Annotated in this window: 50 protein-coding genes (2 of these 50 running past the window's edge); 31 read left to right on the forward strand and 19 right to left on the reverse strand. The window is 61.0% G+C overall.

All coding sequences use genetic code 11. The annotated features are described in order from the left end of the window. Window positions 1-593 carry the 3' portion of a tartrate dehydrogenase gene (locus tag ACO07N_RS00805; RefSeq protein WP_421979194.1) on the forward strand. The gene continues 481 nt to the left of window position 1, outside the view, so the window shows 593 of its 1074 coding nt (coding positions 482-1074); the start codon falls outside the window, past its left edge; the stop codon is at window positions 591-593. Between the two features lie 62 nt (window positions 594-655). Here the strand turns inward: ACO07N_RS00805 and ACO07N_RS00810 are convergent, their stop codons facing one another. The 3 genes from ACO07N_RS00810 to ACO07N_RS00820 all read right to left on the reverse strand — a co-directional run bounded on the left by ACO07N_RS00810 (window position 656) and on the right by ACO07N_RS00820 (window position 3873). Beyond that, window positions 656-1060: a thiamine pyrophosphate-dependent enzyme gene (locus tag ACO07N_RS00810; protein ID WP_421979195.1), complete on the reverse strand. Its 405-nt coding sequence runs from the start codon at window positions 1058-1060 to the stop codon at window positions 656-658. Between the two features lie 369 nt (window positions 1061-1429). Then, window positions 1430-2797, reverse strand: coding sequence for a dienelactone hydrolase family protein (locus ACO07N_RS00815; protein ID WP_421979196.1), 1368 nt, complete (start codon window positions 2795-2797; stop codon window positions 1430-1432). A 17-nt stretch (window positions 2798-2814) separates the two neighbouring features. Further along, complete coding sequence (locus ACO07N_RS00820) at window positions 2815-3873, reverse strand: SRPBCC family protein (protein ID WP_421979197.1); 1059 nt, start codon at window positions 3871-3873, stop codon at window positions 2815-2817. Between the two features lie 172 nt (window positions 3874-4045). Here ACO07N_RS00820 and ACO07N_RS00825 point away from each other — a divergent pair, with 172 nt between their 5' ends. Continuing rightward, complete coding sequence (locus ACO07N_RS00825) at window positions 4046-4528, forward strand: LysR family transcriptional regulator (protein WP_421979198.1); 483 nt, start codon at window positions 4046-4048, stop codon at window positions 4526-4528. A gap of 67 nt (window positions 4529-4595) precedes the next feature. After that, window positions 4596-4943 (forward strand): LysR substrate-binding domain-containing protein, encoded by a 348-nt coding sequence (locus tag ACO07N_RS00830; protein ID WP_421979199.1) that lies wholly within the window; start codon window positions 4596-4598, stop codon window positions 4941-4943. Here the strand turns inward: ACO07N_RS00830 and ACO07N_RS00835 are convergent. Next, entirely contained in the window at window positions 4940-7006 is a 2067-nt protein-coding gene (locus tag ACO07N_RS00835; protein WP_421979200.1) for a protein-disulfide reductase DsbD family protein, read from the reverse strand. The genes ACO07N_RS00830 and ACO07N_RS00835 overlap by 4 nt on opposite strands. Window positions 7007-7382: 376 nt before the next feature. Between ACO07N_RS00835 and ACO07N_RS00840 the strand changes: the two genes are divergently transcribed. Then, window positions 7383-7886 carry an SRPBCC family protein gene (locus ACO07N_RS00840; RefSeq protein ID WP_421979201.1) on the forward strand — a complete coding sequence of 168 codons (504 nt, stop codon included), beginning with the start codon at window positions 7383-7385 and terminating at the stop codon, window positions 7884-7886. Window positions 7887-8097: 211 nt separating this feature from the next. On the opposite strand, the gene ACO07N_RS00845 is transcribed toward ACO07N_RS00840, so the two are convergent. Next, the gene (locus ACO07N_RS00845) at window positions 8098-8565 is read right to left on the reverse strand and encodes a cupin domain-containing protein (RefSeq protein WP_421979202.1); all 468 of its coding nucleotides are present in this window, start codon (window positions 8563-8565) and stop codon (window positions 8098-8100) included. Window positions 8566-8661: 96 nt separating this feature from the next. Here ACO07N_RS00845 and ACO07N_RS00850 point away from each other — a divergent pair, with 96 nt between their 5' ends. The 3 genes from ACO07N_RS00850 to ACO07N_RS00860 all read left to right on the forward strand — a co-directional run bounded on the left by ACO07N_RS00850 (window position 8662) and on the right by ACO07N_RS00860 (window position 12000). After that, window positions 8662-9600, forward strand: coding sequence for a LysR family transcriptional regulator (locus ACO07N_RS00850; RefSeq protein ID WP_421979203.1), 939 nt, complete (start codon window positions 8662-8664; stop codon window positions 9598-9600). Window positions 9601-9873: 273 nt separating this feature from the next. Continuing rightward, window positions 9874-11016 (forward strand): hypothetical protein, encoded by a 1143-nt coding sequence (locus ACO07N_RS00855; RefSeq protein WP_421979204.1) that lies wholly within the window; start codon window positions 9874-9876, stop codon window positions 11014-11016. Window positions 11017-11424: 408 nt separating this feature from the next. Continuing rightward, complete coding sequence (locus ACO07N_RS00860; RefSeq protein ID WP_421979205.1) at window positions 11425-12000, forward strand: YceI family protein; 576 nt, start codon at window positions 11425-11427, stop codon at window positions 11998-12000. A gap of 113 nt (window positions 12001-12113) precedes the next feature. Here the strand turns inward: ACO07N_RS00860 and ACO07N_RS00865 are convergent, their stop codons facing one another. Then, window positions 12114-12926 carry an alpha/beta hydrolase family esterase gene (locus ACO07N_RS00865; protein ID WP_421979206.1) on the reverse strand — a complete coding sequence of 271 codons (813 nt, stop codon included), beginning with the start codon at window positions 12924-12926 and terminating at the stop codon, window positions 12114-12116. 215 nt (window positions 12927-13141) lie between these two features. Further along, window positions 13142-14530: an FGGY-family carbohydrate kinase gene (locus ACO07N_RS00870; protein WP_421979207.1), complete on the reverse strand. Its 1389-nt coding sequence runs from the start codon at window positions 14528-14530 to the stop codon at window positions 13142-13144. Window positions 14531-14778: 248 nt separating this feature from the next. Between ACO07N_RS00870 and ACO07N_RS00875 the strand changes: the two genes are divergently transcribed. The 3 genes from ACO07N_RS00875 to ACO07N_RS00885 are packed head-to-tail and all read left to right on the forward strand — an operon-like array spanning window position 14779 to window position 17329. Continuing rightward, on the forward strand, window positions 14779-15507 hold the full coding sequence (locus ACO07N_RS00875; RefSeq protein WP_421979208.1) for a GntR family transcriptional regulator: 729 nt from the start codon (window positions 14779-14781) through the stop codon (window positions 15505-15507). Then, the gene (locus tag ACO07N_RS00880) at window positions 15504-16475 is read left to right on the forward strand and encodes a sugar phosphate isomerase/epimerase family protein (protein WP_421979209.1); all 972 of its coding nucleotides are present in this window, start codon (window positions 15504-15506) and stop codon (window positions 16473-16475) included. The genes ACO07N_RS00875 and ACO07N_RS00880 overlap by 4 nt, the downstream gene beginning before the upstream one ends. Beyond that, on the forward strand, window positions 16472-17329 hold the full coding sequence (locus ACO07N_RS00885) for a PfkB family carbohydrate kinase (RefSeq protein ID WP_421979210.1): 858 nt from the start codon (window positions 16472-16474) through the stop codon (window positions 17327-17329). Before ACO07N_RS00880 ends, ACO07N_RS00885 begins: the two co-directional genes overlap by 4 nt. Window positions 17330-17333: 4 nt before the next feature. Here the strand turns inward: ACO07N_RS00885 and ACO07N_RS00890 are convergent, their stop codons facing one another. Next, window positions 17334-18350: an aldo/keto reductase gene (locus tag ACO07N_RS00890; protein WP_421984361.1), complete on the reverse strand. Its 1017-nt coding sequence runs from the start codon at window positions 18348-18350 to the stop codon at window positions 17334-17336. Between the two features lie 95 nt (window positions 18351-18445). Between ACO07N_RS00890 and ACO07N_RS00895 the strand changes: the two genes are divergently transcribed. The 3 genes from ACO07N_RS00895 to ACO07N_RS00905 are packed head-to-tail and all read left to right on the forward strand — an operon-like array spanning window position 18446 to window position 21800. Then, the gene (locus ACO07N_RS00895) at window positions 18446-19249 is read left to right on the forward strand and encodes a BtpA/SgcQ family protein (RefSeq protein WP_421979211.1); all 804 of its coding nucleotides are present in this window, start codon (window positions 18446-18448) and stop codon (window positions 19247-19249) included. Then, window positions 19246-20316 carry a M42 family metallopeptidase gene (locus tag ACO07N_RS00900; protein WP_421979212.1) on the forward strand — a complete coding sequence of 357 codons (1071 nt, stop codon included), beginning with the start codon at window positions 19246-19248 and terminating at the stop codon, window positions 20314-20316. The genes ACO07N_RS00895 and ACO07N_RS00900 overlap by 4 nt, the downstream gene beginning before the upstream one ends. After that, window positions 20313-21800 (forward strand): FGGY-family carbohydrate kinase, encoded by a 1488-nt coding sequence (locus ACO07N_RS00905; RefSeq protein WP_421979213.1) that lies wholly within the window; start codon window positions 20313-20315, stop codon window positions 21798-21800. Before ACO07N_RS00900 ends, ACO07N_RS00905 begins: the two co-directional genes overlap by 4 nt. 31 nt (window positions 21801-21831) lie before the next feature. On the opposite strand, the gene ACO07N_RS00910 is transcribed toward ACO07N_RS00905, so the two are convergent. The 3 genes from ACO07N_RS00910 to ACO07N_RS00920 all read right to left on the reverse strand — a co-directional run bounded on the left by ACO07N_RS00910 (window position 21832) and on the right by ACO07N_RS00920 (window position 25537). Continuing rightward, window positions 21832-22749, reverse strand: coding sequence for a carbohydrate ABC transporter permease (locus ACO07N_RS00910; RefSeq protein ID WP_421979214.1), 918 nt, complete (start codon window positions 22747-22749; stop codon window positions 21832-21834). Between the two features lies 1 nt (window position 22750). Continuing rightward, complete coding sequence (locus ACO07N_RS00915; RefSeq protein WP_421979215.1) at window positions 22751-23857, reverse strand: carbohydrate ABC transporter permease; 1107 nt, start codon at window positions 23855-23857, stop codon at window positions 22751-22753. A 66-nt stretch (window positions 23858-23923) separates the two neighbouring features. Continuing rightward, window positions 23924-25537, reverse strand: coding sequence for an extracellular solute-binding protein (locus ACO07N_RS00920; protein ID WP_421979216.1), 1614 nt, complete (start codon window positions 25535-25537; stop codon window positions 23924-23926). 263 nt (window positions 25538-25800) lie between these two features. On the opposite strand from ACO07N_RS00920, the gene ACO07N_RS00925 reads away from it, so the two are divergent. The 3 genes from ACO07N_RS00925 (at window position 25801) to rbsK (ending at window position 28333) form a co-directional block, all read left to right on the forward strand. After that, complete coding sequence (locus ACO07N_RS00925; RefSeq protein ID WP_421979217.1) at window positions 25801-26871, forward strand: ABC transporter ATP-binding protein; 1071 nt, start codon at window positions 25801-25803, stop codon at window positions 26869-26871. 83 nt (window positions 26872-26954) lie between these two features. Beyond that, window positions 26955-27407, forward strand: coding sequence for an RbsD/FucU family protein (locus ACO07N_RS00930; protein ID WP_421979218.1), 453 nt, complete (start codon window positions 26955-26957; stop codon window positions 27405-27407). Then, window positions 27404-28333 carry a ribokinase gene (gene rbsK / locus ACO07N_RS00935; RefSeq protein WP_421979219.1) on the forward strand — a complete coding sequence of 310 codons (930 nt, stop codon included), beginning with the start codon at window positions 27404-27406 and terminating at the stop codon, window positions 28331-28333. The genes ACO07N_RS00930 and rbsK overlap by 4 nt, the downstream gene beginning before the upstream one ends. A gap of 100 nt (window positions 28334-28433) precedes the next feature. Here rbsK and ACO07N_RS00940 read toward each other — a convergent pair whose 3' ends face one another. The 3 genes from ACO07N_RS00940 to ACO07N_RS00950 form a co-directional block, all read right to left on the reverse strand. Next, window positions 28434-29804, reverse strand: a complete 1371-nt coding sequence (locus ACO07N_RS00940) for an HlyD family type I secretion periplasmic adaptor subunit (protein WP_421979220.1) — start codon at window positions 29802-29804, stop codon at window positions 28434-28436. Further along, window positions 29801-31540, reverse strand: coding sequence for a type I secretion system permease/ATPase (locus ACO07N_RS00945; RefSeq protein ID WP_421979221.1), 1740 nt, complete (start codon window positions 31538-31540; stop codon window positions 29801-29803). Before ACO07N_RS00945 ends, ACO07N_RS00940 begins: the two co-directional genes overlap by 4 nt. 89 nt (window positions 31541-31629) lie before the next feature. After that, on the reverse strand, window positions 31630-34809 hold the full coding sequence (locus ACO07N_RS00950) for a beta strand repeat-containing protein (RefSeq protein ID WP_421979222.1): 3180 nt from the start codon (window positions 34807-34809) through the stop codon (window positions 31630-31632). A gap of 410 nt (window positions 34810-35219) precedes the next feature. On the opposite strand from ACO07N_RS00950, the gene ACO07N_RS00955 reads away from it, so the two are divergent. Then, window positions 35220-36173, forward strand: a complete 954-nt coding sequence (locus ACO07N_RS00955; protein ID WP_421979223.1) for a LysR family transcriptional regulator — start codon at window positions 35220-35222, stop codon at window positions 36171-36173. Between the two features lie 47 nt (window positions 36174-36220). Here the strand turns inward: ACO07N_RS00955 and ACO07N_RS00960 are convergent, their stop codons facing one another. Together ACO07N_RS00960 and ACO07N_RS00965 are read right to left on the reverse strand one after the other, a co-directional pair. Then, window positions 36221-37549: an MFS transporter gene (locus tag ACO07N_RS00960; protein WP_421979224.1), complete on the reverse strand. Its 1329-nt coding sequence runs from the start codon at window positions 37547-37549 to the stop codon at window positions 36221-36223. Window positions 37550-37621: 72 nt separating this feature from the next. Further along, window positions 37622-38545: a LysR family transcriptional regulator gene (locus tag ACO07N_RS00965; RefSeq protein ID WP_421979225.1), complete on the reverse strand. Its 924-nt coding sequence runs from the start codon at window positions 38543-38545 to the stop codon at window positions 37622-37624. A gap of 97 nt (window positions 38546-38642) precedes the next feature. On the opposite strand from ACO07N_RS00965, the gene ACO07N_RS00970 reads away from it, so the two are divergent. The 13 genes from ACO07N_RS00970 to ACO07N_RS01030 all read left to right on the forward strand — a co-directional run bounded on the left by ACO07N_RS00970 (window position 38643) and on the right by ACO07N_RS01030 (window position 53629). Continuing rightward, window positions 38643-39437: an aldo/keto reductase gene (locus ACO07N_RS00970; protein ID WP_421979226.1), complete on the forward strand. Its 795-nt coding sequence runs from the start codon at window positions 38643-38645 to the stop codon at window positions 39435-39437. Next, on the forward strand, window positions 39434-39688 hold the full coding sequence (locus ACO07N_RS00975; RefSeq protein WP_421979227.1) for a hypothetical protein: 255 nt from the start codon (window positions 39434-39436) through the stop codon (window positions 39686-39688). Before ACO07N_RS00970 ends, ACO07N_RS00975 begins: the two co-directional genes overlap by 4 nt. Window positions 39689-39917: 229 nt before the next feature. Then, the gene (locus ACO07N_RS00980; protein WP_421979228.1) at window positions 39918-40628 is read left to right on the forward strand and encodes a FadR/GntR family transcriptional regulator; all 711 of its coding nucleotides are present in this window, start codon (window positions 39918-39920) and stop codon (window positions 40626-40628) included. Continuing rightward, on the forward strand, window positions 40621-41646 hold the full coding sequence (locus tag ACO07N_RS00985; RefSeq protein ID WP_421979229.1) for an ABC transporter ATP-binding protein: 1026 nt from the start codon (window positions 40621-40623) through the stop codon (window positions 41644-41646). Before ACO07N_RS00980 ends, ACO07N_RS00985 begins: the two co-directional genes overlap by 8 nt. Then, entirely contained in the window at window positions 41643-42770 is a 1128-nt protein-coding gene (locus ACO07N_RS00990; protein ID WP_421979230.1) for an ABC transporter ATP-binding protein, read from the forward strand. The genes ACO07N_RS00985 and ACO07N_RS00990 overlap by 4 nt, the downstream gene beginning before the upstream one ends. 1 nt (window position 42771) lies before the next feature. Next, a complete protein-coding gene (locus tag ACO07N_RS00995; RefSeq protein ID WP_421979231.1) occupies window positions 42772-44277 on the forward strand; it encodes an ABC transporter substrate-binding protein in 1506 nt (501 codons plus the stop codon). A gap of 61 nt (window positions 44278-44338) precedes the next feature. Continuing rightward, window positions 44339-45286 carry an ABC transporter permease gene (locus tag ACO07N_RS01000; RefSeq protein ID WP_421979232.1) on the forward strand — a complete coding sequence of 316 codons (948 nt, stop codon included), beginning with the start codon at window positions 44339-44341 and terminating at the stop codon, window positions 45284-45286. Beyond that, window positions 45283-46164, forward strand: a complete 882-nt coding sequence (locus ACO07N_RS01005; RefSeq protein WP_421979233.1) for an ABC transporter permease — start codon at window positions 45283-45285, stop codon at window positions 46162-46164. Before ACO07N_RS01000 ends, ACO07N_RS01005 begins: the two co-directional genes overlap by 4 nt. A 36-nt stretch (window positions 46165-46200) precedes the next feature. Then, window positions 46201-47988, forward strand: coding sequence for a gamma-glutamyltransferase family protein (locus tag ACO07N_RS01010; protein ID WP_421979234.1), 1788 nt, complete (start codon window positions 46201-46203; stop codon window positions 47986-47988). A gap of 15 nt (window positions 47989-48003) precedes the next feature. After that, window positions 48004-48756: a DUF1028 domain-containing protein gene (locus ACO07N_RS01015; RefSeq protein WP_421979235.1), complete on the forward strand. Its 753-nt coding sequence runs from the start codon at window positions 48004-48006 to the stop codon at window positions 48754-48756. Between the two features lie 365 nt (window positions 48757-49121). After that, a complete protein-coding gene (locus ACO07N_RS01020; RefSeq protein ID WP_421979236.1) occupies window positions 49122-50885 on the forward strand; it encodes a serine hydrolase domain-containing protein in 1764 nt (587 codons plus the stop codon). A gap of 174 nt (window positions 50886-51059) precedes the next feature. Next, the gene (locus ACO07N_RS01025; RefSeq protein ID WP_421979237.1) at window positions 51060-52238 is read left to right on the forward strand and encodes a helix-turn-helix transcriptional regulator; all 1179 of its coding nucleotides are present in this window, start codon (window positions 51060-51062) and stop codon (window positions 52236-52238) included. Between the two features lie 299 nt (window positions 52239-52537). Beyond that, window positions 52538-53629 carry a fatty acid desaturase family protein gene (locus ACO07N_RS01030; protein WP_421979238.1) on the forward strand — a complete coding sequence of 364 codons (1092 nt, stop codon included), beginning with the start codon at window positions 52538-52540 and terminating at the stop codon, window positions 53627-53629. A 104-nt stretch (window positions 53630-53733) separates the two neighbouring features. Here the strand turns inward: ACO07N_RS01030 and ACO07N_RS01035 are convergent, their stop codons facing one another. Next, on the reverse strand, window positions 53734-54573 hold the full coding sequence (locus ACO07N_RS01035; RefSeq protein ID WP_421979239.1) for a PhzF family phenazine biosynthesis protein: 840 nt from the start codon (window positions 54571-54573) through the stop codon (window positions 53734-53736). Window positions 54574-54697: 124 nt separating this feature from the next. On the opposite strand from ACO07N_RS01035, the gene ACO07N_RS01040 reads away from it, so the two are divergent. Further along, window positions 54698-55144, forward strand: coding sequence for an Lrp/AsnC family transcriptional regulator (locus ACO07N_RS01040; protein ID WP_421979240.1), 447 nt, complete (start codon window positions 54698-54700; stop codon window positions 55142-55144). Between the two features lie 114 nt (window positions 55145-55258). Here the strand turns inward: ACO07N_RS01040 and ACO07N_RS01045 are convergent, their stop codons facing one another. Beyond that, window positions 55259-56098: an alkaline phosphatase family protein gene (locus tag ACO07N_RS01045; RefSeq protein ID WP_421979241.1), complete on the reverse strand. Its 840-nt coding sequence runs from the start codon at window positions 56096-56098 to the stop codon at window positions 55259-55261. Window positions 56099-56132: 34 nt separating this feature from the next. After that, window positions 56133-56705, reverse strand: the 3' portion of a protein-coding gene (gene tmpB / locus ACO07N_RS01050) for a (R)-1-hydroxy-2-trimethylaminoethylphosphonate oxygenase (RefSeq protein ID WP_421979242.1). Its footprint extends 24 nt past the window's final position; the window shows 573 of its 597 coding nt (coding positions 25-597); the start codon falls outside the window, past its right edge; the stop codon is at window positions 56133-56135.

Genomic DNA, 56705 nt, shown 5'->3' on the forward strand with positions numbered 1-56705 from the left:
CCCGCGTCGGCATCGCGCGGATCATGCGCTACGCCTTCAAGCTGGCTCAGTCGCGGCCGCGCAAGCTGCTGACGGTCGTGACAAAGTCAAACGCGCAGCGGCACGGTATGGTGCTCTGGGATGAAATCGCGGCAGAGGTCGCGCAGGAGTTTCCGGACGTGACGTGGGACAAGATGCTGGTCGATGCCATGACGGTTCGCATGGTCAAGAACCCGCAAAGCCTCGACACGATCGTTGCAACCAACCTGCATGCGGATATCCTTTCCGATCTAGCGGGCGCGCTTGCCGGCAGCCTCGGCGTTGCGCCGACGGCCAACATAGATCCGGAACGGCGGTTTCCGTCCATGTTCGAACCCATTCACGGCTCGGCTTTCGATATCACCGGAAGGGGCATTGCCAATCCCGTGGCAACATTCTGGACGGCTTCCCAGATGCTGGATCATCTGGGCGAACAGGAATCCAGCCGGCGCTTGATGACTGCCGTTGAACGCGTTTGCGATGCAGGCATCCTCACGCCTGACGTCGGTGGCAAGGCAACGACGCGCGAAGTGACCGATGCCGTGATCCAGGCAATCCACGGGTCGAATACGTGAGACTTGATCTTTCTTTGTCGAGGTAGACAAAAGGCGCCTCACCACTCGAATTCAGACAGCGTTCAATCCGCCACCCGTTGATCCTTCAGGGCCGCGACGTAGCCATCGCGCGCCGCCTTCACTTCCGGGCGTGCAGAGACTTCCGGCACGGCGACATCCCACCAGGGACCACCGCCTGCCTCGCCCGGACCGTGCATCGGGTCGGTGTCGATCACGATGACCGAGGGGACTTCACGGTCGCGCGCCGCCAGGATCTCGGCTTCGAGGCCGACGATGTCCTTCGCCTTGACCGCGTGCGCGCCCATGGCCGCAGCGAGGGCGACGAAGTCGATGTCCGACTTCGCCTCGACATTGCTGCTCCGGTAGAGATTGTTGAACTCAGCCCCCCCCGTGCCCCTCTGCAGCCGGTTGATGCAGCCGAAGCCGCGATTGTCGGTCAGGACCACCGTGAAGGGAACGCGCCGCATGGCTGAACCAGTCGAACTCGGCTCGTGAGAGCCAGTCGGTAATCGACTGGTAGATGATTTCAGGCCCATCCGACCGCACAGAGAGCACTCCGTCGACGGTGCTCTCGGTCGGCTTCGACCATCGCAAATGCCGTGAGAGCAATGACATAACTTCGCAAAGACGTGTGATCAAAACCGTCCGTGATGCCATGGGTATTCCCAGAAATGGACGCGTGCCGTTACTTGGATGGAAGTGTTCCCACAAACGCGGCGCATTCTTCGAGCCAAGAGGCGAGCGCTGCGTCCTCTGCCAGCCCCTCCGGAGAAATCAAGACATACCCGGTCATCTTTTGTGTACGGTCGTGGAAACGTGACTCTCTTGCCGCAAGATCATTCGAGTGTAGCACCTAAGAAAGCGGCGATCGCGGCAGCATCCCAGCCGGTAAAGGCCTGTTCGCGACCATCTGCAAGCCGGACATAGAAGCCCGGCGTTCCTCGTATCCCAAGAGCACGCATCGCGGCAGTGTTGATCCGCATTTCGTTCTGGTAGGCATCGATGGCTTCCTGAGTGTCAGTCAGACTTGGCAAGATTCCGAGTTTCTCAAGTTCGCGCAAGGCCCGCACGCCGTTCACCTGACCCCGCCCCTTCATCAACGCGTGGTAGGCGCGGTTGTAATCGGCAGGGGAAACGAGCGAGAATGTGTGTGCCGTCGCTTCGCGCGAACCTGGCCCGATCAAGGGCACGTCCACCGCGACAACACGGGTGTTGTCGGGCATTTGCGCAAGAAAACGGCCCATCTGCCGGTGCGCGATCCGGCAGATGGAGCAGTTGAAGTCGAAGAACTTATAGATCACGAGATCACCTTCTGGGTTCCCGAAATATCCGCCTCGCGCATCGGCGGCGGCCAGTGCTTCGGCGATGATCGCCTGCGGGTCTTCGCCGGTATCGGGGGCTGCGGTCACCGCCAGCGGCAGCGGACGGGTCTGTGCAACCGGTCGTCCGGCGATGCGGTCGTCGATCCAGGCCGCGATGGCCCGGCGCCCGGCGCCGCTGACAACGTGGGGGACGGCGAAGGTCTGCAACTCAACCGACAGGTTCGCGTCCGACAACGCCGCGATCGTGGCGTCAAGCTCCTCAGCGCTGAATCGCGAGTCGCGGGTGCCATAGCCGATAAGCACATGGGCACCGTTTTTGATAGTCCAGTCTTCAGCCTGCACTTCAGGCGGAAGGCCACCAGCGAACGCGATGTACCCCGCTGCAAGATCGGGGTGCGTCAGCGCAAGTCCGAGCGCCATCGACGCTCCCTGGCTGAAGCCGACGACGTAGACCTGACGCGGATCCGCACCGAGTTCCGCGGTCAGGGCCGCAATCGCGACCGCAACAATATCAGCGTTGGTCGTGAAGTCGCCAGGCTGGCTCAAGACGTAGCCTTCGCTGCCATCGACCGGAAACCAGGCGTGCCCTCCGCCCTCCACAGGTACCGGCCCCCGGAGCGCGACAAAGCTGTTGCTGGAGGCAGGTTCGATGTTCACGAGTGTCTCGATCTGGCCTTCATTCATTCCGTAGCCGTGCAATCCGACGATCAGGGAGGCGCCGTCGGTCGCCGCGCGACGAATGACCCGCGCAGTCAGTTCCTTGCCGCCCGCTTCGACCGAAAGCGTCGTCGGCTCTGCTTGTGCCAGGGCCCCGGTCGGGGCCCCAGCGATCAGGGACAGGCCAAGGCAGAGTGCCGTGAGTGGTGATCTGAGGAATGCCATGGCCTGCACCTTACCGATCAAGACCTTGACGCGATTTCGCGCGGGTGCGGCTCACCGTTTTCCAGGAAGTACCTGAGATCCTCAATCCCAAGCCCTGCGAAGAAAAAGAAGTTCGACCGAGCAAAGGCGATGGCGCTAGGCGGCACGCCTGGCGCGGTCGAGAAGGTGATCGTAACGTTGACCTCCGAGGTGACCTCGTCGACCGGCGTCACACTCCAGACTGCCTCGTTCGAGGTTACGAAGGGCGGCATTCCTTCTTCGATCGTGTAGGCATAGGTGAAGCTGTCTTCGTCGTATCGCGTGATCACTTCGCGCGTGGCGCCGCCGAGACCCGGGATGAAGCACGACCGGACGTCACCGATCGCGCCGGCATCGGCATCTTCGAACTCGATCGACTGGATTACACTGGCCCATTCGTGAGCATTCGCGTAGTTCTCGGCTACTTCCGCCCAGACCGCCGTGGCGGAGACGTCGAAAGTCCGGGTATGCGAGAGCGTCACCTCGGCGAAGCCGCTGTGCTCTCCGCTGATGTACCCGCCGAACCGCTCTGCCAACCGCTGAGCCGCCGCCAAGTAGAGCGCCGACGCGTCGGCCGAAGCCTCTCCGTCGAAGTACTGCTGCCAGGATAGAACCGACCCGCCGCGCTCGTCGGCTGGGCGCACCTGGATCACGGCCAGGTGGTTCGACAGACCCATCGGGTTCTCGGCGGGCAGGCTGTAGGCAAAGGACATCTGACTGGCGTCGCTCACCTTGATTGTTTCCGACACCACCGTGCCGTCGGCCAGCGTCAAGTCACGCATTATGCCGTCACCGGAAACCTCGACACCAGCGACGCTGTCGATGATTTCGTCAACATTCATGCTGTCCGAGACGAAGGCAAAGACGTCCGTGGGCGACGCGGCCAATTCGACTTCGATCTCGAACTGCATCGGCGCCAATGTCAGTTCGTCGACCAACACGGCGCCGACGACGCGCGGCGGCATCTCCTGTGCGGCGGTCACCGTCGCAGCGCCGGCCAGGCTTGTCACAACCGCGATGACGGCGGCTGTCGTTTTGAAAGTGGAAATCAGGCGCATGGGAAACCTCCTGTTGATACCTGCGCCATCGTGCTAGCTTACTTGAAAACGCACCGCACGTTCCATTATAGCGCCACACTGGACCAAAATTGGAACAGTCATTATTGCTAGGACCATGTAACTGACGACTCATCCATTTTTGCACTTCAGACGACGAGGAGACCCCGAACGCATGTCAGTTGACTGGAATGACCTGAGGGTTTTCCTCGCCGTGGCCAGGGCCGGTTCGATCCGCGGGGCCTCCGAAAGCCTCAAGGTCGCGCATTCGACGGTGTCGCACCGCATGGACGCGCTGGAATTAGCACTGAAGACCCGGCTCTTCGACCGCACGCCCGACGGACTGCTGATTACGCCGTCCGGGGAAGAGCTCGTGGTCTCCGCGCAGAAGATTGAGGAAACCATGCACGCCGCTGAGCGGTCGGTTGCTGGACGGGACTCGGCACTGTCGGGGGACGTGCGCTTCACCCTGCCCCTGCCCATGGCGGTCTGCGTGCTGACCGACGACCTCACGCGCTTCGTCAAGCAGAATCCACTCGTAAACCTGACCCTGGAACTGACCGAGGATCTGCTCGACCTCTCCAAGCGCGAGGCCGACATCGCCATGCGGTTCACGTCGCAAGGCAACTCCCCCCCCCAACTATCTCGTCGGGCGTAACCTCGCGACGCAGGCGTCCTGCGCGTATGCGTCAGCCGACTATATCGATGCGCACGTCTTCAGCGGCGTGAACCGCAACGCCAAATGGCTGGGCTGGGACGATGTGGTCGAGTATCCGAAATGGGTCCATTCCGCCGGGCTGGAACCCATGCCGGTCATGGGCAGCTTCGACGACGTGTTCGTGCAGATGGCGTTCGCAAAACGGGGACTCGGAATGGCCTATCTGCCTTGCATGATGGGTGACCTCGAACCGGATCTTCGACGAGTTCCCAGCGCCCGCGCCGTGCCACATACCTCGCTGTGGGTCCTTACCCACCCGGACCTGCGCGACAGCGTCCGGCTTCGCCGGTTCCGGGAGTACCTCTACGACGTAGTGTCCGACAAGCTGGATCTGATCGAGGGCCGGGGGGCCTAACCCCGCGCCTCTTGCAGCGCGTTAAGGACGGCGCCGGGCGTTAGCAGTTCCGGCAACACAATGCCGTCAGGCGCGCCCGGCCCATAGACGGCATTGAACGGGATGCCATAACGCCCTTGGCTCGTCAGGAAAGACAGGATCGCGTCGTCGCGCTGGGTCCAGTCTGCCCGGAGCGGCGTGATGCCCTCGGCCTCCAGCGCAGCCCGCACATTCCCGTCGCTGAGGGCAAGGCGCTTGTTCACCTGGCAGGTGATGCACCAGTCCGCCGTCACGTCCACGAACACGACATCTCCGGCGGCCACCAGGCGATCGTGTTCCGCAACGCTGAAATTCGCGAAATTTGTCGTCACAGCCTGGGGCGCAAATGCACCTCCGGCAGAAAAAATGGCAGGACTTGCCATGAGAGCAAGCGAAAGCGCTGCGGTCGCTGTGCCGACGAAGGCCGACCGGTTTGCGTCTCCGCGACCGGTCCAGAGAACCGCCCCGATGCCCAACAACCCTGTGGCAACGACCAGGGCGAGGACTTTCCCTGAGACGCCGGCGATGACGAACAGCAGCCACACCACTGTCGCCGCAAGTGCCAGACCCAGAAGTTTCTTGAGCTGTAGCATCCATTTGCCAGGCTTTGGCATCGACGTCGCCATTTTCGGGAAAATCGAAACGAGCAGGAACGGCGCCGCGAGCCCAAGGCCGAGAGCCGTGAAGATGGCCAGGATCTCGGGCGCCCCCGAGGACAGCGCGAAACCGACCGCCGTACCAACGAAGGGCGCTGAACAGGGCGTGGCTAGGAGCGTCGCGAAAACGCCGGTCAGGAAATGCCCGCGCAGGCTGTCTGAATTTCCGGTCTGTGCGGCGACGGACATCCATTGCGGCAAGGGTATCTCGAACATGCCGAAGAGGTTGTAGGCGAAGATCATAACGACGCTAGCCATTAAGACCAGGAAATACGGGTTCTGGAACTGGATGCCCCATCCCACCGCGACCCCAAGCGCGCCGAGCGCAATGGCGCCGAAGGCCAGCAACCAGAAGGAGGCGACAATTCCGAACGCTGACGCCAAGAAAGAAAGACGCACGCGCGTTGGGCTTTGCCCGCCCTGCGAGACGACCGACAGAAGCTTGATCGACAGAACCGGCAGGACGCATGGCATGAGGTTCAGGATCAGGCCACCAACAAAGGCGGTGCCCAGCAGCCCCAGGAAGGCCGTCGTCGGAACCGGGGCGCGGGACGCTGCGGGGTTGCCGTTTATCCCCGTCTCAAGGCCGCGTGCACCGTCAACGACCGTAATCGTGATGTCTTCCGCCGAGAGGCGCGCGGCCCCGCCTTCCAAGGTTTCGGCCGGCACGGACGCCGTCAGGACAAGTCCGTCCTCGCGCAACGCGATTTCAGGCCTGCCGAAGGTAACGTCTTCCGGCCCCTCGATGATCACGTCCGGAGAAGTGAACGGAAAGATCGACGCCACCTCGACACTCACGCGGGACCCGCCTGGTTCGATTGCAGCCGTGCGAAGGTCCAGCCCTGCCCTGGACCCATCGCCAGGAACCTGTGAGCTGTAAAGATCGATAAGCTGAGCTTCGGTGCTGGCCACCGACACGCCCGGTTCCAGCGTCAGAGAAACCTGGGCGACCTGCGGGATGCAGACCTCCTTGCAGAGCAGGTAATCGACAGTGGCGTTCAGATGCGTCGGCCGCGAGGGGTCGGGAACAGTCACATCGAAGGGAAAGAGCACCCGCTCGCCATAACCGAGGGTATCGAGATCGAAGAGCGAAAAACGGTACGGTGCGGGCCATTGCATCTCTCCGACTTCCGCATTTCGCGACCCGGACCAGTCAACGGTGACGGGATAGCCGGCGTCGCCAGGGCTCCTCCAATAGGTCTTCCATCCGTCATCAAGCGCGATGTCGACGCCTATCCGGATCGCCCCGTCCGCCGGCAGTGCCGTCTGAGCTGCCACGATCCGCGTCTTGGACAGATCGAGCTCTGTCCAACCTTCCTCGGCTAAAGACGCCTGCGGCGCCGTATGAAGCAAAGCGGCCATGAAGGCAGTGAGCATGAGACGACGCATCGGCTTTCCTCCTGCGGTGGTCAGGGAGTGGGGTCGTACCGCACGTTCTTAGCGGATGGATTTCCGTCCAACACCTTCGAAATTTGCACCTCACTGGTGCAAAATTAGAAGTGGCAAAAGCGAGGGGCGGCAATCACTTTCGACGATGCCAAGCGAACAAAATCGCGCCAGAGGACACGCCCGAAATGACCAAGCACGCTTTAATTCAACTGGAGCTCAAGACGCCCGAAACTGCAGATGGCGCGGTGGCGGACATCATCACGTGATGTCGAACTTTCCAACCGCTCACTCGATCCCGCCGAGGACAGAGATTCTGTCCTCCGGACACGAACCAAGAAGCTTCAATCGAAAACCCTAAAACGCGAAAGGAACCACCATGCGTGCAGAACTGACAAAACGGATCAACGCTTCGGCAGAGGACGCTTGGGCGGCCTTCAACGACTGGGGTGGCATCTGGCGCTTCCAGCCCTGGGTCGTGCGCTCGCCTCTGCTGAGCCAGAACAACGAGGGCGTCGGCGCGAAACGGCGTTGCGAGTTCGTCGACAAGACCTCGATCGTCGAAACAATCACCAAGATCGAGGACGGCCGTGCGGTTCACTTGTCGCTCAGCGAGGCGCCGAAACCGATGAAGGGCGGCACGTCCGTGATACGCCTTTCTCCGCGCGGCAACGCGACCGATGTCACGGTGGAGATGGACATCCAATTGGGCATGGGGCCTCTGGGCGCGATCATGGGGACCCTGATGATGAAACCCATGATGAAGAAGCGCGTGTCGCTCATGCTCGACAGCCTCGAACATCACCTGAAAACCGGTGGCAAGATCGACAGCAAGGGCGTGAAACACGCCTCGCCCGTGGCAGCCGGCGCCGTCCCTGCCTGATCTTAAAAGTGAGCGTTGGTTTAAAGGGGCGCTTGTGGCTGGAGTGCATGCCCGTAGCCCGCCCTTGCCAGACCTTGTCTCACTAGGTCCGAAGTGGACGTTCGTTGTAGATAAGATCAATGTCCGCTGCGGGCCGTTATTACTAAACTGGTTGTTGATGCGCGCACACCAGGTGCCACGCACCTCTTTTTGTTTGCAAAAATTATTGCGGTTAAGCGGGCTCAGGTTGGGGAGTGACAAGTGTCATGCCGACTTCCTGTGCCATCGCGAATACTGACGGAATATCGGGCTCACTTGGCGTTGGCAGGTCAGTCTGGCCCTCGGGCAAAGGTTGTCCAATACCGGTGAAAAATCTGTCGTGCATCATCCCTGGCGCGTTGATGATCAAGACCCGTGCGGGCGTGTCGCCAACTGCCTGAAACGCATGAACTGCACCGTCCGGGATCGCCACATGATCGCCCGGCCCCGCCAAAAACTCTTCTCCATCAACCATGAAGCCTATTTGACCCTCGGTCACATAGAACGATTCCGTCTCTCCTGCATGGTGATTGGGCGGTGCGCCTGCACCAACAGGGACCAGGCATTCAACGAAACAGAACTTGCCCATCGTCTCAGATGGAAACGCATGAAACTTCATGAGAATGTTCAGGACATTGTAGGTACGAGGACGATCCGACATGCTGAGGCTCCTTCTCTTTATGAGCGGTGAACACAGCAAACGGTATTCGAGACCAATAAATCTGTTAAACCGATTATTTTGATAGTATTAATTGGCATGGCCAATTTATCTACCTTCGACCTCAATCTTTTGCGCGTGCTGGATGCGCTTCTCATCGAGCATTCGACTGTCAAGGCTGGAGAGCGTTTAGGTCTTTCCCAGTCGGCTGTGTCTGGAGCACTTGGAAGGCTCCGCGTGGCACTGGAAGATGATCTGTTCTTCAGAAGCGGACAAAGGCTTGAGGCAACCGAATTTGCACTGTCTCTGCGGGATCCACTTCAGGAAATTCTGGGACGCATTGAGTTGCTTATCGGCCAGCGGGCGGTGTTTGATCCTGCATTTTCCGAGACGACGTTTCGTATCTCTGGAAGCGATTTCTTTGCAGAAATGCTAATGCCGCAACTGGCTGAACATTTGGCACTTCTTGCACCTTCGATGCGTGTTCACCTTGTAGACCTTGTTCCAGACGACCGTGTTGGGGCGTTGGCACGTTACGAAGTTGATTTTGCGCTCCTGCCAGAAACGCAATTGCCGGATTGGGCTGAAGGAGTACCGGTGTTCAGCGCTTCCTTTTCCGTCATTGCCCGCAAAAAGCACCCGAGGCTTATTGAAAGAGGAATCAAGAAAGGTGACGTGATGCCTTTAGGTCTCTTCTGCGAACTGGGTCACGTCCTGTTTTCAACAGAGGGCCACCCGACAGGCGTTGGCGATGAGGCGCTGGCGCGCGTCGGACGCAGCCGCGACATTAGAATGACGCTTCCGGTATTCTCCGGAGTATATCGTGCTGTGGCGGGTTCGGACTTAATTGCGTTGCTGCCAACCGCGCTCGCAAATCGTGTGGCTGGTTCTGTGGACTTTGAGATCTTTCGACCGCCAGTGCCAGTCGATCCAGCCCGTCTCTTTTTGATCTGGCATCGTCGATACTCGGTCAGCCCCCCGCACCAATGGCTTCGCGAGCAGATATGCGACCTCCTGAAGTCCTATGACGATGCTTAGTATAAAGACCAACAGTCTCGGCTGCGGACAGGGTTCGGCATCTTATGAGCAGACATTCACCACTCGTGCATCAAAAGTCGGCTCAGGGATGTTAGTCGCCGCATCCTGTGCGCCTTCGAGTTTCGGTTGTTGAGGGAGCAGGATTTGAGCCGACGACCTTCGGGATATGCTTCAGCTGCTTTTTCACACAGCCACAATTCTTGAATTATTCTTGGCCTGCAATTGATTTTGTATTGAAGATTTTGTACACGAATACATGTGAGACATAGAAACATGATTGATTTCATTTTTTTGAAATCAATGCGTTATGAGGAATGGAGGTTCGAGTGCCTCCTCCGCTACCAAATTTTACTCTCGCCACATTCCCTTCAGACTGCTATTGGCTGTACGAATGACAAAGTACACCAAATGATCTCCATCTCGTTTCATACCCCCCATCTGCCACTATCGTTGAACCTTGATCTGGCCAGCTTGCGTGGTGGCGGCTCCTACCCCAGTCAGTTTTATGGTGAGACACAGGAAGGTCGGGAAATCTATGTCCGCTACCGGGGTGGACATCTGAGCGTTGAGCAATCAGACAATGACGGCCGCAAAACCCGGCTTCTGGAAACAGATATCGGCCCGCCTCACGACGGGTCCATGTCGCTGGCGCAATTCTGCCGTTACTTTGGCGTGACCGTAAATGGAAAAGTGCCGGAGGAAACGGACCCGGAAGCGCGTCGCTACACCGACTTTTCCGGTGCGACGACATATTGGACCGCAGATTTTGGTCGTGTGACCGAACAGACCTCCCGCAGAATGTTGGAAACCTGCCGCAAGGCTTGGCCGGAGGCCCTCCTGCTGGAACCCGTCTGGAACAGCCGGCACGAGCTTTTGGACCTGCGTGAAGCGAAGCCGGACAACATCAGATCTTATCGCGTATGGCTCGTCGACGGTGCCGCTCGCCTTAGTGACATCGACACGCACCCCGATGAGCATCTCCTGCCAAAAGAGGGGCAACTCCAGGTCAGTGTCGACTATGGTCTCTGGAATTCGACGGGAATACCATACGGGAACAGTCACCTGATCTCGGCTTCAAAGGAGCTGGGCAGATCCATTTATGTAGCGGGCAAGTACCGTCAAACGGATATTGTCGAAATTGAAGACTGCGCCTTCAAGCTTAGAGCGACCTTCCCCACCTGCGATGAAACGCCCCGCGAAAAGCTGTCCAATCTGGCCACGGTGCTCTTGCCGCACCTTCCGCAAACAGAGCTGGAGCGTGTCAACCTTGGCACCGGCGAGGTTGTGTCGACTTTCACGCGGCCGATCGACCCGGCAATCATTCACTGGTGTTCGCAGGACGACGACCGCTGGATAGCCGTTCTGAAAGATGAAACGCGGGGTCCATGGGTTGGCGTGCGCGCTCAGCGAGCCTGACTTCCTTCCGCCTCCGACACTGTTTGTTCAGTCAGCCTCCACAGAGACTGAAACGGTGGACTTGAAGTTCACATCCTGAGGGATCGAACCGGTCCTCAACGGTGATTGCCACCGATTTGAATCGATGAGCTTCAGTGCCATGTCGATCCCCGAACCGGACAGACGGTTGTCACGGGATGATCCGATCCTTCAGGATATTTATACCAGCGCGCTTCAACGCCTGATGAAACCGACAAAATTCGCGATCAGATCTGTGTACCTGCAGCTCGGCGAGGCTCCGACTAATGTCCACGCCCCTCCCCTCGTCACGTCTGCGTGAGGCTTCAACGCTTCTCATGGCACTTTCCGTTGCGATCAATTTATATGATCGCGTCAAGTTCAACCATCAGACGACGCCTGGAGACCACGATGCGTAGCCTTGTCACCGTTGCCCTCATGAGTTTGCTCACCGTTCCTGCCTTGGCCGAGACCCGCACCTACAAGACCGATGCAGGCCACACGGAGGTACGCTTCGGGTGGGACCACGCGGGTGTCAGCCGCCAGCACGGCGAGTTCGACCGCGCCGAGGGAATTCTGGTGATCGATCCTGCGGATCCGGCTTCGGCCACGCTGGAGGTCACCATCGATGCCGCATCGGTATCCACCGGCGTCGGGCCGCTCGATGATCACGTGAAGAGCGCCGACTTCCTGGTCGTGGAGGACCATCCGGCCATACGCTTCGTCTCCACGTCGGTGACGCCGACCGGCGATACCACGGCTGATGTTGCCGGCGAGGTGACGCTGCGCGGGGTGAGCGTGCCCGTGACGCTGCAGGTCGAACTGATCCATCAGGGCCCGCACCCTGTCGCCAAGTTCATCGATTACTACAAGGGCGACTGGCTGGGCTTCCACGCGACCACCGAGATCGACACGGCCCCCTTCGGTTTCGCGCTGCCTGTCGGTCCGCTCTCCATCGATATCTCGACGGAAATGCGGGCCCAGTGACACTCCGGTCGCTGCAGCTTGCCTAACGGGGGAAGTTGGGCCTCGGGGCTTACTCCCGCCATCAGAAAAGTCGGCAGCATTCTCCGGCTTCCGATGGTCGGGCAAAGAAAATCTCAAAGCTGTTTGAGCGAAAGCCCCTCAAACCAGTCAAGAATGGTATCCGCCCAGCCTGCCGGTGCGGTGTGACCACCCTTGTGCAACAGAAGGTCGACCTGCCCCTCTTCGCAGTCCGTCCAGTGCCGCAGCCAGTACTCCCCCTCAAAACTGTTGGTTTCCGGCTGCCGGTTACCGCAACGGTTCGTTTCCCTCAACACCTTGAGGGAGGCCCAGACATCGCCCTGCACAACGGTGCCGTCCCTGAAGGACCGGCCCTCCAGGGGAACCGTCCGGTCCGTCCAGCCATGCGCATGAAACAAGCGCACCGGGCCCGCGCAACGCTCCGGCAGGCTGTCCCAGAACGCGCCTGCGACGGGCGCATAGGCATCCGCAAACTCAGGCAACCGGCAGGCCATGTCCCAGACCATGGATCCGCCGCGCGAAAAACCGGCGAGCACAAACGGTGCGTCCGCCAGCCGGTATCTGTCGCGGACATCGGCAATCACGGTCTGCAGGAAGACCGCGTCGTCGCGATCATGACGCGTGTTGTCCGCCCGCACGGACCAGTCCTTCGTCCAGCGCGCCTCGGGATGTTCTCCGTTAGGGGCAACGAACACATAGCCGCGGGCGACCGAGACACGCGCAAGATCGGAATTGAGCATTGCCTTCCCGCTGCTGCCGCCGCCATGAAGATGCATGACAATGCCGGCAGGCTCAATTTCTGGCAGGATCAGGTGATAGCTTCCGCTTTCAACACGGCACGGGGTCTCCGCATCGCCGCACGCCTGTTGCGCGGAAGCCGCGCCCTGAAAAAGGAAAAATGCCAACATCAAGCCGGCAATGTGAGGCAATCCCCTGCTCTGCATGTCTGTTCCCACCACATGACGCGATCCGAGTGCCTGGCGTGGATCCGCACGCGTTCATAAGCGTTCACGCCGGTCAGCCTGGCATCAGATTTGTCAGGCAATCGCCGGCTGGATGCAAATCACTAAGTCGGAGGAATCGCTCGGAGACTGTTCAGGCACGCATCGAATATCGTCTCACCTCAGGCGCGGCTCGTGCCAACCTTGTGAAACCAGCTCCGCGCATAGGCCGTATATGCGGGATCCGCAGTAACAACTCCGGTCCTGTCCACCGGCTCAACCGGGTTCTTCAACGTGTCGGAGACCAGCAAGGCGGCTCCGAGACCCGTGCCGGTGGTCGAGACGTCCGAACCTGCGGCAATACGGGCGGTCGCGGCTTCAAGCATCTTCATGAACAGATCATTCCTTGCAAACGGGCCCTCCACGATCGTCGGCCCTTCAGCACCGATGAGCTCCAGGCACCGGCTCGTCACCAGCGCAAGGTAGAAAGATGCGGCCGCATACCGTTCGCCGTCGGTGAGTGCGCTTTCGTCCACGCTCCAGCCTGCCCGGGCGCCCTGAAAGGGTCCCGACAGCGGATCGACCGCAGGATAAAGCTGGATTGGGTGCGCCAGAACGCGGGACACATCCTCTTCGGAGGCGTGACGGGCTCCTTCCTTCATCACCAGGTCAAACTCCCGTCCGCCCATGAACCGTGCCGACGGGACGGGGTCTCCGAACGCGTTCACGTTCAGCAGGGTGTCGCGTTCCGGAGACAGGTCCTTCCCGCGTCCGCCGACCGCAAAGGAAATCACCCATGTTCCTGTCGATACGACTGAAAAAGCACCTTTCAGGGCGAGGAGGTATGGATAGAGCGACGCATTGGAATCGTGAATGCCGCTGGCAACCGGTATGCCCGCCCGAAGACCCGTGAGAGCGGCGATGTCCGGTCTCAGCAGGTGCGTGCATCTGGCCGCGATCTGAGCCGGCGCCATCTTGTCGGCAAGTCCCAGGCGCCGAACCAGGGATGAGAAGCGGCGGTCCTGCGGGTTCCAGAGGTCCGTGTGGGCGCCAAGTGACGTCATTTCCGTGTTCTTCGCACCCGTCAGCTTGTAGGACCAGTACTGGGGATACGTGACGACGCTGGCGATGCGGTCCAGCAGGTCAGCATCGCGATCGAGTTGCCAGTAGATCTGGGCACCGACATTCAGTCCGAGCGGAAGGCGCGGCGATCCCGTTTCCTGAAAGTCCGGGCGAATGGCATCGTAGCCTGCCGAAAGGTCATCGGGCCCGGCAAACTCGTAGTCCAGCATCGGCACAGCCAGGTTTCCGTCCCTGTCCAGAAGAACGATGCTGGCGCCATGCGTCGCGATCGAGATCGCATCGATACCGTAGTTTCCGTTGTGCCTTGCAAGCGCATCGACGATGAAGCTCCAGAGGCCCTGAAGGTCATAGTGCGGATAGGGCGGTTCGGCGAGGACGGTATTCGGCTGCGTCGCTATGTCAATTTCGGCGCCATGGATGGCGTCCACCACGCCGACCTTGGCGTTCGTCTTGCCGATGTCTATGACCGCAATGTGTCTCACGCACATAGTTCCCCATGGAAGCGGCGTCACCTGGCGTTCGCTTGCGGACCGGTTGAACGACGCGCTTATTTCAAATCTGTCACACGCCCCGTGTCATCTCAACGCACGCTCCGCGCCGGTTTGCGACCACAGACGGGATCGAAGCTGCGGCGGCGATCATCGCCGGGGCACGCCTGGATTCAAAACGCTGCGGCAAACAATCGACAAACACCCTTGCCCGGGTTTCGAGCGACAGGTAGCATGTTAGTATACCAATGATCGAGACGACGGCCACAGATATGGAGACCTCCGGCACCGTTCTGTTGACACCTTTGTCAGAGTACGAGGGCAGTCTGTCGTCTCGCGTTTACATGAGCCTGAAAGACGCGATCCTCACCCTGGCTTACGAACCCGGTGAGGTCCTGCGCAAGGCCGAGATATGTGACCAGCTCGGCATCTCCCGGAGCCCCGTTTCCGAAGCCGTGGCGAGACTGGCCGCGGAAGGATTGCTCAGGGTCATGCCGCAGTCGGGCACCTATGTGGCTCAACTGTCCATGGACGAGGTGCGCGAGGGCGCATTTATCAGGGAGGCTTTCGAACTGGCTGCCGTCGAATATGTCGCCCAGATCATCACCGAAGATCAGGTCACGCTTCTGCGACGAAACCTTAAGGTACAGCAGGGACTTGTGGAGGATCAGGACATTCAGGGATTTTACAAGTCCGACACCGCGATGCACAATCTGATCATGGGCTTCACCCATTTCAGACGCCTGGCATCCATCGCCGAGACCAGCTGGCTGCATGTCAACCGGGCCCGCCAGCTTGTCTTGCCCAACCCGAGGCGGGTTTCAGACACGCTCGAAGAGCACACCGCGATCGTCGAAGCGCTTGCAGCACGCGACCCGCACGCTGCCAGAGCCGCAACGGAGTTTCACCTGAGCCAGCTCATCCGCCACCTTGAGGCGGTAGAACGCGACCGGCCGGAGCTTTTTTCTCGACCATGACACGCCCCAATCGTCCTCGCTACGCCGCCCGCCTGAATGCCTTCAAACAGCTCTCGCCGGGATCCGATATATGCGATTGGATCGCTGCCGCAGGACAGGTCGAAGGACTTGGTGCAGCCGACCTGAACTATCCGGATCACGTTTCGAAACACGGCGAGGACGCCGTCAAGGGTGCCTTGAATGATGCGGAACTGGAATTGAACGGCATTGCGATGCGCTACTATTCCGAGCCGGCATTCAAGCTCGGAGCCTTTACCCATCCAGACCCGTCGGTCCGGCAGGCCGCCATCGACATCACCAAAAGGGGAATGGACGCCTGCGCCCGGATGGGCGGCAGGGTCGTCACGCTCTGGATGGGACAGGACGGCTTCGACTACGCCTTCCAGATGGACTATGCCGCGGCCTGGGAGCATACGATAGATGCGATCCGGGACGTGTGCGCGCACAACACCGGGCTTGATATCGCCATAGAATACAAGCCCAACGAACCGCGGGCGTTTTCCCTCATGCCGGACATCGGCACGACATTGCTCGCCTGCAGGGAAGTCAACGCCGCCAATCTCGGCGTGACGCTCGATTTCGCGCATGTCCTTTATGCAGACGAAATGCCCGCCTGTTCGGCCGCGTTGATTGCGCGCCATTCCCGGATGATCGGTCTGCACCTGAACGACGGCTACGGCAAACGCGACGACGGCCTGATGGTCGGGTCCGTTCACGCCATCCAGACAGTCGAACTCCTGATCGCGATGCTGCGGGCGAACCAGACGGATGTGATCTACTTCGACACGTTTCCCGACATGGGCGGCCTGAACCCGATCGAGGAGGCACGCACGAATGTCATCATGACCGACCGGCTCCTGGACGTGGCGGAGAGCTTGTCGGACGACGCCGAACTCGGCGACGCGATCAGCCGGCAGGACGCTGCGATCTCGCAGAGGATTGTTGCCCGGAAGTTGTACGGGGCATGACGATCCTGGTTACAGGGGCACTGCATTGGGATGTCGTGGTGAACGCGCCCAGGCTGCCGCATATCGACGAGACCTTGAAGGGGTCCTCCGTCGCCTATCAGTTCGGCGGCAAGGGCGGCAACCAGGCCATCGCGGCGGCCCTTGCCGGGGCAGATGTCGCCTTCGCGGGGCGGATCGGATCGGATCAGGCCGGCGCGGAGATGAGACGCAGATTGATGAACGCCGGGATTGACATATCGGAACTGCAGGTCGGGCCGGGCGCTTCGGGAATGAGTGCCGCGATCGTCGACGGAGACGGCAACTACGGCGCCGTGATCGTTTCCGCGGAGAACCACAAGTTCGACACCGGGCTGCTGACCATCCCGGGCGGATGCCGAATGGTGCTCATGCAGAATGAGCTGACCCATGCCGCTTTGCTTGAGATCAAAGCAAAGGCGCATCAGGCCGATGTTCCGGTCGTGCTCAATGCCGCCCCGGCCCTCGGCCTCACCGGCGCGGACCTGGAAGGCGTGAACGTGCTGATCGTCAACCGCGTCGAGGCTTCGGATCTGCTGGGCCGCGATCCGGCGGAACTCGATCCGCCCGAGAGTGTCCGTGCACTTCAGGGCCTTGCCCCCGGATCGGATATCGTGGTGACACTTGGCGGCGACGGCGTGATCTTCGCGCAAAGAGGCGAAACACCGGAACATCAACCGGCCTGGAAAACGACTGTCCGCTCCACCCACGGCGCGGGCGACGTTTTTGTCGGCACCTTCGCCGCCGCACACGTCGACGGTGCGCCTTTCGGTACGGCGATCGGAAGAGCTCAGGAAGCGGCGGCCGATCACGTCTCAAGGAACCGGGCAACTCCCTGATCGATCACGGGGCGTCTTCGCGCACCAGACCCTCGCTTTTCAGGTCGGCCCAAAGTGCCTCGGGGATGTCGGCGCTTTCCGCCTTGAGATTGCTCTCCATTTCGCTGACACCCTGTCCTCCCGGGATGACCGAAATCACCGATGGGTGCCGGAGTGGAAACTGAAATGCGGCATCCACCAGGCGAACGCCGTGGCGGTCACAGATATTCTGGATCGCGCGAACCCTTTCGAGCACGTCTTCGGGAGCCGGGTCGTAGTTGTAAAAAGCGCCCGGTTTCGCTCCCGTCGCGAGGATGCCGGAGTTATAGGGGCCGCCGATGACGATACCGATGTTGCGCGCCTCGCAAAGCGGCAGAAAGCTGGTCAAGGCCTCCTGCTCGAGCAGCGTGTATCTCCCTGCCAGAAGGAAGATGTCGAAATCGCCGCGTTCGGCCATCCACTGGCAGGGTTGCCATTCGTTCACGCCCGCACCGAATGCCTTGATCGTTCCCTGCTCCCGAAGCGAAAGCAGCGCCTTGTATCCGCCATTCATGAACTCGTTCAGCTTGGCATCGAGCGCGTCCTGCGTGCCGTGATTGAAAATATCCAGATCGTGAGCAAACAGGATGTCGATGCGGTCAATTCCGAGCCGTTCCAGGCTGAATTCGATCGAGCGCATCACCCCGTCATAGGTGTAGTCATAGATCTCCCGTCTGGCGGGCACGTCGAACCATTTTCCGAACCCGTCCCGATCCTCGGGGCGCGTCGCCGCCAGGATCCTGCCGATCTTCGTCGACAGGACATAACTGTCCCGATCCTTACCGCGCAGAAACGGATTGAGGCGGGTCTCCGAGAGACCAAGTCCATAGAGCGGAGCGGTGTCGAAGTAGCGCACACCGGCGTCCCAGGAAGCCGCCAGTATCTCCTGAGCGTCCCGGTCCGGGATCGCCCTGTACAGGTTGCCGAGGGGCGCGGTTCCGAATCCGAGTTCCGTTACCGTGACACCCCCGTTGTCGATCCTGTCCCAATGTCTGGTCTGCAACGCCATAGCATGCCTCCTTTTAACTGACATGCTAGTATCAAATGAGCTAGACTGCACCCTCAAATTCGGCTGCAGGACTGCGTGGAGGAAACTTGATGGCGAATTTCGAGACTGTTTTTGGAACCCCCAAACCCGTTATCGCCATGGTTCATTTCGGCGCGTTACCCGGAACACCGCTTTATGACGCGGAACGCGGTCTCTCCGGCCTGCTAAGCGATGCCGAAGCCGATCTTCACGCCCTTCAGGCAGCTGGCGTGGATGCCGTCATGTTCGGCAATGAGAATGACCGCCCCTACGAGTTTTCCGTGGACACTGCGAGCACGGCCACGATGGCCTATGTGATCGGCCGACTCAGGGACCAGATTACCGTTCCTTTCGGGGTCAACGTTCTTTGGGACCCGAAGAGCACGATCGCGCTCGCTGCCGCGTGTGGCGCAACCTTCTGCCGTGAGATCTTCACCGGCACCTATGCCAGCGACATGGGGCACTGGGCACCTGACGCCGGTGAGGCCCTGCGCTATCGAAAGCGCCTGGAAAAGGACGATCTCCTGATGCTCTACAATGTCTGCGCCGAATTTGCCGACAGCCTCGATCGTCGCTCCCTCGCCGATCGCGCCCGGTCCGCGGTTTTTTCCTCGATCCCGGACGCCATTCTCGTTTCGGGCCAGATCACCGGGGAAGCTGCGCGCATGGAGGATCTGGAAGCCGTGAAGACCGCTCTTCCGGACACCCCCGTTCTGGCCAACACGGGCGTGAAACTTCACACGGTCGCCGACGTTCTTCGCATTGCTGACGGATGTGTCGTCGGCTCCAGCCTGAAAGTGGACGGCAACACCTGGAATCCGGTTGACCCGGATCGCGCCAAGCAGTTCATGGATCGTGCGAGGGCCGCCCGATGATCAGCGAAGACCTCCAGGCACTTGTCATGATCCCGGGTCTGTCCGGCCATGAAGACCGCGTCGCCCGCGAGATTTCCGCCAGAATGCCGGTCCCTTGCAGGACGGACCGCCTGGGCAACCTGATCGCAACGTTCCCGGGAACCGGGCCGTCGGTGATGCTGTTCACCCACATGGACCAGTTGGGATTCGTGGTCAGGAAGGTCGAGGAGACCGGCCTGATCAGGGTTCAAAGGCTCGGCGGTGTGCCCGAGCGTGCCCTGCTGTCGCAGGCCGTCGTTCTGTCCGTGCCGAACGGCAGGGACATCCCCGGCGTGATTGCGAACAAGAGCCACCATGCCACCCAACCCGACGAAAAATACACGGTTCCCAAGGCAGCCGACCTTTACATCGACGCCGGCTATGCGAGCAGGGCTGACGCAGAGGCGGACGGCATCCAGATCGGGACACCGGTCACCTACGCACCAAACTACATGCACCTTGCCGGCGGCCGCGTTGCCGGCACGGCGATAGACGACAGGGCCGGATGCGCGGTGCTTCTGGAGGTCGCCAGGTCGCTCGCCGGGCGGCAGGACGGACCGATGGTGCATGCCGTGTTCTCCACGCAGGAGGAATTCAATCTACGCGGTGCCGTCGTTGCCGCCCAGAGCCTGAAGCCGGATATCGCGATACAGATTGATCTCATGCTGGCGTGCGACACGCCGGACATGTCGGCTGTGGGCGAGATGCGTCTCGGCGGCGGACCCGGTATCAGCCTCTACAGTTTTCACGGACGCGGAACGCTGAACGGCGTGCTGCCGCATCCCGCGCTCGTCACCGTTTTCGAAGGTGCCGCCAAGGAGCTTCAAATGCCGCTGCAGCGATCGGCACAGGTCGGCGTTCTGACCGATCTCAGCTACGTGCAGCTTGTGGGAGAAGGCGTGGCGTCGATCGATGTCGGTTTTCCCATGCGGTACAGCCACTCCTCGCTGGAAGTGTGCCAGATCAGCGATCTTGAGGATCTGGCCAGACTTTTGTGCACCGCGCTGGAACACATCACACCGGAAACCAGGCTGGAGCGCGGCGCATGACCTACACCCTCGGCGTGGATATCGGCACCTATGAAACCAAGGGCGTTCTGGTTGATGCGACCGGCAACGTTGCCGCCACCGCGCGCCACGCCCACGAAATGACCGTGCCGCAGCCCGGCTGGGCGGAACACCGGCCGGAAGAGGACTGGTGGGGCGACTTTGTCACGGTTACCAGGGACCTCATCCGGCAAGCGGGCGTCAACGGCGATCAGATCAAATGCGTCGCCTGCTCGGCGATCGGCCCCTGCATGCTGCCGGTCGGCGAGGACGGCTCGCCGCTGATGAACGGTGTGCTTTACGGCGTCGACACCAGGGCCATGCGCGAGGTGTCCGATCTCACCGGCCGGATCGGCAATGACGTTCTGCTGCAACGGTGCGGCAACGCGCTCACATCCCAGTCGGTCGGCCCGAAGATCCTGTGGCTGAAAAACAATCGTCCGGAGATCTATAAACAAGCGCACAAGATACTGACATCGACCAGCTTCATCGTTCATCGGCTGACCGGTGAATACGTGATCGACCACTACACGGCCGCGAATTTTTCCCCTCTCTATGACGTGACCACGCAAGACTGGTGCTTCGATCTGGCCCCGGAAATCCTTCAGCCAGACAAGCTGCCGCGATTGCTGTGGTCGTCGGAGATCGCCGGCCGCGTGACCTCGAAAGCCGCAGCGGAAACCGGCCTTGCCGAAGGAACGCCCGTCACAGCGGGAACGATCGACGCGGCTGCCGAGGCCCTCAGTGTCGGTGTCCGGTCGAACGGCGACATGATGATGATGTACGGATCGACCATCTTCATCATCACGTTGACCGAGGACCGTGTTCAGGATGGGCGGCTCTGGTATGCGCCCTGGCTGTTTCCCGGTCAGCACGCGTCGATGGCAGGGCTTGCGACCTCCGGAACGCTGACGCACTGGTTTCGCGATCAATTCGCGCGCGAACTGCCGAAGGAGACTGCGTTCCTGACACTCGCGCAGGAAGCGGAGGCGATTGCCCCGGGCGCGGACGGGCTGCTTTTCTTGCCGTATTTTTCCGGGGAGCGGACGCCCTTGCATGATCCGCATGCAAAGGGGGCCTTTTTCGGTCTGAACCTGACCCATACGCGCGGGCACATGTACAGGGCCCTTCTTGAAGGGATCACCTTTGGAACGGCCCATGTCGTCGAGACATACCGGGAGGCCGGTGTCGAACCTGCGCGCATCCTCGCCGTCGGTGGCGGGACGAAAAACGCCGTGTGGCTGCAGGGCACGTCCGACACATCCGGGCTGAGCCAGATCGTCTGCCAGAAAACCGTCGGCGCGAGCTACGGCGACGCATTCCTGGCCCGGCTGGCGATCGGCCAAGCACGGATCGACGACATTGCCGCGTGGAATCCGGTCTCGCAGACGATCCATCCGAACGAGGTTCAAAGCTACCGCAAGGCCTATCCGCTGTTCCGCAGGCTCTACGAGCAAACCAGGGATATTGCCGCCGAGCTCGGTTAGACGGGCGAGCCGTTCGAACTGACGCTGCCGGTCATTTCACCGCACCGGCAGCCATACCCTTGATAATAAAGCGCTCCAGCGCGATGCCGATGATGATAAGTGGCAGAATGGCCGCGAAGCTGAGGGCCGCCATGGACCACCAGCTTATGCCCTGCGATCCGGTCTGGCTCGCAACCATCACCGGCAGCGTCGTGGCGTGGCTCGACGTCAGGAGTGCGGCGAAGAAATATTCGTTCCACGTCAGAACGAGCGACAGGATGAACGATGCCACCATGCCGGGCGCCGCGATGGGCAGGATGATGGTCAGGAACGCGCCCCATATCGACAAGCCGTCGACGAGCGCCGCTTCTTCGAGCTCGGTCGGTATGGAGCCGAACTGATCCCGCATGATCCAGATGACGATGGGCAGAACGGTCAGCGTATAGAGCAGAATGAGGCCTATGCGCGTATCCAGCATTGCGAGCGACTTGTAGAGCACCAGGAACGGCAGCGCGAGAACGACCGGCGGCAAAATGAGCTGGCTCAGGAAGAAGAATGAAATGTCCGGGTTGCGCATGAAGCCGAAACGGTAGTTGAACCGCGACAGGCCATAGGCGGTCATGCTGCCCAGCATGACCGCAAGCGTGGAGGCGGAGACCGCGACGACGGTCGAGTTCCAGAACCTTTTCAGGAACTCTTCGCGCACCGTGCTCTCGTTCGCAATGGTGTCGGGCGACAGTCCGAGCGAGCGCCATCCGAGCCACTTGGGGATGTAATCCCACCAGGGCACCATGTTCCCCTTCATGACGTCGGGCGCCATCTTGAAGCTCGTGGTGATCGTCCAGTAGATCGGAAAGATCGAAATGAACGCCCAGATGATCAGGATCCCGTAAATCAGAATTCGTCCCGAAATCCGTTTGGCCCTGAAGGCCTTGTCGGCGTCTGTGTCGTGGAATATCTGGGTCGTCATCTCAATACCTCGGGCGCATCCAACGGTCCGCCGCCTTGATCAGAAGGGTCATGGCGATGACGATGATGACCAGATAGACAATGGCAAGGAGCGTTCCGTAACCGACATTGGACCGGTCGCGATACTCCCGGAAAATGAAGCTCGTCACGCTGTCCGTCGCCCCGCCGGGACCTCCGGACGTAACGTTGATGATGATGTCCGCAAGCTTCAGCTTGAAGATGATCCGGATCAGGATCGCGGTGATGGAAACCGGCAGCATGAGCGGGAACGTGACTTCCCAGAACTGGGTCCACGCGCCAGCCCCGTCAACGCGCGCCGCTTCGTTAAGCTCCCGCGGGATCGCCTGCAGGCCCGCAAGGATCATGATCATCATGAAGGGAATATACGTCCAGGCATCCATCAGCATGATCATCAGCTGGGCGATTTCGGGAGACGAAAAGAACGAGGGATTGTCCACGCCGAGCTCCCGCAACAGCCTGGCCACGGGCCCGAACCGGTTCTCCAGCATCGATTTCCCGATCATCCAGGAAACCGCAACCGGGGACAGCATGAGCGGCAGCAGGAACGCCACACGAAAGAACTTGCGCGCCCTGATTTCCGCGTTCAGCAGCAGGGCGAGACCGAAGGCGATGGCATACTCCACGATGATCGCGAGCGTGTACCAGACCATGTTGCGCAGCGCGTTCCAGTAGAACGGGTCACTCCACATTTGCCGCAGATTGTCTATTCCGTTGAATTTCCGCCCGTCGGGCGACGCAAGGTTCCAGTCGGAGAAGGCGATGACCAGCCCGAATAGGAGCGGAAACACGACCATCGAGACCACGAACAACGTGGCCGGAAGCACAAACAGCGTGCGCTTGCCATGCTCCCCACGCGTGATCACCTGCGACGCGCATAGGCAGATGCCCCAGAAAATATAAGCATAGAGGGTTGGCCGCCAGTTCGCGAACCCAAGGTCGATCCAGCCGCCCTGGTCTGCTGCCTGGAGCAGTGCGACAAGTGCCAGCAGGCCTGCTGAACCCCAGACCAGAAATCTGCCGAAACGCTTGCGTTGTTCGGAAATGTCGTCGGCGGTTACAACATGAAGCCGATCGCCTTCGGAACTCATTAAAGTCTTGCCCCGCCATTCCATGGATGTGCGGGCAGGCGCCTGGCGCCTGCCCGCTGGTTCAAATCACAGCCCAAGCGAAGCCTTGTAAAGCTTGATCTGGTTCTCCCGGCCGATCTGGTCGGTGATCTTTTCCCAGGCCGCCGCGATTGCATCGCCGATTTCCTGAGCCGATCCGTACTGGCCGGCGTAGCCTTTGGCCAGTTCGTCCTCCGCCACCGAATAGTATTGGAAGATGCCCGGGATCCGAGGCTCGATGGCCGCGTTCGGATGATTGTAGCTGTCCGCGTTCGAGCCCAGATAGTCTTCGATATAGGCCCGGTCGTAACCGGCTGCTTCCCACTCGTCGAACTGGAAGTGGGAGTTGCGGTAAGGCTGGAAGCCCGACGGGTAGGCCGACATCCAGAGGCTGATGTCCTTGCCGCCGAGATGGGCTGCTGCGCTCCACGCGGCCTTGCGCTTCTTCTCGTCGCCGGACACCCGCTTGGTCACGTAAATGCCCCAGCCGAGATAGGCCATGTTCGGTGCTTCGTTGTAGGTTTCTTCCCATGCGCCCGACTTCCTGTTGTAGACGCGGTCGGAACCCGGATTGATACCGAAGCCGACAACGTCGCCGACAACCGAAGTATCGGACGTCCGTGCACTTGAGCCGATATCGCCCCACCACATCAGCATGGAACCCGTTCCGGCAAGGAACTGCTGGAAGCCGGTCGTTCCCGGGTCCGCGTTGATCTGGTCAGCCGGATAGGCGCCGGCCTCGATCAGATCGAGCACGTCCTGGATCGCCTGCACCCAGGCCGGGTTGTTGACCAATGGCGTCATCGTGTCCGGATCGAACAGCCAGGCCGGATCATCCGGATGCTTGGCATAGACCGCGGCGCGGTTTTCCAGGAAGTAGAAGCCGAAGCCGCCCCAGCCCTTGAGCGGATCCAGATATCCGTGCGCGGGCAGCCCGGTCAGCGGGTCTTCCTTGCCGATCAGCGCCTTGGTGACGGTATTGACGTCCTGCCAGGTTTTGGGAACCGATGCCCCGCCGATCGCACCGTCGCCGAAATAGTCTGTCCGGTACGCGAACGTATGGCAGTCGCCGTCGATGGTGACCCGGTATTTCTTGCCATCCCACGTGCCGACGGGCGGCTTGAGATAGCTCACGAGATCTTCCGCATCGATCTGCTCTTCGACCCAGTCGGGCATCTCGTCGAGAAGGCCCTTGCCGGCCGTGTCGCCCTCGAACGGCGCGCCCATCTCGATGATGTCGAAATCGACGGTTCCGGTTGCGATCGCCTGCTGCAGACGCGGATTGTAGTCGGCCTGGGCAAGGTCAACCCAGTTGATCTTCGCGCCCGTATAGGCCTCCCACGGCTTCAGGAAACCGCGAAACAGGAAATTGTGGAGGTTCTGGTTGTTCAGCCCCATGAAGGTCAGCTCGACACCCTCGAACTCGCCTTCGGCAACGCGCTCCTTCGTCGGGCCGAGGCACATCTCGCCGACCTTCTGCCAGTCGGCGTCCGTTGGCGACCCCTGGCCGACGCCCGGAATTTTCAGAATTTCAGCGCGCAGATCCGACTGGGCCCTGGCCGGACTGAAAGGGATACCGGTTGCAACCGAGCTCACGGCAGCAATCGCACCCACGCTCGCGGCACCCTTGAGCAAACCGCGCCGGTTTAGCTGACGATGCATTATCGTATTGTAATCGCTAACTTTCACGTCACTTCCTCCCATTACACGTCAAGTTGGCCAACCCCTGCAAAGGCACCCTTGTTGCCGGGCGCTCTCCTCCAAAGCAGGCAGGTCTTTTCCAATCGGAGCAGACTTCCGATGAGTAACGTCCCAATTCGCGTACGTGCTGTCAAGTAGCTAACATGTTAGTAGGGTCAGAGGTGGACAAATTCCTGACAATAAGCTACCCGGTGAAGAAGGTAGGATCGGCTTTGTGAGGCTCAATGGCTGAAGTCGCTGTCAAGCAAGTGCGCAAGAGTTATGGCGATACCGAAGTTATTCACGGTATCGACGTGCAGATCACGGATGGCGAATTCGTGGTCCTTGTCGGACCGTCGGGATGCGGGAAATCAACTCTTCTGCGCATGATCGCCGGGCTGGAGGAAATCACCTCTGGTGACATTCACATCGGGGAGCGCCGGGTCAATCATTTGCCGCCTAACGAGCGCGACATTGCCATGGTGTTCCAGTCCTATGCGCTTTATCCGCACAAGACGGTCGAGGCCAACATGGGGTTCTCGCTGAAGCTGAAAAAAATGGACAAGGCGGCGATCAAGAAACGCGTGGCGGACGCCGCGGAGATCCTCGGTCTCACGCCCTATCTCGGACGCTATCCGCGCGCACTTTCGGGTGGACAGCGCCAGCGGGTGGCGATGGGCCGCGCGATCGTTCGCGATCCGCAGGTGTTTCTGTTCGACGAACCGCTGTCGAACCTGGACGCCAAGCTGCGCGTGCAGATGCGCACGGAGATCCGGGAACTGCATCAGCGGCTGCAGACCACCACCGTCTACGTCACCCACGACCAAATTGAAGCCATGACGATGGCCGACAAGATCGTGGTCCTGAACGGCGGCAATGTCGAGCAGATCGGAAGCCCGCTTGATTTGTACGACCGGCCCAAGAACAGCTTCGTTGCCAGCTTCATCGGGTCGCCGGCAATGAACCTCATTGATGGAAAGATTGAGACGTCCGGCACGGACAGCGTTCAGGTCTCCATTGGCGGAAACGTATTGGATCTGCCCGGTTTTGGCGGACTGGAATCCGGTCGCGCCGTCAGGCTGGGCGTGCGCCCGGAGCATCTGCAGCTGGCCGACAAGGGGCTGCCGGCGACCGTCAGGGTTGTCGAGCCGACCGGCCCGGAAATCCATGTCGTCTTCCAGTTCGGGGACGGGGAACTGACGGCGGTTTTCAGGGAACGGCACGCCCTGTCCACGGGAGATCAGGTCCATCTCGGGATCGATACGGACCATTTTCACCTGTTCGGGGCCGATGACGGACTAAGGATCGAACCATGAGCAAAGGTCGTTTCCGGGCCGGACGATAACCAGACTTGATCCGCGGCGCCACGGAGACCGGTATCAGCAGAGAGGAGCCAGGAATGCTGAAAGGGATTGATCCAAGACTGAATGCCGATGTCCTGCACTGTTTGCGGGCCATGGGCCATGGAGACGCGATCGTCATCTCCGATACCAATTTCCCTTCGGACAGCGTTGCCAGAAACACCGTTTACGGGTCGCTTTTGCGGATGGACAATCTCAGTGCCGCCGAGGCGATAGAAGCGATCCTGTCCGTGCTCCCGCTGGATACCTTTGTCGACGATTTCGCGATGCGGATGGAAATTGTCGGCGCGCCGGATGAGGTCCCGGACGTGCAGAGCGAGGTCCAGGAAAAGATCGACACGGCTGAGGGCGGGTCCCGCCCCATGATCGGTGTCGAACGCTTCGCGTTTTACGATCTGGCGCGCAAGAGCTATGCCGTGATCCAGAGCGGGGAGCGGCGCTTTTACGGCTGCTTCGTGCTGCGCAAGGGCGTCATAGGACCGGATCAATGAGCCTGGACATCGTCATTCTGGGTGTCTTTGTCGCGGACACCGCTTACCGTGCGTCACGGCCGCCCAAGATGGGTGAGACCATCCTGGGCAAATCCTTTGCGCTCGGACCGGGTGGCAAAGGTTCCAACCAGGCGGTTGCGGCCGGCATGGCCGGTGCCAAAGTCGGCATGCTGACCAAACTCGGAGTGGATCCTTTTGCGGACATGGCCCTGGCAACATGGTCTAAGGCCGGGGTGACATCGCTGGCTTCGCAACATGCGGACGGTTACACCGGTGCCGCCTATATCTTTATTGACGACGCCACCGGCGACAACGCCATCATCGTGTGCCCCGGCATCGCGGCCAGTCTTGGACCATCTGACATTGATGCCCAAAAAGATGCCCTCAAGTCCTGCAAGGTGTTTCTCACGCAGCTCGAGCAACCGCTGGAAACCGCCGAATACGCGTTGGACGTGGCAAGGAATGCCGGTGCGACAACGATCCTGAACCCGGCACCGGCGGCCGAACTGCCGGATTCCATGCTCGCGCTTTGCGACTATGTCACACCGAACGAATCGGAGACCGAGGCCATCACCGGTCTGAGCGTTCACACCGTCGAAGACGCCACCAAGGCTGCCGAAGAACTGATCAGGCGCGGCGCAAGGGCTGCGATCATCACGCTCGGCGAAAACGGCTGCCTGTTTAATGACGGCGCTGACGCCGTGCACGTTCCCGCCATGTCGGCAGGGCCCGTCCTTGAGACGACAGGTGCCGGCGACGCGTTCAACGGCGGCTTCGCGGCCGGCCTCGCACAGGGCATGTCCCCCCTGGAGGCGATCCGGTTCGGGACCGCAACGGCATCCATTTCCGTCACCAGGCAGGGTACGGCCCCATCGATGCCTGCCCGCGCGGAAATAGAGGACCTGTTGCGGCAAAATCCCGGCTGACCGGACCCGGCCTTGTAGACTTCGGCAGGACGGGGCTCTCCATGAAGAGCCCCGCCGGGTGGTCTGTCGGTGTCAGCGACCAGCGCCCCTTTACCCCAGCCTACTCCGTGAAGGTCCTGACCAGTCTGTTGCTGAGCGGCTGCGCCAGGTAACTCAGTACGGTACGCTCCCCTGTCGTTATGAACAGGTCCGCCGGCATTCCCGGAACAAGATCCAGCCCGGCCACGCCGGAGGGCTGCTGTGCGTCAAGCCTGACCTTGGCAACATAGAAGGCGTTGCCGGTTTTCTCGTCGGTCACGGCATCGGCGGACACATCGTAGACCTTGCCGTTCGCTTCCGGCACCTCTTCCAGGTCGAACCCGCTCAACCTGACCCTGGAAGGCTGTCCGATCCAGAGTTTCTCGATGTCGGAGGTGTTGATGCGGGCTTCGACGATGAGTTCTTCATTCTGGGGAACAAGCTCCAGTATGTCCTCGCCGGGACGGACGACACCACCAAGCGTGTGCAGCGCCATGTTGACCACCGTACCGCTGACGGGTGCGTTGACGACCACGCGTTTCTGACGTTCCACAGCCCCCCTGAACTGGGGCTCGACAGCGGCCATCTGTGCCTCCACGGCGGCAAGGTTTTCCGAAACCGATTCAAGTCTCTGCTGCTCTGCACTGAACGCGTTGAGCTCCAGCTCACCAATTTCGTTGCGCGCGCGGGCCTGGTCGGTCCTGAGACCGGCGTCCAGTCCGACGAGGCGCTCGATGTCCAGACGGATGGAATTCATCCTGACGGCCGTCACCAGACCTTTCTCGAACAGCGGCTGCAGCGTCTCCAGCTCTCCATTGGAAATCTGGGTCTGCCGGGCGTTGGATTGCCGCTGCTCCTCAAGACCCCGGATCTGGTCTTCAAGAGCCGTGATCCGGCGATCGAGCACAGTCTTCTCGCTGGCCCGCGCCCTGGCTTCAGTTTCGAAAACCCGCTTTTGGGTCAGGTAGGAACTCTCCCACAACACCTCGGGAACGCTGTCCCCGATCAGAACGGCGACATCGCTCCTGCGGAACATGTCGGCCTGGCTGATCTGGGCGAGCAACCTTGCGCGCCGTGCCGCCAGTTCACCGATCTGACTGCTGAGGACCGTGAGGTCGACATCCGCTTCGGTGCTGTCGAAGACCACAAGCGGCTGTCCGGCCTCGACGAAGTCGCCATCCGTCACCAGAAGATTTCGAACGATGCCGCCGTCCAGATGCTGAACCGTCTTGCGGTTCCCGTCGACGACGAAAGACGCCTTTGCGACCACCGCCCCGTCGAGCTTTGCCTGATGCGCCCAGTAGGCCGTGCCGCCGAAGAAGGCCGTCATGACCAGGAGCCCGAAGAAGACAAGCACGCCGATACGCGGTTCGGCGAATTTTTGTCCGGGTCTTTCCGGACGCTCGAGATGAGAGACGTGGCGGCTTTGGGAAGAAAGTGTCAGGTCTTTCATTGGACTGCCCTTTCCTGGGTATCTTCGCTGATTGCATTCCGTTTTTGCCGGCTTGCCGGCAGAACGTTCCGCTTCGTGTCACGCAAAACGTCATCCCGGGCGCCAAAGGCGGTCTGGACGCCCTGATTGAGCACGAGCACCTTGTCGACCACCTGCAGGGTGCTCGGGCGATGGGTCATCATCACGACGACACCGCCGCGCGCCTGGGTGGCGCGCACCGCTTTTTGCAGCGCTGCCTCTCCCGTTGAATCGAGGTCGGAATTGGGCTCGTCGAGCACCAGCAAAAACGGATTTCCGTAAAGAGCCCGGGCGAGCGCAATCCGTTGCCGTTGTCCGCCGGACAGGAAATAGCCGTTGCCGATGCGGGTTTCGTAGCCGTCCGGCAGATTGGAGACGAGATCGTGCACGTCGGCCGCCAGGGCCGCCTCCAGCGCGAGGCGATCGTCGATATCTGCTGCAAAGCGGGCGATGTTCTCCCTGACCGTGCCGTCGAACAGGGCGACGTCCTGAGGCAGATAGCCGATATTGCTGCCCAGTTCCTCCGGGTCCCATTTGGCCGTCGGGCTGCCGTCGAGCCGGATCGAGCCGCGTTGCGGCGCCCAGACACCGGCAAGCATCTTGGCGAGTGTGGTCTTGCCCGACCCGCTCGGCCCGATCACCGCCACAGCATCGCCGGCCTGAAGATTCATCCGGATATCCGACAGGGTCGCGGTCTGCGCGGTCGGAGGCCCGGCTTTCTGGATCGCCACGCTCACGGAAACCTGCGGCCTTGGCAATCGCAGACGTTGCTGGTCCGCCGGATATTCATGCACGAGGTTCCTGAGCTTGGCGTAGGAACCGGTCGCCGCCAGAAAGCTGCGCCACTGGCCGATCAACTGGTCGATCGGTGCCAGCGCCCTGCCTAGCACGATCGTCGCCGCGATCATGATACCGGCCGAACTTTCGCCGGAGATGGCAAGCGCACCACCCAGGCCGAGGATGCCGGACTGCAAGGCCGCCCGGATCGTCTTGGAAAAAACGGAAAAGGTCGAAATGCGGTCGTTGACCCTGGTCTTCAGCTGATGGGCCTCGACCTGAAGCTCGCGCCATCTGAGGGCAAGATCGCCGCGCATGCCCATGGCATGGACGATTTCGGCATTCGTCTCGCCTGACCTGTACAGTGCATCGCTTCGCCTGCGGGCTTCGGCAGCTTCGATCATCGTGTCATGACTGCGCGCATTGTTGATCAGCGCAAGAACTGTCAGAACAGTCGCGCCCACCAGACCCAGATGACCCAGATACGGGTGAAGGATGTAAAGCACGCAGATATAGACCGGGATCCAGGGCGCATCGAAGAACGCCAGCAGCGTGCTTCCGGAGACGAAGTCCCTGAAGCCGTTGACATCTTCGACGGTATTGTCGCCGTCCGACCTGCCGCCGTGGACCTTCCGCCGCATCGCCGCGTTCAGGACAGGAACACCGACCTTGAGTTCAAATCTTGCACCCAACCGGTTCAGCATCCGCTGCCGGATCCAGTCAAGCAGGCCCGTGACGACAAGGACGCCGCCGAGCAGCAGCGTGAGTGCGATGAGCGTATCCATGTTCTGGCTGGTCAGAACGCGGTCATAGACCTGAAGCATGTAAAGCGGGGCTGCGAGGGCCAGAATGTTGAGCGCCATGCTGAAGAGCGCAATTGCGGCAAAACCGGCGCTGAGTGAGGACCAGGCCTGCCGGACAGGAGAGAGATTGCGGAACATGTGCTTGCTCCATATCGAGGGGTTCGGGTCAGGTATTCGGGAAGGCCACAGGGTGGCGACAGCGGCCACCGCCACCCTGAGCAACTGGCTCAGACGAGGAAGTCGTCTTCGCTCAGTTGCGACGCGTCGATGTTGACCAGGCGCAGCGTGCTGTCCGACCCGAAGGACAGGACTGCATCCGAGCCATCTTGGACCGCGCCGGACAGAACCTCGGCAACGTCGAAATCAGGGGCAAAGTCGCCGCCTGAGATCAGATCCGAGCCCAGTTCGAAGTCATTGACGGTGTCGGCGCCGAGGCTGGCAACGAAGATGTCCGAGCCATCGCCACCCTCGAGCAGGTCATCACCACCGGCACCGTTCAGGACATTGTCGAAATCGCTGCCGGTGATGACATCGCCATCGTTGGAACCGATCACGTTTTCGATCGAGCTGAGCACATCGGTCTCAACCCGGTTATCGATGACGTCTTCGCCGACGACACCCGTGTTGGTGACCTGATCCGCCACGTCGAGCGTTGCTCCGGCATCCACGAGCGTATCCTGGACAACCGGACCGTTCTGACCGGCGGGCGCGTTGTGCAGATGGATGGCCGACACAACGCCGGGGATTGGCGTTTGCAGGTCGGCCTCGTTGAGGCCGGACACGTCAAGCACACTCGAATATGTGACCTCACCTGTTGCCAGGTTCTGCAAGATTGTCACGCTTGCCTCGCCGGTTGCCTCGCTGTCGGACAGCGGTCCGGGTTCCTGAGCGGCGTCCAGTCCTCCGGAGAGTTCGATCGTGCGGATGCCGTGCTCCGTGACGTCGCTGTCGACAAGCAGCTGCCCCCTGATCTCACCTCCGGAAAAATCCGACGTGTGGATGTTGTAATAGAGGTTGCCCGCAACGGCCTGATCAACGAACGCCGCACCATCGGCGATCGCAGACCCGAACTGGGCGGGAGCCGCAACGACGGCGTTGTCGACGCGGACGGTGAAGCCGGTGTCCCGGGTTGCCGTTCCGTTGCCGTTTGCACCGAGGTTCACATTGACCGCGACATCCAGGTCCGAGAAGTCTGCCGTGTCGGTGCCCTCTCCGCCGTCCAGGAAGTCGTTGCCGAGACCGCCGACAAGGATGTTGTCACCGTCGCCCGCAATCAGCACGTCACGTCCGGCGCCGCCGTCGAGAACACCGTCCACGAGGCCGAGATCGACAAAGATATCATCGCCGTCGCCGAGCAGGACATTGCCGTTGATGACGCCGCCGTCGTTGACGATCGTGACGTCGCCTGCCTCGCGGGCATCGATGGCATTGACCTTGCCGGAAATCTCGCCTTCGTTGATGATGGCGCCCAGAATATCCAGACCACCGTCGATCCGGATACCGGCGGCCGCGTCCGAGGCTTCGGACCCGGCAATGACACCCTCGTTCTCGACAAGGCCGGCGAACCCGGCATCTTCCACGTTGGAGAACAGGCGCAACCCGTCACCGACCGTGTTGCCTTCCGTCGCATCCCCGCCGCCGAAGATGGCGCCCTGGTTGATGACGGACGCCGAGACGATATCACCGTCAACATCCCCCGTCTGGAGCGAAACACCCGAGGCGTTGTTGCCGCTTGCGTCGACCGTGCCATGGTTCGTGAAGGTGTAGTTGTCGGCGGTGCCGTCAGCGTAGACGGTTCCGTTGCGCTGCGCGCCTGTCGCCAGGATGGTGCCCTTGTTGACGACATCCAGACCTTCGCCGTCGATGTTCAGTGCCCGGCTGTCGGACGACACGGTTCCCCGGTTGATGAATGATCCGCCGGAATGATCACCGGTTCCGAAATAGACGCCGTTTTGAGCGCCGGCAAAAACACCGCTCTCTTCGTTGACCAGGGACCCCTGGAAATTCACGCCGTTGACCGCCCGGAATGCACCGACGGTCCCCTGCTGGCTTTCCGCGGTGACGGCTCCGGAGTTGGCGATCGCACCGGTGAAGAGTGCCGACGCAAATCCGCCTTCAGGCAGACGCACGCCTTCCAGCCGGATGCCGTCGCCGGCCGTTCCAGCACCGGCGGACGCCTGACCGCGGCCGTTGATCGATCCGGCGTTTTCGATTTCAACATCGCCGTTGCCGTTTTCCGCAAGCGACAGGGAAATACCGGCACCGTCATTGTGCTCGCCCGCGTCGATGACGCCGGTCGGCAGGTTGTTGATCGAATAGTCGCGCGCCGTGTCGTCGGCATAGATCGTGCCGTTACGCTGATCGCCCGTACCGAGAATGTCGCCACCGTTGATGAGATCGACACCGGACCCATCGATGTTGACCGCCCGGCTCCCGGACTGGATCGTGCCGAAATTCTGGACGCTGAGGTCGTGCTCGGCATCACCGATGTAAAGGCCATTGCGCGGACCTTCGATCGTGCCGGTGCCGGAATTGAAGATCCGGCCCTCGGCCGCAACACCGTCGGCAATCCGGATACCGGCCGTTGTGCCCTGGTTGCTTTCCGTGCTGATGAGACCGCTGTTGAAGATATCCGTCTCAAGGACCGCGCCTTCCGCACCATCGTCAATCCGGAGACCGTCGCCGGCAAGAGGGGTGTTGGAGGCGGCACTGTCGCCGCGGCCCTGGATGACGGCACCGAAACCGTTGAAGATCGTGCCCTGAACGACGTCGTTCAATTCGTCGCCGACCTGGAGCGAAATACCGGCACCCTGGTTGCCTTCACCGGCGTCGATCGTGCCACCCGTGAAGTTGCCGATCGAAAAGTCTTCCGCGGTGCTGTTGGTATAGATCGTGCCGTTGCGCTGATCGCCCGTGCCGACGATGTCTCCGAAGTTCCGGACGCTGACGCCCTCACCCTGGATGTCGACCGCACGGCTGTCGGAGGAGATCACACCGCCACGGAAGTTATCGAGCCTGCCGGAGGATTGGGCACCGGCGAACTGGACACCGTTGAAGTCGCCGTCAACGCTGCCGAAATTCCTTATGACGGCACTGCCGCTGACCTGGATACCGGTCGCGAGGGCGTCGGGACCGCTATTGGCCTCGATGCGGGCGTTGCGGAAATTGAAAACCTGCGCGTCTTCGCCGCCCACCGATACCGCGGCAGCTGCATTGTTGGTCGTGACCTGACCGAAGTTCAGGAAGCGTGCGAAGTCGTTGTCGAGAACGAAGGCCGGCGTGTTGTCGACGACCGCGTTGTTGAATACGCCATTTGTCAGCGACTGGCCGTCGCGGACGGTTTCTTGTGCCAGTGTGGACGTCGTGAGCAATCGCGCCCGAAGACCGGCAAGCATCCCAGATAGCATTTGGAAATCTCCATGAGTTATGTCACCCGGGTACGCCCTCTGCATGACGGCGCCCGGCACTCATGGATCTGTTGCGAGGGCCCTGGTTGTTGAAATTCATATTGCCAATACGGGCCATAACCTTTTGCAATAATCACGCCTTCCTTTACCGGCGATTTTCATTTTCCCTTATGCTTTTCAGATACTTAAACAAGACCGCGTTGGCAGGGACAGATTATTCCCTCACTCCTGATGGAAAAAACGTGAACAAAAGAACCGGATTTTTTCGCGCTCTTTTTCGAGCCTGAGCGGCGAAAGGCCGCGCCGGCCACCGGACGGGTGCCTCCAACAACTTGTGAACGATTGTTATTTCACCTTCTTCGGTTCGTCCTTAAATCTTGTGCTGCCAGCAACACGTATCAGAGCTTCGGATGAACCTCCGCGATCTTCAGTATGTCGTCGCAGTCGCACGGCACAGAAACTTCACGCACGCCGCACGTGCCTCGAACGTGAGCCAGCCCGCACTTTCCAATCAGATCAAGAAGCTTGAACTGGAGCTTGGTGTCCGGATCTTCAAACGGACGAAGAACGAAGTGTTGCTGACAGAGTTCGGTGAGCACATCGTCGCAGGTGCAACGAAGATCAATACGATCGTGGACGAAATTGCTAATACCGCCCAGCATTTCCAGAAGCTGGACGCCACGCCCTTCAGGCTGGGCATGACACCGACACTTGCTGCGTATCTGTCCGGCTACTTTCTCGACATGCTCGCAAGCATCCATAGCGGCATCCGCCTGGTCATCGTGGAAGAAAAGCCTCGGGAGCTGTCGCAGATGATCAGCGAGATGCAACTCGACACCGCCCTGATTTCGCGAAACAGCTACGAGATGATCTATTGCGACGACACGCTTGACCTTCCGACCTTTACACCGCTCTGGCTGGAGCCGCTTTATCTCGGGATGCGGCAGGGGCACGTGTTGTCGAAGAGACGGGACATACAGGCCTCAGAGGTCCCGGCAGAGTTCATCGTGCGTTTCGACACACCATTCGGGTATGACCTGGAAAAGGATCTGCCGGCTTCGTCCTCCGGAGCGGCCGAGCGCCTTGGCATCGACGTCAGATCCGCCCGTTTCGAAACCCTGTGCCGCCACCTGGCTCATAGTGACGCGTGCACGATCGTAAACGGCATCGCGGCCGAACAGTTCAAGAGGGACAACATGGGACTGACGTTCGTTCCCTTCCACGGCAACGGCAGCTTCCGTGAACTGGGTGCGATATCGCGCAAGGACTATTCACGCTTCGGCGTCATCGACTCCATCAGATCCTTCATCGAAGCGAAGCCGCCAACCGGCACCGTCAATCTGGCACACGGTCCAACGTGCTGACCCACGCCCGGGGACTCCTTCCCGTCGTCGTTGACCTCCCTTTTGCCCTATTCACGTTCGCTTTGCCCCGGCCCGGTATCCGGCAGGGCGAAAGCGACAAGGGCGGCGAGCGTGATCGTCGCCGCCGACAACAGGAACACCCACGACGTCATCCAGCCATAAAGCAGACCGCCGCCTATCAGGCCGATGATGCTTGCCGCCGCACTGAGACTGCTCGCCAGTCCCTGAACGGCGCCCTGATGTTCCTTGCCAGCGAAGGTCGACAGGACGGCGGTGAAAGTCGGCCACATAAGCCCGTTGCCAACAGCAATCAGGAGTGCCCCAAGATAGATGCTGGGTGTCGTGTTCCAGAAGAGAGACACGAAGCCGAGGGCAAGGATCAGCCCGCCGCCGGTGACCAGCAGGCGTTGGGATGCCACCTTGGCGGCGCGCGCGAGCAGCGGTCCCTGGACCAGCATCATGAACAGGCTCAGGACGGCGAAGAAAATGCCGGTGTCCGTCACGGTCCAGTCCAGCCGTGTGGCCGCGTGAACCGGAAAGGCGATGTAGAAAAAGCTAAAGCCCAGCATGACCAGAAAATTGACGAGCATCAGTTGCGGGATCCGCGGCAGGCGCATGAGATCCGTCTTCGGCGTTTCGCCGCATCCCTTCAGGCGGTAAACCTCCTTGGTGTCCTGTCCGAACACCTTGCAGGCATTGGAGAGGCCCGGCTTGGTCCGCAGCATCGCCGCATGCGTATCCGGCAGCCCGAAATACGTCAGGACGCTTGCGACCACGGAAATCAGCAGCGCGGCGATCACCGGCAGCATTTCCCCGAGAACGCTTGCGCCCAGAAGGCCGGCAAGCGCCGGTCCGAGAATGAAGCCTGCATTTGTCGACATCGCCATCCGGCCGAAGTTCTCCGTGCGGTGGTCATCATCGGTGATGTCGGCAAGATAGGCGTTTGCGACTGACACATTCCCGCCGGTGAGACCGTCTGCCGCGCGGGCAAAGAACAGGACGATCAGCGGCAAGGTCAGCGAGAACTGCCCCAGCAGGGTGGTGTCAACGCTGACGATCGCATCCGCCGGAAGGTAGAAGGCGATGAGGAACACCACCCAGGACGCCAGTGTGCCCAGCTGGCTCACAAGCAGCACTTTGCGCCTGCCGATCTGATCCGACCATCTGCCCAGGATCGGCGCGCCGATGAGCTGAAACGCCGAATAGGTCGAGGCAAGCACCCCGTAAACCAGCGCATTGCCGCCCCAGTCGGTGACTAGGAAGACCATGAACGGAACGACGATGGAAAAGCCCAGCGTTCCGACGAAGTTCACAGACAGAATGGGCAGGATCGACGGCAAGCGTGGCGGCGTCAATTCGGAAACGGTGTCTGCCATGTCGAATCGCCTGCCTGTTCCGGGCCATCAACCGGCTGCCCGTCCCGGATGGTCGCACACTGCGCCGGAAAATCAACGTGGCTTGGGTGCATCTATGCCCGGCACCAGGGCGACCTGTTCCGTCACATATTGCAGAAACGATGACAGCCGCTTCGGCTGGCGTCCTGCCGGGAGATAGGCCGCGTTGATCCTGAGTTCCGCCGCGCGCCAGGCGGGCAGAATGTCGGTCAACCGGCCTGCGTCGAGATCCGCCTGCACGAACCAGCGCGGCAGAATGGCCGCTCCCGCCCCCTTCAAGACAGCCCTGTGGACGGCGAAGATATTGTTGGTCGCGACACTGATGCGCGGTTCGAAGACAAGGTCTTGCCCCTGTTCGTGCCGCAGACCGATACGGCCGCCCTCGAACGGTGACAGCGCCACGAACGGCAGGTCGGAAACCGAGCTCTGCATCACCGGGCCGAACCCGGCCACGAGACCGGGACTTGCCACGACCAGCCTCTCGACCCGCCCGATTTCCCGCACGACCAGGGTCTCGTCCGGCACGCCGCCGATCCGGATCCAGCAGTCGCATCCCACTTCGGCAAAACGGATCGGCTGGTCATTCAGGTCCCAGGTCAGCGAGACCTCCGGATGCGCCATCTGAAAGTCGGCGGCGATGTCGGCAAGAAAAAGCTGACCGAGCGCAACCGGAGCAACCACTTTCAGCGGACCACGGACGGCACCGTCCGCGTCCGCGTGCTTTTCCCGCATCGCGTCCCAACCGGACAAGAGGCTCCGTGCGTCGCGCAACAGATCCTGTCCGGCCGGTGTCAGCGCGAGTGAATGGGTCGTCCGCCGCATGAGCTGCAACCCGAACCGGCGCTCCAGTTCCTGCAGATGCCGGCTTGCCGAGGCCTGTGACAGGCCGAGGTCCTGCGCCGCGCCGCTGATTGATCCCCGCTCGGCAATGCGAACGAAGGTCTCCAGCAGCGACAGGCGGTCGAGAGTCTTGCTCATACACAATACGTATAACAGATACTCTCGATAATTGGCTATACGAATAGACGTCAAATGATCATCTTGCCCTCATCAACACGGCATCAGGAGATGAGCAATGATCAATCGAACCTTCACGATCGGCGGCGAGCTTACCGTCAACCGCCTCGGCTACGGCGCGATGCGCCTGACCGGACAACCTGGTAATTTCGGTCCCTACCCCGACTGGCAGCAGGGTCTCGACCTGCTGCGCCGCGCCAGTGATCTGGGCGTCGACTTCTTCGACAGCGCCTGGGCCTATGGGCCGGAAACGGCGGACCGGATCGTCGGCGAAGCCCTGGAAGGCCGGTCCGCGGTCATCGCAACAAAGGGCGGTGTCGACAAGCCTGCGCCCGGCAACATTGTCACGGACGGGTCGCGGGACACGCTCCTGCGCCAGATCGACAAGGCGCTCGTCAATTTGCGCCGCGACCGGATCGATCTGTTCCAGCTTCACCGGGTCGATCCCGAAACGCCGATCGAAGTCTCGGTCGCCGCCCTTGCAGAAGCGCAGGCAGACGGACGCATAGGTCACATCGGCCTGTCCAACGTGACCTTGAAGGACCTGGAGCGCGCGCTCACCGTCGCCCCGGTTGCGAGCGTGCAGAACCGCTTCAACATGGCCGAAACCGGCGAACAGGACCTGGTTGCATTTACGGCCGAGCGTGGCATTGCCTTCATTCCCTACGGTCCGCTTGGTGCAAATCCCATGAAAGCGGGCGCAAGGCTTGAGCCGAAACAGGCGATCGCATGGCTGCTCGCACACGCGCCGAACATCATCGTCATTCCCGGAACGACCTCCATCGCGCACCTTGAAGACAACTGGCGCGCCTGGGATATCGCCGACCGGACCGCCGGGGAGCAGGAGAGATGACAAGACCCGGCAAACACAAGATGGCCCTCATCACATGGCTGGTCGTCTATCCGATGATCACGGTGCTGCTCGCCGCGCTTGAACCGGTCCTGAGCGAGGCGGCCATGCCGCTGCGAACCCTGGTTCTGTCGGTGATCATGGTCCCTGCCATGGTCTATGGCGTCATGCCCTTCGCCACTGCACGCCTGGGCTGGTGGCTAAATGAGACGTCCGGCCCGCGCTTGCCCCGGTCGGAAAACCCGGATGTTTGAGGAAACGGCGGGCTCGGCAAGCGATCCGGGCGCCTTTTGCGAGCCGGGCCCACGACGAAAACCGGCGGAAACCTCCCGGGAAAATCCGGCGCACGGCCGGGGATCGGAATGCCCAAATTGCCGCTAAGACAGCCTCACCTTCGAAAAAATGCTGCCGACGCTGTTGCCAAGCGCTTAAAAAGGGACAAATAATGTAACCAATCAAAATTGGTTCCATAAAAGATCTCATATGACAGAAGACCGGCCAACCCGAAGAAACTCCAGCCTGGCTCTTGAGCGCCTGCGAATTCTCGTGGATCAGCTGGCGCTGGACGGCGTTCGCCAGCTCCCGACGGAACGGGACCTTTCCGAACAAATTGGTGTCGGTCGCCGTGCGGTCCGCCGCGCGCTGGAAGTTCTTGAGACCGAAGGGTTCATCTGGCGGCGGCAGGGTGCGGGCACCTTCATCGGATCCAGACCGAGCGACGGCGAGCCCCAGCTCAGCAAGCTGCCCGAGATGAGCAACATGCTCGAGGTCATGGAAGTGCGCCTGCGCCTGGAACCGGCCCTGGCGCAACTGGCCGCCATTCGGGCAACCCCGCAGGACATCGTCCAGATGCGTCATGTCGCGGACAAGGTCGGCGAGGCAGACGACATGGACGGACGTGAGCTGTGGGACGGTGCGCTGCACCGGGCCATTGCCAAGGCCGCCGGCAACACCCTGTTCCTCGCGCTGTTCGATGTCGTTGACCGCATGCGTCAGAACGACAGTTGGCGCCACGTCCGTGAAGCCCTGCGCACCCGCGAGACGGTCACGCAATACAAGGCGCAGCATTCCGACATCGTGGACGCGATCGAACGCCATGACCCCGTATCCGCCGAGCGGCTGATGCGTCAGCATCTGCTTTCCCTGCAGGAACGGCTTCTCTTCCAGACCCCGGAAAGCGCCGGCAATGAGTGAGCGCCCGGAAAATCCGGAATCCCGTCCGGACGGCCCGCCGCTGCTGACGGTCGAGAACCTTTCGATCCGCTTCAAGAATGCACCTGCCAACACGGTCGATGGAATCTCCTTCAGCGTCGACCGCGGCGAAACGCTGTGCATCGTTGGTGAAAGCGGCTGCGGCAAGTCCATCTCCGCGCTCGCACTGATGGGTCTTCTCCCCATGCCGCCGGCGGAAATCGCGTCCGGACGGATCTCCTTCGATCGGCGGGATCTGCTGACACTGCCGGCCAAGACCCGTGCGGATCTGCGCGGCGACCGCATGGCGATGATCTTTCAGGAACCGATGACGTCGCTCAATCCCGCCTTCCGCATTGGAGACCAGATTGCCGAGGGCGTGCTGCGCCACCGGGCGATCAGTCAAGCGGATGCGCGCCGGCGGGCATTGGAGATGCTCGATCGCGTCAAAATTCCGGCTGCCGCCGAACGCCTAGACGACTATCCGCACCAGCTGTCCGGCGGCATGCGTCAGCGGGTGATGATCGCAATGGCCCTTGCCAACGACCCGGATCTCCTGATCGCGGACGAACCGACGACCGCACTCGACGTGACCATCCAGGCCCAGATCCTCGATCTCATGCGAACGCTTCAGCAGGAAACGGGCACGGCGCTGATCATGATCACGCACGACCTGGGCGTTGTTGCCGAGGTCGCCGATCAGGTTGCCGTGATGTATGCCGGCAGGATCGTCGAGCAAGGTCCGGTTCAGGCCATTTTTGACGATCCGCAGCATCCCTACACCATCGGCCTCATGAGCTCCCTGCCCTCGCTCGGGCAGAGGCAGGGCCGCCTCACCACGATTTCCGGCATGGTTCCGACGATCGACGCGATGCCGACCGGTTGCCGTTTCGCTCCGCGCTGCCCCTTCGCCGAAGAGACCTGCACGGCGCAGTCGCCGGAACTGGCTTCCATGTCCGGAGCGCATCTCGCCGCCTGCCATAGGGCCCCGCTCGAGACCCATATGGTGGAAGCGGTATGAAGCATTTTGCGCAGGATACGATCCTCGAAGCCCGCGATGTCGGGCGCATTTTCACGCGCGGCGGCGGTCTCTTCCAGCAGAAGACGATTGTCCGGGCCGTCGATGGTGTCGACCTTGCTGTGCGGCGCGGCGAGACCCTGGCCATTGTCGGGGAAAGCGGGTGCGGAAAGTCCACCCTGGCCAGAACCCTGGTCCGGCTCCTGGAGCCGACCAGGGGCCAGGTTCTCTACGAAGGCAGCGACATTGCGCACCTTCCCGCCCGAGAGATGCGCAAATTGCGCAAGGATCTGCAATTCGTCTTCCAGGACCCCTTCTCGTCACTCAATCCGAGAATGACGGTCGGGGCCATCGTCGAAGAACCCCTGACTGTTCACACGGATGAAAGCAAGGCGCAGCGGCGGGAGAAGGTCGCCGCTCTGCTGCAAAGGGTGGGCTTGCGCGCAAGCATGGCGGACAGATATCCGCACGAATTTTCCGGCGGCCAGCGGCAGCGCATCGGCATTGCCCGTGCGCTTGCGAGCGAGCCGAAGGTCATTGTCGCCGACGAACCGGTTTCCGCCCTCGATGTCTCCGTTCAGGCCCAGGTGATCAACCTCCTTGAGGACCTGAAAGCGGAGTTCAGTCTTACCCTGATCCTGATCGCCCATGATCTTGCCGTCATCCGGCACATGAGCGACCGGGTGGCGGTCATGTATCTCGGAGAGGTCGTCGAGATCGGGGACACGGAAACCGTCTATGGCGCGCCCCGGCATCCTTATACCCAGGCCCTGATGCGCGCGATCCCGGTGCCGGCGCCGGGCCTGCGAGCGATGACCGCCGATCTTCCGGGCGACATCCCCTCACCGCTGAACCCGCCATCCGGATGCCGTTTCCACACCCGCTGCCGTCACGCCGACCAGGCCTGCGGAACAAGGCGCCCCGCGCTTGAAGCCGCCGAAGGCACACGCCAGGTCGCCTGCCATCACTGGCAGCAGATCGCGGCAACCCGGACCGGACAAGAACAAGAGCCGACCCGAAGTGCGGCCACTGAAAAACGCTTCTCCCTATACCGGGAGTGGAGCCAGAAGAAGTCGAAGAACCAGGCCTCCGTCCCCGGTAACACAACCACCCAGAGGAAAGACTGAAATGCGTAAATCTCTCCTAGCAGCACTGCTTCTCGGTGTTTCGTCGGCAATCGCGCCGGCGACAGCTGCCGACCTTCGCATCGGCCTCCAGGAAGATCCGGACGTTCTCGACCCGGATCAGTCGCGGACATTTGTCGGCCGTATCGTCTATGCATCCCTGTGCGACAAGCTGGTCGACATCACGCCGGATCTGGAGATCATTCCCCAGCTCGCATCGGGTTGGTCATGGTCCGACGACGGCCTGACGCTCACGATGGACCTGCGTGACGATGTCACCTTTCATGACGGCACGCCGTTTGATGCCGAAGCCGTGAAGGCCAATATCGACCGCTCCCAGAACCTGCCCGAAAGCCGGCGCAAGAGTGAAGTCAAGAACATCGAGTCCGTCGAGGTCACCGGACCGCATCAGGTCCAGTTCAAGCTGAAGGGCCCCGATGCGACCCTTCTGGCTCAGTTTGCGGACCGTTCCGGCATGATGCTGTCACCGGCAGCCGCGGCTGCCGCCGGTGTCGATTTCGGCGCAAAGCCGATCTGCAGCGGTCCGTTCAAATTCGTCGAAAGGGTTGCGCAGGACAGGATCGTCCTGGAAAAATTCAGTGACTACTGGAACGCGGACGCCATCAATTTCGACAAGGTCACCTTCCTGCCCATCCCGGACACGACCGTCCGCCTCGCCAACCTGCGTTCGGGCGACCTTGACATGCTGGAGCGCCTGGCGGCAACGGATGCCGCGTCGGTCAAGGATGACGGATCGCTTCAGTACGAAGAAGCGGTGAGCCTTGGCTATCAGGGCATCACGGTCAATGTCGGCAACGGCGACCGCGCCGACAATCCGCTTGGCCAGGACGCCAAGGTACGCGAGGCCTTCAGCCTTTCGCTGGACCGCGACGCGATCAACCAGGTTGTCTTCGAAGGCGCCTTTGCTCCCGGCAACCAGCCCTATCCTCCGACCAGCCCCTGGTATGACAAGGACCACCCGGTACCGGCAAGAGATGTCGAGAAGGCCAAGGCCCTGTTGAAAGAAGCCGGCTTTGACAGTCTTGATGTGGAAGTCCAGGTCGCCAACAACCCGGTGCAGACACAGCTCATGCAGGTTGTTCAGTCAATGGCCGCCGAGGCCGGCTTCAATGTCAAGCTGAAGTCGATGGAGTTTGCCAGCCTTCTGTCGGACCAGTCCGCGGGCAACTACCAGGCCAGCCAGATCGGATGGTCGGGACGCGTGGACCCGGATGGCAACATCCACCAGTTCGTGACGTGTGAAGGCGGTATCAACGACAGCAAGTACTGTAACCCGGAGATCGATGCTCTGCTTGACGCGGCCCGCACTTCTACGGATCTGGAAATCCGCAAGGAGAAATACGATGCGGCCCGTGACATCCTGAACGCGGACATGCCGCTCATCTATCTCTACCACGTCACCTGGATCTGGGCGCTCTCCGACAAGCTCGAGGGCTTCACGCCCTACCCGGACGGCATGATCCGTCTGGAGAACGTGAAGTTCAATTAAGTCCCGAACACTGCGGACCCCGGCATTCCCGCCGGGGTCCGTTCACCGGCGGACCCCGACTATGCTGTCATTCATCGCAAGACGACTCGCGATAGCCATTCCGACCATTTTCCTGGTCTCGGTCTTCGTGTTTTTCCTGCAGAAACTTCTGCCCGGAGATCCGGCGCTGGTTCTGGCGGGTGAAGAGCGCGATCCCGACACGCTGGCATTCATCCGCGAGAAGTATCACCTAAACGAGCCGATCCTGGTGCAGTATTTCTATTGGGTCAGCGGAATGTTGCAGGGTGACTTCGGCATATCGCTGCGAACCAACCAGCCCGTTCTGGAACTCATCGGTGAAAAACTGCCGGTCACGATCCAGCTCGCCGTCATGGCCATGTTCATTGCCATGATCATCGGCATACCGGCCGGCATCGTGTCGGCGGTCAGGAAAGGTACCGCCGTCGACTACACGGCCAATATCGTTGCGCTGTCCGGCCTGTCGATCCCCAACTTCTGGCTGGGCATCATGCTGATCATGCTTGTCTCGGTTCATCTCGGCTGGCTGCCGGCATCCGGGTACGAGTCACCGTTCGTCGATCCCGTCAGGTCTCTAGAGACAATGATCATGCCGGCCTTCGTGCTCGGAACCGCCCTGGCGGCCACCTTGATGCGCCACACCCGCTCGGCAATGCTCGGAGTCCTGCGGGCGGATTATGTCCGCACAGCACGGGCAAAGGGCTTGCAGGAAAAGGTGGTCGTTCTGAAACACGCCTTCCGGAATGCGCTGCTGCCGATCGTCACCCTGAGCGCTATCCTGTTCGGAGAACTGCTGGCCGGTGCCGTACTGACCGAACAGATCTTCACCATACCCGGTTTCGGCAAGCTGATTGTCGATGCGGTTTTCACCCGGGACTATGCCGTTGTCCAGGGTGTGGTCATGTGCACGGCCGTCGGCTTCATTCTCATGAACCTTGTTGCCGATGTCCTTTATTTCCTCCTCAATCCTCGCATGAGGACTGCCCTGTGACCGTTGTTGCCGATCTCCCCGCGACCGGATCCGACGAACAACCGAGGTCCGGCAGCCGCGCCTGGAAGAAACTCAGGGCCAACAAGAGTGCCTTTGTGGGCTTTCTGCTGGTCGTCTTCTTTGTCTCGATTGCCGTTCTCGCGCCGGTATTGCCGATCGCCGACCCCACCGCAACGGACTGGGGTGCCATTCGAAAGGGCCCCTCTCTGGCCCATTGGCTCGGAACGGATGAACTGGGACGCGACATTCTCTCAAGAATGATCTGGGGCGCACAGGCATCGCTTCTCGCCGGCGTGGTATCCGTGCTGATCGCCGTTTCCATCGGCGTCCCGTTCGGCCTGATATCCGGCTACTTCGGCGGCTGGATCGACCAGATCATCTCGCGCGCAACCGACGCCCTGCTGGCAACGCCATTCCTCATCCTTGCGATCGCGCTCGCCGCGTTTCTCGGACCGAGCCTCACCAACGCCATGATCGCGATCGGCCTGTCCGCAATGCCGATCTTCATCCGGCTGACCCGGGGCCAGGTTCTGGCGGTCAAGACGGAAGACTACGTCGAAGGCGCCCATGCCATCGGTCTGTCCACACCGGTCCTTTTGGCGCGCTACATCCTGCCGAATGTATTCGCGCCCATTCTCGTGCAGGCAACATTGACCATTGCAACAGCCATCATTGCCGAAGCGAGCCTCTCGTTTCTCGGGCTCGGCCAGCAACCCCCGGCACCCAGTTGGGGATCCATGCTGAACGTGGCCAAAAACTTCATGACCCAGGCTCCCTGGATGGCGATGTGGCCAGGCATTGCGATCTTTCTGGTCGTCCTTGGCTTCAATCTTCTGGGCGACGGGCTGCGCGACGCGCTCGATCCCCGGGAAACATAAAAAACACCCAGGAAACGCTCAAACCCGGAATTCCAAATGACAGTCTTTACCACCAGACCCGAAATCAAAGGCACCTTCGGTGTCGTCACGTCGACCCACTGGATTGCCACTGCGGTGGGCATGCGGATGCTGGAACTCGGGGGCAACGCCTTCGACGCCGCAGTCGCCACCGGGCTGGTGCTTCAGATTGTCGAACCGCATCTCAATGGCCCCGGCGGCGACTTGCCGGTCCTGCTGCACGATGCAAGCCAGAACGAAACCAAGGTGCTCTGCGCACAGGCACCCGCGCCGGCAGGTGCAACGATCAGTCACTACAGGTCCGAAAACCTGGACCTCATCCCGGGCAATGGTCTCCTTTCGACCGTCATTCCCGGCGCCTTTGACGGGTGGATGCTGCTCCTGCGTGATCATGGCCTCCTGCCGCTCAGAACCGTTCTTGAACCAGCGATACACTACGCCGCCCACGGGCATCCCCTGCTGCCCAGGGTCAGCGCAACCATCGCGGGCCTGAAAGAGTTCTTCGAGACCGAATGGCCGACGTCCCATGAGATCTGGGTTCCGGGAGGCAGCGTCCCTGCGCCGGACTCCAATTTCAGGAACCCGGTTCTCGCCGAAACGTGGACAAGGCTTTTGAACGAAGCCGAAGCCGTCACCGGCCGCGAAAACCAGATCGACGCCGCGCGCGACTGTTTCTACCGCGGCTTCATCGCCGAAGCGATCGGCCGGTATCTTGAAACCGCCGAGGTGATGGATGCCTCCGGAGCCCGCCACAAGGCTGTCCTGACAGCCGACGACCTGTCCGGCTACGCGGCGGCCTACGAAGATCCGGTCAGCGCCGCCTATGACGGCTGGACGGTCCTGAAGACCGGCCCCTGGGGTCAGGGGCCCGTCCTGTTGCAGTCGCTGTCGCTGTTGCGCGGGTTCGACATCGCATCGCTTGACCCGTCCGGACCGCAATTCGTGCATCTTGTCGCCGAGGCCATGAAACTCGCCTATGCGGACCGGGAAGCCTATTACGGCGATCCGAATTTCTGTGATGTCCCGCTGAACGTGCTTTTGTCGGAGAGCTACAATGCGGACCGCCGCGCGCTCATTTCCGAAACGGCCTCCACCGATCTGCGTCCGGGCCTCGTTCCCGGTTTCGAGGATCAGGTCGCACGCACGCTGAGCGTCATCGAGGCCGCTGGCATCTCCGAAACCGGCGTCTATGAACCGACTATGGCGCATTTGTCGGAAAAACGCGGCGATACGGTCCACATCGACGTCATCGACCGCTGGGGCAACATTGTTTCCGCCACACCTTCCGGCGGCTGGCTGCAGTCGTCTCCGACTGTCCCCGGCCTCGGCTTCGCGCTCAATTCCCGGGCACAGATGTTCTGGCTTGAAGACGGGTTGCCGGGTTCGCTTGCGCCGGGCAAACGTCCGCGCACCACGCTCACGCCGAGCATCGCGTTACATGAGGACGGAACCGCCCTTGCCTTCGGCACACCTGGCGGCGACCAGCAGGATCAGTGGCAGCTGTCCCTGTTCCTGCGGCTGGCGCATCACCAACGAAATCTTCAGGCCGCGCTCGACATGCCGCTCTTTCACACGACCCACTTTCCGGCGTCCTTCCATCCGCGCCAGCGGCAACCGGGCCACATCATGGCCGAAGAGAGCTTCGGCGCTGACACGCTGTCGAACCTCAGGAACCGGGGACACTCGGTCGAAGTGGCCGATGAATGGACAATCGGCAGGTTGACCGTCGCCGCGCGCGACCCCGCAGGCCTGCTGCGCGCCGGTGCAACGCCTCGCCTGATGCAGGCCTACGCTGCAGGCCGATGAGAAGGAGGACGCCGGATGACGTTTTCGATTGTCGCCCGTGACAAGGCAACCGGGTATTTCGGGATCGCTGTCGCGAGCCGTTTCTTCGCTGCCGGCGCCGTCGTGCCGCACCTGGCAGGTCAGGTCGGTGCGATCGCCACGCAGGCGCTCGTCAGTCCTCTTTACGGGACCGAAGGTTTGACCCTCCTGCGCTCCGGCGTTTCGGCGCAACGGGTGATCGACACCGTTGTCAGCCGCGACGAGGGACGCCATTCGCGCCAGATCCATCTCATTGATGCAAAGGGGCGGGCCGCGGCCTTCACCGGCGAGAAATGCATCGACTGGTGCGGTCACCTGGTAGAAGACAACGTCACCGTCGCCGGAAACATGCTGGCCGGGCCACAAGTGGTGAATGCCGCCATGGAAAGCTGCCTGGCAAACGCGGACCTGCCTCTCGAAGAGCGGCTTTTAACCGCCATGGATGCCGCAGAGGCTGCCGGCGGGGACAAGCGCGGGCGTCAGTCGGCCGCTCTCAGGATCGTTCACGACGAAGACTATCCGTGGCTCGACATCCGCGCCGACGACCATGGTGTCCCGCTGGAAGAACTGCGCCGCCTCTACGCGGTCGCCCAGGAACGCTACCTTCACTTCGCCAAATTGATGCCGACACGCGGCAACATTCATGGCCCTCTCGACCGCACCGAAATCGACCGGAAAATCGCGGAACTGGAGGCCGAAAGAAAAAGGACCGGACGCCCCAGCGCGTCATTTGCGACACCGGCAGCCTGAAGGTAGCAAGCTCGCCGGCCACTGCAGCGACGAAGCGGAGTTGGGAAAACCGAACCCGGCGGCAGGCTTCCATTGTCCGTAGCTTTTTCGGGCGGTCTTTAGCCAATGCCGCGCTGTCTCCGCCGATACGGCAGGACGACGCACGAAGGATACTTCGATGTATCTGGCTAACCCATTGGCAACTTTTCCCGGCTCCGATTGCGCTGAAAATGTTCAGAACATCCATCGATTTGATCCATATCCAGGGTCAGCGTGCATGCGGCCTCGTGCGGCTTGTTCTATGTCTGGGCGTTGTTTTTTGCGTTTCAGTTCAAACGATCGAAGCCGAGCCAACGCCCTTCCGGCAACCCCATCTGGAGGGTTTCGTGGATGGACTGGTCACCACCGTCCTAGATCAGGATGCCGTTGCCGGCGCGGTTGTGGTCATCGTCTCCGGCGACAATGTCATCCTCTCGAAAGGCTACAGACTGGCCGACGCTAGGACCGGGCGATTGATGACACCTGATGAGGACAAGGTTCCGCTGGCCTCCGTGACAAAGGTTTTCACGGCGCTCGCGATCCTGCAGCTTGCAAGGGTTGGACGGCTTGCGCTCAACGACCCGATTGCAAGGCACTTGCCGGATCTGCAATTGAACCAGCGGTTCGGGGACATCCGCATCCTCCATCTTCTGAGCCATACGGCCGGACTTGAAGATCGCTATCGCGGCTACTTCGCTGCGCACGACAAGCTTGCAGCCACGTCCGAATTCGATCACATTTCAAAGGTTCTGCCGAAACAGGTGCGCTCGCCGGAAGATGTGATTGCCTATTCGAATGCGAGCTTTGTCCTGCTCGGTGCGATCGTCCGGGCTGTCTCGGGTCTGCCTTTCGAAACCTATCTTGCGGAGGCGGTCCTCGCCCCGATGGGGATTGATGACCCTCATTTCATGCATGAACCCCAGAAGGCAGGCACCGTCAGCCCGTTTCACGTCTGGCGGGACGGTCGCTATCATGCCATCGACCCGAAACCGTTCGCAGCCATCCACACACCGTCCGGGGGGCTTGCCCTGACCGGGCGCGACGTGGCGCGTGCCATGCAGTTCCTGCTGCGAAGCGGTTCTGGCAGTGCAGGTGCTGTTCCCTCTGCCAACCTGGCCGCGGACATGAAACGTACCGCCTGGCCGGGCCGTCGGGCCTTTGCGGGGCGCAGTCTCGGGTATTGGACCGAGACCTGGGCCGGGCACCGGGTTTATCATCACGGCGGCTCACATTTCGGGTTTCAGTCCGGCATGACGCTCGTGCCAGCGCTCGATATCGGGATCTTTGTCGCCGCCAACGGCCCGGGCGGCGACGCATTGATGGCGCTGCCGCGCCGCCTTCTTCGCGAGATTGCCGCGCCGCATGAAAGGCCGTCGGCCGCGCGCACGATCTGCAACGTGACCTGCCTTCACGCCTACGAGGGCCGCTACCTGACCACACGGCGCAATGACACCGGTCTGGACCGTGTTGTCGTGCCCTATCAGACTGCATTTACCGTCACAGCCACGGAGAACAACACGCTCCTGGTTACCGGGTTGGGTCACTCACGCCGGTTCGAGGCGATTGGAGAGGACTATTTTGAAACCCCTGAAGGCGACACACGCCTTGGGTTCCGGCGCAACAATCTCGGACATATCGCCGGCGCCCATCTCAACGGCGGATTTCACAGCTTTGACAGGCTGCATTTCTGGCACACGGAAGCTTCGCTGGACTCGGCCCTTTGGACAGCCCTGGCCGGAGCGCTTTTGTGTCTGGCAGGTGCCTATTCCGGTTGGCGGGCACGACAACGTATTTCAAGTTTGCCGCTGTGGCACGGATTGACCTGGATCGCCATCATCGCCGTCGTCATGGAGGTCCTCGATCAGGCAATACACGGCGATGATCTGTCCGTAGCCGCTTCGCCCGGCGCCGGGCTGTGGACCATGACAGCCCTCTATGGGGTCGGCGCCATATCGTTGCTGCCGGCCTTGGTCTGGCTTTCGTCGATCAACGGCAAGCGGCACATCGGCAAGGGAGAGCGCTTTGCCGTAATCGCGGCATTGCCGTTCTTTGTCTGGTCGTTGTTTGCCGCCTGGAAGTGGAACCTGCCAACGGCTGCCCTGACCTGGTGACAGCCCCGCCTTCGATCACTCCATGACACCGGCCACGTGTCGTCCGGATGCCCCGTCTAATTGTCCTTCCCGTCCGGCGTGGACAAAACCGGACCGACCGCCGTTGAGCTGGATCGGTCTTGCGGATAGTCATTGTGCGAAACGCGCTACTCATTCCCCGGGCACGTGCTGGAAATGACATTCGACACCCAGACAATACACGCGGCAACGATCGCGGCCACTTTGTCCGTTGCCGCATTGGCCACCCTGCTTGGCTGGCAGCAAAGACGGATCGATCCGTCACGCACGTTCCTGACTGCGTTCTTTGCGGTCTTTGCGATCAGCGAGATCGATTCCGTATTCAGCGTGTTGATCGAAACGGCACCGCAAGTTGTCCGGGCCGGATCCGAGTTGGCCGGTTTCGCTGCAAATTTCTGGCTTGGACCGCTCTTTTTTGCCTATGTCAGGAGTATTGCGGGCCTGACGCCGAAAACCGGCGGCGAAACGAGGACCCGGCTGCATTTCCTGCTGCCCGGTGTCGCCACAGTGTTTGCGATCGGTGCGTTTGTCTATCTGGATGTCGCGCAAATCACCTGGAATGCACACGGATCCTCTCGACTTGCGGCGTTCTTCCTCATCTTCCTGCACTATGGATTCTTGTTTCTGAGCATTGCACTCGCGGTGCAATGGGCTGTTTATGTCGCCTGGGTTTTGCTCACGCAGGCCCGGCATGTCGACCGTTTGAAACAGGTTTATGCAAGCACCGAAGGCCTGGAACTGCGCTGGGTATCCATTCTGGCGTGTGCGCTTGGTGTCTATGTCCTGCAACATCTGATCGGGCAGATCATGATCCTCCAGGGTGGGCAGGATGTTGTCGGCCCCCTGTTCGACAGCGTCCTTGTCCTGGTGGTTGTCTTTGCGCTAGCCCTGTGGAGTTTGCGCCCCGCTCCGGACCTGGATAGCGCCACCAGAACGCTCGGGAAAATCGAGATCCCGAATGACCGGAAGTATGAAAAAAGCGCATTGGATCCGGTACAGGCCGAGCGCATCGCCCGAAAGATTGTGCGCTCAATGGATCAGGACTGCCTGTATCGCGACCCGAACCTGACGCTCAGCATGCTGGCACAGCACGTGGGCGTGTCCCTCAACCATGTCTCGCAAACCCTGAATCAGAACCTTGGTCAATCCTTCTTCGAATTCATAAACAGCTGGCGCATCAAGGAAGCGATGCCGCTTGTCGAAAAGGGCGAGACAACGGTCCTCGCCATCGCCTATGAAGTCGGTTTCAACTCCAGATCGGCATTCTATTCCGCGTTCAAGCGCGAAACCGGGCAGACACCGACCGCCTACAAGTCGGCCCGGGCGAGAAACTAGAGAACACGGTTTTCAACTTCACGCATTCGCAATCGGGCGCTGGTCCGCAAAGGGACGGGTTCCTGGTCTCTCAACTTGAAGCCACGTTTCAACGCCAGGCAAACGTACCGCCGCGTTGTCCCGGCCAATAATCATGTTCCTTGCCTGCCGGACAGGACGATACCGGAAGCACTTCGGGCTAGCAAAGCCGGGCAAAGCGTTGCGGGGTCCGCCCCGTCAGCCTTGCCAACGAGATGCGCGGCCCGGTTCGTCCAGCGGTCGCGCACTAACCAAACAAACTCAAACCGTGTTGTGAGACAATGCCGACTTTTCAGCCAAAGAGCGAGTTCTCATCGCAGCTCAATGCGCGTGCGGGCAGATACCTGTCCCGCAGCAAAACAGGCCGCTTCGCCGGTGTTGGCCAATGGTTCAGATCCAGCCTTCTCTTTCTGTTTTGCGCCGCGGTCTACAGCCTGATCTATGTCGATCCAGGCCCCTGGATTCTCCTGATTTCAGCCGCCGTCCTGGGCGCAGGCATCTACACGCTTGTCGCGACGGTCTGTCATGATGCCGCCCATGGCTCATTTGCAACGTCCAGATGGGTGAACGGAGTTTGCCTGTCCGCCGGCTTCTCACTCGTCGGCATTTCAGGAAAGCTCTGGGCCGAAAGGCATCTGCGGCTTCATCACATGTACCCGAACATTGCCGGGACCGATATTGATGCGGACGGCTCAAGCCTGTTGAGACTGTCGCCGTCCAAACCGTGGCGGGCATGGCACAGATTTCAATGCTGGTATGCCATTTTCCTGTACGCACTTGTTCTGCCCCACCTGGCCTTTGCCGAGGATTTCGAGCATCTGCGCAAGGCAAGACGCAACTGGCCCGGCAAGTTTTCCGGTGTCGGGCCACTGGCCGAATTCGCCGCGGCGAAAATCGTTCACATCTGCCTTTTCCTGGTGATGCCGCTTTTCTTGTCCGAACACGGGATTTTTCTTCTCGCGGGCTACTACATCGTATTCGTCTCTTCCGCGTCCTTGTTGTTTGTCGCGATAAATGTCGGCAGTCATATCAGCGAAGAGGCCGAGTTTTTTGATCCCGACGAAGACGGAACGCTCCCGCTGGACTGGGCCCATCATCAAATCCGTACATCGGTCGACTGGGCACCGACGTCCAGATTGGCTATTGCGTTGACGGGCGGGGCCAATGCGCATTGTGCACATCATTTGTTTCCCCGGTTCGCGCATTCGCACAATCGGGCGCTCAGCAGAATGGTGATAAGAACCGCGCGTGAATTTGGTGTGAAACTCAACATACTCGCACCCTGGGAAGTCGTGCGCGCGCATATGGCACACCTTTACAAGATGTCCCGGCCGCCACGGATCATCGACGGCAGCAGCGCCGGCGGCCGGTGACACCCTTCACGGGTTCGCGGGTCATGATTGTCGTCGGCCCCGAGCCGGGCCGGGCATGGCCCGCCCCGGCAAAACGGTCTTCGACACGCTCTGCCGGCGCGCGTTCACTTGATGTCGCGCGCGCCGCCGGAGACCCGCACGGAGGCACCCGCCGTGTCGTCCAGCGAGACCTTGATCAGCGAGGGACTGCCCATGTCTTCACCCTGGCGGATCGTGAAGCTGCCGTCGTGGGGCCACTGACTGTCACGCAGGTAGCCGGCGAACGCTGCCGCGGCGGCTCCGGTCGCCGGGTCTTCAAGGACACCGCCGGACGCGAAGGCGTTGCGCACGACGAATGTCTGGTCCCCTTCGATGTAGACCAGCATGACCGTCACCAGATCGTGCTTGCGCATCACGTTGCGACCGTCGTCAAGGTCATAGGACATGGCCGCAAGCCGGGCACGGTCCTTCATCGGCAACACGGCATGGTTGGCGCCGCCATGGATAAACGCGGGTGCAAGCCGCGGATCGAGGTCCTCCGGAGAAAGAGCGAACAGGGCCATGACGTCCTGTTCTTCCGCATCGGTCATCGCGCGGCTCCGTGTCGGGGGTGAGGACAGGGTCGCCATCATCCCGTCCGGGGTTTCCTCCGCATCGACGGTGATCGTGGCGTCGTTCAGTTCAAGCGTATAAGTGCCGGCACCATTGTGTTTCCCCAGTGCTGCGCCGAGAGCAATTGTCGCATGGCCGCAAAAAGGCACTTCGGATTCCGGGGAAAAGTAACGGACACGCCAGGACTTGACGTCATTGCCCTTAGCGACTGCGAACGCGGTTTCCGAATACCCGACGTCGGCCGCGACCCGCGCCATCTCGTCGGCGCTCACCGCCTCCGGCAACAGCACCACACCTGCCGGATTGCCGCCCTCGGACCCTTGGCTGAATGCCGCAATTCGTTGAATATCCATCGGTAACTCCTGTCTTATCCTTGGGGAGAATTTAACCGCCAGGCATCATGGCTGTCCCCGCGATTGCGATGGCTGTTCGGCTTTTTCTCTTTCGTATCGTTTCTATCTGACCTAACTTGTTTTCATGTCGAAAGAGCTGGATCAAACAGACCGTCGGATCGTCGAGATTCTCGAAGCCCAGGGCCGCACCAGTCTTGCCGATATCGGCAAGGAAGTGGGTCTTTCCGGTCCGGCGGTGGGCGAACGGCTGCGCGGTCTGCAGGACCGCGGGTTTGTCGTCGGGTTCGGTGCACGGCTCGACCTGCGCAGGCTCGGCTACACGATCCAGGCGCTTGTCAGAATCAAACCGCGCAGCGGCCAGCTTCACACCGTCGAAAACATGATCCGCGAGGAACCGCGTTTCACATCTTGCGACCGGGTCACCGGCGATGACTGCTATGTCGCCCGGTTGCTTCTGAAAGACGTGGCCGAGCTGGACGATATCCTGCTGCCGTTCCACGACCGGGCGGAAACGAACACCTCCATCGTGAAGTCATTCGTATTTGAAAACAGGCTGCCGCCTCTGGATTAGGCGGCAGCCCCGTTCCACCGCTTTCCATCCGAGCGCGTGCGAAACAGGGTTGTCGCTATAATGACCGGGTCGATGCGAGACCGCCCGCATCGGTCATGAACACAAATTTCCAGTTCAGGGCTCTGCCCGGCAGAGCGGCGCGGTCTTCATCGTTGCCGGGCGGGAAATGCCCAGAAGCGCGAGGATGGTCGGGGCGACGCAGCGCTGGTCCAGGATCTCGTCCGGTCCGGCATGCAGCCTGTCGGTGAAGGACAGAAACGGCACATGACGTTCACTCGCCCTGTCGCCGCCATGGTTGCCCGCCTCGTCCATGCCGTGATCCGCCGTCACCAGCACATGATATCCCCGGGCTGTCAGCCGCGGGATGAGCTGCGCCAGTGCCGCATCCACCTTTTCGGCCTGCCGGACATAACCCCGGCCCAGACCGGTATGCTGATGCCCCAAGGTGTCGCAACTGGAAGAATGCAGCAGCAGGTATTCGGGCGCATGCCGGTCGGCGATCGACCAGGCCTGTGCGCACAGGTCGATCTCTGCCGGTTGAACACTGTTGTCGGCATCGTATCCGTCCATGCTGTAATAGCGCGCATAGGCGATCGGGGCATCCGGGTCATTGATTTCAACGTGAGCGAACGGATCGAACGGAGTTCCGCCGAACAGCGTGTGAAAATAGCAATGACCGACGACGCCGCATTGCCCCCCAGCCGCCTTGACCTCGGAAAAGACACTCGGGCCGGACGAAGGGCGCAGACCTTCATTGTCCATGAGCCCGTGGTCAGCCGGGGCGCGGCTTGTGTGGAGTGTCTCGTAGAGCGGGGCGGACATCGTCGGCAGGCAGGCGCGCATGGTCCAGATCCGCGCGTCGCCCTTGGCGACGGCGGCCATCAGATAGCTGCAGGCCGCGCGCGCGGTGTCGTCGCGCAACCCGTCGACCACGATCAGGCAGACCTTGGGCATGACCGGCGATCCGGCGGTCCCGGCGGACGCTGGACTAAACAGGATCGTGCCCCGTGTGAAGATCCACCAGACGCTGAACCCTCGGCGCGAAATGCCGGAAATCCGGCGTTTCCATGCCTGCCACCTTGCCCGCTTCATCCAGATACCGCACGGCGATGATCTCCTTGAGGTTGGGATTCTTTTCGAACTCGGCGACCTCTTCGGCGCTCATGGCGCCGCCCTGCAGGTTCAGCGAATGAACGGATGCTTCCGAAAGGCGGTCGAAATAGGAAGGTTTCGTCGCGCAAAGATACCGTTTCGCTGCGACATGGTAGCGGCAGCAATCGGTGACGACGCTTGGAAAGAAGCGTTCGAGGATCTCCGCACCGGCATCCTCGTGATGCCGGTCTTCGGTATCCTCCATCGTGAAGGTACCGAACTCGGATGTGAAATGGCCGATGTCATGAAGCAGCGCGCCGACGATGATCTCGTCGGGTTGTCCGCTCCGTTCGGCCAGAGTGGCCCCCTGCAGCATATGCTCACCCATGGTCACCGGTTCGCCCAGGTATTCCTCCGATCCCCGGCGTTCGAAAATCGAGGCGAGAAATTCGACGATCGTATCGGCGGT

Source organism: Roseibium sp. (assembly GCF_965229775.1).
Classification (GTDB): Bacteria; Pseudomonadota; Alphaproteobacteria; order Rhizobiales; family Stappiaceae; genus Roseibium.

What these genes read in the sequence shown, in the direction of transcription:
- ACO07N_RS00905 (WP_421979213.1), top strand. Translation starts at nt 20,313, where the DNA reads ATGACCTACACCCTCGGCGTGGATATCGGCACCTATGAAACCAAGGGC.
- ACO07N_RS01025 (WP_421979237.1), top strand. Translation starts at nt 51,060, where the DNA reads ATGACATTCGACACCCAGACAATACACGCGGCAACGATCGCGGCCACT.
- ACO07N_RS00875 (WP_421979208.1), top strand. Translation starts at nt 14,779, where the DNA reads ATGATCGAGACGACGGCCACAGATATGGAGACCTCCGGCACCGTTCTG.
- ACO07N_RS00915 (WP_421979215.1), bottom strand. Translation starts at nt 23,857, where the DNA reads ATGAGTTCCGAAGGCGATCGGCTTCATGTTGTAACCGCCGACGACATT.
- ACO07N_RS00855 (WP_421979204.1), top strand. Translation starts at nt 9,874, where the DNA reads ATGATTGATTTCATTTTTTTGAAATCAATGCGTTATGAGGAATGGAGG.
- ACO07N_RS00995 (WP_421979231.1), top strand. Translation starts at nt 42,772, where the DNA reads ATGCGTAAATCTCTCCTAGCAGCACTGCTTCTCGGTGTTTCGTCGGCA.
- ACO07N_RS00975 (WP_421979227.1), top strand. Translation starts at nt 39,434, where the DNA reads ATGACAAGACCCGGCAAACACAAGATGGCCCTCATCACATGGCTGGTC.
- ACO07N_RS00870 (WP_421979207.1), bottom strand. Translation starts at nt 14,530, where the DNA reads ATGTGCGTGAGACACATTGCGGTCATAGACATCGGCAAGACGAACGCC.
- ACO07N_RS00910 (WP_421979214.1), bottom strand. Translation starts at nt 22,749, where the DNA reads ATGACGACCCAGATATTCCACGACACAGACGCCGACAAGGCCTTCAGG.
- ACO07N_RS00815 (WP_421979196.1), bottom strand. Translation starts at nt 2,797, where the DNA reads ATGGCATTCCTCAGATCACCACTCACGGCACTCTGCCTTGGCCTGTCC.
- ACO07N_RS01010 (WP_421979234.1), top strand. Translation starts at nt 46,201, where the DNA reads ATGACAGTCTTTACCACCAGACCCGAAATCAAAGGCACCTTCGGTGTC.
- ACO07N_RS01030 (WP_421979238.1), top strand. Translation starts at nt 52,538, where the DNA reads ATGCCGACTTTTCAGCCAAAGAGCGAGTTCTCATCGCAGCTCAATGCG.
- ACO07N_RS00940 (WP_421979220.1), bottom strand. Translation starts at nt 29,804, where the DNA reads ATGAAAGACCTGACACTTTCTTCCCAAAGCCGCCACGTCTCTCATCTC.
- ACO07N_RS01035 (WP_421979239.1), bottom strand. Translation starts at nt 54,573, where the DNA reads ATGGATATTCAACGAATTGCGGCATTCAGCCAAGGGTCCGAGGGCGGC.
- ACO07N_RS00945 (WP_421979221.1), bottom strand. Translation starts at nt 31,540, where the DNA reads ATGTTCCGCAATCTCTCTCCTGTCCGGCAGGCCTGGTCCTCACTCAGC.
- ACO07N_RS01040 (WP_421979240.1), top strand. Translation starts at nt 54,698, where the DNA reads ATGTCGAAAGAGCTGGATCAAACAGACCGTCGGATCGTCGAGATTCTC.
- ACO07N_RS00860 (WP_421979205.1), top strand. Translation starts at nt 11,425, where the DNA reads ATGCGTAGCCTTGTCACCGTTGCCCTCATGAGTTTGCTCACCGTTCCT.
- ACO07N_RS00960 (WP_421979224.1), bottom strand. Translation starts at nt 37,549, where the DNA reads ATGGCAGACACCGTTTCCGAATTGACGCCGCCACGCTTGCCGTCGATC.
- ACO07N_RS00970 (WP_421979226.1), top strand. Translation starts at nt 38,643, where the DNA reads ATGATCAATCGAACCTTCACGATCGGCGGCGAGCTTACCGTCAACCGC.
- ACO07N_RS00930 (WP_421979218.1), top strand. Translation starts at nt 26,955, where the DNA reads ATGCTGAAAGGGATTGATCCAAGACTGAATGCCGATGTCCTGCACTGT.
- ACO07N_RS00810 (WP_421979195.1), bottom strand. Translation starts at nt 1,060, where the DNA reads ATGCGGCGCGTTCCCTTCACGGTGGTCCTGACCGACAATCGCGGCTTC.
- ACO07N_RS00835 (WP_421979200.1), bottom strand. Translation starts at nt 7,006, where the DNA reads ATGCGTCGTCTCATGCTCACTGCCTTCATGGCCGCTTTGCTTCATACG.
- ACO07N_RS01015 (WP_421979235.1), top strand. Translation starts at nt 48,004, where the DNA reads ATGACGTTTTCGATTGTCGCCCGTGACAAGGCAACCGGGTATTTCGGG.
- ACO07N_RS01000 (WP_421979232.1), top strand. Translation starts at nt 44,339, where the DNA reads ATGCTGTCATTCATCGCAAGACGACTCGCGATAGCCATTCCGACCATT.
- ACO07N_RS00920 (WP_421979216.1), bottom strand. Translation starts at nt 25,537, where the DNA reads ATGCATCGTCAGCTAAACCGGCGCGGTTTGCTCAAGGGTGCCGCGAGC.
- ACO07N_RS00845 (WP_421979202.1), bottom strand. Translation starts at nt 8,565, where the DNA reads ATGTCGGATCGTCCTCGTACCTACAATGTCCTGAACATTCTCATGAAG.
- ACO07N_RS00985 (WP_421979229.1), top strand. Translation starts at nt 40,621, where the DNA reads ATGAGTGAGCGCCCGGAAAATCCGGAATCCCGTCCGGACGGCCCGCCG.
- ACO07N_RS00900 (WP_421979212.1), top strand. Translation starts at nt 19,246, where the DNA reads ATGATCAGCGAAGACCTCCAGGCACTTGTCATGATCCCGGGTCTGTCC.
- ACO07N_RS00880 (WP_421979209.1), top strand. Translation starts at nt 15,504, where the DNA reads ATGACACGCCCCAATCGTCCTCGCTACGCCGCCCGCCTGAATGCCTTC.
- ACO07N_RS00950 (WP_421979222.1), bottom strand. Translation starts at nt 34,809, where the DNA reads ATGCTATCTGGGATGCTTGCCGGTCTTCGGGCGCGATTGCTCACGACG.
- ACO07N_RS00925 (WP_421979217.1), top strand. Translation starts at nt 25,801, where the DNA reads ATGGCTGAAGTCGCTGTCAAGCAAGTGCGCAAGAGTTATGGCGATACC.
- ACO07N_RS00885 (WP_421979210.1), top strand. Translation starts at nt 16,472, where the DNA reads ATGACGATCCTGGTTACAGGGGCACTGCATTGGGATGTCGTGGTGAAC.
- ACO07N_RS00850 (WP_421979203.1), top strand. Translation starts at nt 8,662, where the DNA reads ATGGCCAATTTATCTACCTTCGACCTCAATCTTTTGCGCGTGCTGGAT.
- ACO07N_RS00825 (WP_421979198.1), top strand. Translation starts at nt 4,046, where the DNA reads ATGTCAGTTGACTGGAATGACCTGAGGGTTTTCCTCGCCGTGGCCAGG.
- ACO07N_RS00895 (WP_421979211.1), top strand. Translation starts at nt 18,446, where the DNA reads ATGGCGAATTTCGAGACTGTTTTTGGAACCCCCAAACCCGTTATCGCC.
- ACO07N_RS00820 (WP_421979197.1), bottom strand. Translation starts at nt 3,873, where the DNA reads ATGCGCCTGATTTCCACTTTCAAAACGACAGCCGCCGTCATCGCGGTT.
- ACO07N_RS00955 (WP_421979223.1), top strand. Translation starts at nt 35,220, where the DNA reads ATGAACCTCCGCGATCTTCAGTATGTCGTCGCAGTCGCACGGCACAGA.
- ACO07N_RS01045 (WP_421979241.1), bottom strand. Translation starts at nt 56,098, where the DNA reads ATGCCCAAGGTCTGCCTGATCGTGGTCGACGGGTTGCGCGACGACACC.
- rbsK (WP_421979219.1), top strand. Translation starts at nt 27,404, where the DNA reads ATGAGCCTGGACATCGTCATTCTGGGTGTCTTTGTCGCGGACACCGCT.
- ACO07N_RS00980 (WP_421979228.1), top strand. Translation starts at nt 39,918, where the DNA reads ATGACAGAAGACCGGCCAACCCGAAGAAACTCCAGCCTGGCTCTTGAG.
- ACO07N_RS00865 (WP_421979206.1), bottom strand. Translation starts at nt 12,926, where the DNA reads ATGTTGGCATTTTTCCTTTTTCAGGGCGCGGCTTCCGCGCAACAGGCG.
- ACO07N_RS00990 (WP_421979230.1), top strand. Translation starts at nt 41,643, where the DNA reads ATGAAGCATTTTGCGCAGGATACGATCCTCGAAGCCCGCGATGTCGGG.
- ACO07N_RS00840 (WP_421979201.1), top strand. Translation starts at nt 7,383, where the DNA reads ATGCGTGCAGAACTGACAAAACGGATCAACGCTTCGGCAGAGGACGCT.
- ACO07N_RS00965 (WP_421979225.1), bottom strand. Translation starts at nt 38,545, where the DNA reads ATGAGCAAGACTCTCGACCGCCTGTCGCTGCTGGAGACCTTCGTTCGC.